The organism is Pseudomonas sp. ES3-33 (assembly GCF_000952175.1).
Classification (GTDB): Bacteria; Pseudomonadota; Gammaproteobacteria; order Pseudomonadales; family Pseudomonadaceae; genus Aquipseudomonas; species Aquipseudomonas gregormendelii.
The window spans coordinates 1-40,996 of sequence record NZ_JZRI01000053.1; the positions used below are offsets into that span (position 1 = coordinate 1).

Below are 40,996 nucleotides of genomic sequence, written 5' to 3' on the forward strand. Positions count from 1 at the left end.
AGATGTGTATAAGAGACAGATTTGCCAGGGGATGGTGGGCGCTCATGGCGGGCGGATCAGTGTCGCGGACGGGATAGAGGGCCTTGGCACCTGCATCACCCTGCATCTGCCACTGCAAGAACAGCCGGAAGTTGAAAGTGAAGCCTGATACCCTTTGGATCCCCCTATGCCGCGATCAGAATTCATGAGCCAGACCGCGACCATCCTGGTCATCGACGACGAACCACAGATCCGCAAATTCCTGCGCATCAGCCTGGTTTCCCAAGGTTATAAAGTGCTGGAAGCCGGAACCGGTACCGAGGGGCTGGCGCAGGCCGCGTTGAGCAAGCCTGACTTGCTGGTGCTCGACCTCGGCCTGCCGGACATGGACGGCCAGCAGGTGCTGCGCGAGTTTCGCGAGTGGTCGACGGTGCCGGTGCTGGTGCTGTCGGTGCGTGCCGGCGAGGGGCAGAAAGTCGAGGCGCTGGACGGCGGTGCGAATGATTACGTGACCAAGCCGTTCGGCATCCAGGAATTCCTGGCCAGGGTCCGCGCGCTGTTGCGCCAGGCTCCAGCTGGGGAATCGCAGCAGGCGGCACTGAGCTTTGGGCCTCTGACCGTTGACCTGGCCTACCGCCGGGTACTGCTCGACGGCGCCGAAGTCGCATTGACCCGCAAGGAGTACGCGGTGCTGGCACAACTGGCCCGGCATCCGGGGCGGGTGATTACCCAGCAGCAATTACTCAAGGATATCTGGGGGCCGACGCACACCGAGGACAGTCACTATTTGCGCATTGTGGTGGGGCATCTGCGCCAGAAGCTGGCCGATGACCCCACCCAGCCGCGGTTTATCGTGACTGAGGCGGGGGTGGGGTATCGGTTGTTGGGCGGGGACAACCAGTAATATGTGTGTTGAATGTTCCGGCCTCATCGCGGGCAAGCCCGGCTCCCACAGGTTATGAGTTGATTCACAATATTTGTGGACACCCTCGAACCTGTGGGAGCCGGGCTTGCCCGCGATGAGGCCCTTGAATCCTGCACAAGTCTAGGGACTGCGACCCTGCTCTTCCTCATACCGATCCAGGGTATCGCGCGCAATTTCCCGCCCCAGCGCGATCAATTCCGGCGCCTTGTAAAACTCGAAAAACCGGCACACCCGCTTCGGTACGTTGATCAGGATATCCGGCGGATACCCGGCAATCTTGTACTGCGCCAACGAAGTCTGCATCACCTCGAAACTCTGGTTGATCAAATCCAGCAGCGACGCCGGCCCGACGTTATCGATAATGAACGACCCGGTGGCGGACTTCGGCGCACCCCCGGCCTCCGGAGCGGCGGCCGGTTGCTGGGCTTCAGGCTCGGCGGATTCGATCCACGGATTGATACCCGCCCCTTGCGCCTTCAGTGCTTCTTTCTCCAGCGCCAGCAATTGCTCGGCCTGCGTGCGTCGGAACGGTAACTTCGACCCCAGCGAATTGATCAGGCTGTCGAAACGACTTTTGAACGCAGGCGGACGCGGGATCACCGGCAGCTGATAATGCCGCTGGTTGGTGGAGTTGAGATTGACCGCGATGATCAGGTCGCAATGGCTCGAGACCACCGGCACGATCGGCAGCGGGTTGAGTATCCCGCCGTCGACCAGCATGCGATTGCCTTGCATCACCGGGGTGAACAGGCTGGGGATCGCCGCCGAGGCGCGCATGGCCTGGTGCAGGCAACCTTCCTGGAACCAGATTTCCTGCTGGTTGGTCAGGTCGGTGGCCACCGCCGTGTAGGGAATCCGCAGTTCCTCGATGTTGATCTCGCCGACGATCTTGCGAATCTGCCCGAATACTTTTTCGCCGCGAATCGCCCCCAGGCGGAAACTCACGTCAACCAGACGCAAGACGTCGAGGTAGTCCAGGCTCTCGATCCAGTTGCGGTAATCCTCGAGTTTGCCGGCGGCATAGATCCCGCCGACCACCGCGCCCATGGAGCACCCGGCGATGCAGGCGATGTCGTAGCCTCGCCGTTCGATCTCCTCGATGACGCCGATATGGGCATAACCCCGGGCGCCACCTGATCCCAGTACCAGTGCGACACGCTTTTTCATGAATCGCCCTCGTCTGACAAGGTTCAACAATGCACCCAACGAGGGGCGCGCTTCAATCGCCAAGGTCGTTCAAGCAGGCGAAGACGTCGTTTTTTCGACACTCCATGGCGGCGCAAGGGTATCTTGCTCAGCGCGACAGTTTCAGCAAGGCGCTCAAGGCACTTTTCAACCGCCAGACCGTCTTACCTGCACGACCGTTTTCCTATTTTTTTGAGGTGTAAGTGATGAAAGCCTGGATCTGTGTACCCTTGATTGCCCTGGCACTGGCCGGCTGTGCCGGCAAGACCGCCTACCGCGACAGCTGCGGCAGCGGTATCGATGCGGCGTGGCATGAGCTGGACCTGGCCAAGGCGGAAGGGTTTGCCGGCACCGTCAGCTACTCCAAGGCGCTGTCGTTGCTGACCGGTGCGAAGACCCAGCAGCAGTTCGAGGCATTCGAAGGCTGCACCAAGAAAGCCGAAAAAGCGCGCTTCTACATTCGTGAGTCACGCGCCGGACGTTAAGGCATGATGCAAGGCTAACGCCCCATTGGAAAAAGGGAGCAAATGATGTCCGGGTTAGTTGATCGGTTAGTGGCTCATGTCATGGGCCTTGAAGTCGGATTGATGGCGAGTCAGGCGCGCCTGGAGGCGCGAACCGACCCTGAGGCCTTGCACGATCTGCGCACCACGGTCCGCCGTCTGCGCAGCCTGCTGCGGCCGTTGCGCGGCTTGCCCGGCGTCGCTCAGCTGGAAGCGGCGGCGTCGCGGGTCGGCGACCTGACTACACCGCTGCGCGATCGCGAAGTGTTGGCCGCCTACCTGCTCGAGCACGATCAACCGGACGCGGCGCATCGGCGCATGGCGCAAATGGCCGAGGCTTATCCTGCAGTCGCCGCCAGCACCGAGCTGGCGCAACTGCTGCAGATACTCGACGCGTTTCCCCGATTCTTGCGGGCGTCCCAGCGCCAGGGACTGCTCAAGGGCCTGCGCCCAAACATCGAAAAGCGCTTGGCGAAACAGTGGAAAAAGCTCGACACCGCCCTGCACGATCCTGCCCACGACCGCCATCGCCTGCGACTGCTGATCAAGCGCGTGCGTTATGGCATCGAGGCCTATCCCGAGCTGGACCGCTTGCCCAAGGCCGCCATGCCGCGCCTGAAAGCTGCGCAAGCGGCCCTGGGTGACTGGCACGATTGCTGGCAGTGGCTGGCGCGCGCCGAGCACGAGGCCGATCTGCAACCCTGCGTCAGCACCTGGCAAACCACCATGGCCAAGGCCGAAAGCCGCGCCGACCGGGTGCTGGACAAACTCAGTGCGGACTGCTTCAAGTCCTGACAACCGGGATCGCTACCGCAAGCTGCGATCTTTTGACTCGAGACCGCACCGCCCCCCGTAGGAGCTGCCGCAGGCTGCGATCTTTTGACGTTGATCTTTGGCGTCATCGCTGTCGCCCAAGATCAGATGTTCGCAGCCGGCGGGCGGCAGCTCCTACGGCATATGCGTGCGGCTCGGCCTATCTGTCGGTGAATTTGTCCGGAATAAGCCCTGTATCGCCTTCCTCGTCTGGTTAACATCCCTGCATCCCCATCTGCTCCGAGGTTTTCATGCGCTTCTCCGATCTGCTTGACGCTGTTCGCAGCCAACCGCTGGAACTGAGTATTCCAGCCGAATGGGCCCAGGGCCGGGCCAGTTTTGGTGGTCTGGTGGCCGCTTTGCAGTACGAAGCGATGCGTGCCCAGGTGCCGGCAGATCGTCCCGTACGCTCGCTGGCGATCACCTTTGTCGGGCCGGTCGAGCCGGATGTGCCGGTCAGTTTCGAAGTGGATGTGCTGCGTGAAGGTAAAGCCGTCAGCCAGGTGTTGGGCCGGGCGATGCAAAAAGGCCAGGTGGTGACCCTGGTGCAAGGCAGCTTCGGCGGATCGCGTCCGTCGGAGGTGGCGGTGAGCGCACAACCGGCGCCGGAAATGAAACATTGGGAAGAATGCCAGGAATTGCCCTATATCAAGGGCATCACGCCGGAATTCATGCGCCACCTGGCGATGCGCTGGAGCGTCGGCGGGCTGCCGTTCACCGGCAATACTTCGCGTCAAATGGGGGGATGGGTGCGCTTGCGCGGGGACGTCAAGGAAGAGCCGGTCACCGAGTCGCACATCCTGGCGCTGGTCGATGCCTGGCCTCCGGCGTTGTTACCGCATCTGAAAAAACCGGCCATGGGCAGCACGCTGACCTGGACCATCGAATTCGTGCAGCCGCTGCTGGAGGTGAGCACGCTGGACTGGTGCAAATACCTGGTTGAAATTGAATACGCGGCGGATGGCTACGGGCATGCGGCTGCCAAGCTGTGGAGCCAAGACGGTCAATTGATCGCCATGAGCCGCCAGACAGTGACCATTTTCGCCTGATCAATGCCGGCGGTGGCGCTCACGCCAGGCGCGCCACCAACCGCCGCTGAGAAGGAACCGCGGAAAGGTCACAAACTGCTCGACCAGCAGGCGCGACACGGCGTCCTTGCGACCGCTGAAGGGTTCGGAAGCCTGTTTTTCCAGGGTATGCCCATGGCGCTGCAAGCCCAGGGCGGCGAGCAGCCCGACGATGCCGATGGCAAAGTTGACGAAGCTCAAGCCGAACACGCCCGTCACGATCAGCAGGAACGCCAGGATAAACAGCGGTACCGCAAGCAAGTGCAACACCAGATTGGTCGGGTGCTGGTGATTGTTGGGGTACTCCCGCCATTGCCAGGCGGGAAGGTTGGGATGACGCTTGCCCATGATGCTGATCCTCGATCCGTGTTGAACACATGATTGAAGAATAGGCTTGGGACAGCGCAGCGGCGAATGGAGGTTGACTATCGGGGTGATAGCGCAAGGTTCAAGCTGTGTATTGATCAGGACAACGCCATCGTCGGAACGCCGCCCGGAGCAAGCCCGCTCCCACAGGTGTCCTGGTGATACAAATAGCGTCTGAACACGTGAAATCCCTGTGGGAGCGGGTTGGCTCCGGGCGGCGTTCAGGCGATCATGCCCTCAGAGTTTCAACTGCCCAATCGCCTTGCTCAATTCCCCCGCCAACGCCGCCAGCTCATTACTGGTCATCGCCGAACTCACCGTCTGCTGCACCGTGTTCTCCGTCACATCGCGAATGCTCACCACCGCCCGGTTCATCTCTTCGGCTACCTGGCTCTGCTGCTCTGCGGCCACCGCGATCTGCGTGTTGCTTTCGCGCATCTGTGCCACCGCACTGGTGATCTGCGCCAGCGCCGCGCCCGCTTCCTGCGCCTGCTGTACGCAGTCGTCGGCCTTGAACGAACTTTCCTGCATGAAATCCACCGCATCGCGGGTGCCCGCCTGCAGCGCCGAAACCATGCGGGTGATCTCGTCGGTGGAGGCCTGGACGCGCTTGGCCAGGTTGCGCACCTCGTCGGCGACGACCGCGAAACCCCGGCCCATCTCTCCGGCCCGGGCCGCTTCGATGGCCGCGTTCAGCGCCAGCAGGTTAGTCTGCTCGGCGATGCTGTGAATCACCCCGACCACGCTGTTGATTTTCTGGCTGTCTTCGGCCAGGCGCTGGATCATCTGGGCCGTTTGCTGCACACCCGACGATAGCCCGGCAATCGACAACTGCACGCGGCTGACCACTGCCTGCCCGCTGCCCGCCAGGGTGTCGGCGGTTTGCGACAGGTCGCGGGTCGCGCCGGCGTGCTGGGCGATGTGATAAACCGTCGCGGTCATCTGGTTGATCGCCGTGGCAGCCTGGTCGGTTTCACTTTGCTGGCCAAGCATGCCGTGGCGCACTTCGTCCATGCTCGAGGCCAGCCGCGCTGCACCGTCATCCAGCTGCCGCGCGGTGCTGGCCACGGTATTTACCACGCGTTGATAACCAGCCTGCATCGCGTTAAACGCATTGGCCATTTGCCCGACCTCGTCGGTGCAGGCCAGGGGCACGCGGGCTGACAGGTCGCCGGTTTTTTCCACGTGCAGCATCACGTCTTTCAACGTGTTGAGCTGGCTGAGCAGGAAGCGGATCAACAATTGCGATGCGCCGAGCATGGCCAGCATCAAGATAAACACCGCCACCGCGTAGTGGGCGAAGCGCTCGCCGAACACCTGGGTCAGGCTCGGGCCATGGGCGATGATCGCGACTTGCTGGCCATCCTGGCGACTGAAGACTTCAGCGCCCATCAACGGATTATCGCCGAACAGCGGCAGGGAATTGACCTCGACCCAGCCACGGGCGCCGGTCAGCGCCGGCACCGGTTGTCCGTCAATGATCGGCGCTTGCCCGTTGGAGAAGGCCAGCACGTTGTCGGCCTGCGGCAGCGGTTGCCCGTCCGGCCATGTTTTCAGGAGGCGCGCCTGGGCCTGCGCCGACGCCTGGGCAGCGTGACCGCGTGCCTGCTGTTCGAGTTGCACGGCGTACAACACCAGCAACAAGGTCGTGACGAAGGCAACGGCGTTGACCGCCCAGAATTTGTACTTCAACGAGATGTTGCTAAGCCAGGCACCCATGGAGGTCTTCTCTGATAGCGGAAACAATTATGGCAAGGTGCCATTATTGTGCCGGGATCGGGCGGTGGGGACTTGATGTGGATCAAGGTTCCCGGTCAGGCTGGACACAGCCATTGCCTGCGTAATGCGCTATCCTGCGCGCCTTCAAAATTCTCTCGCTACAGGATCGCGTCCCATGAAAGCTGCACTCGTCGAACTCATCAGCAAAATCAGCTCCGGGTGCATGAGCGCTGACGAAATCCTCAAGGTGGCGGACGAAGCGGCCCAGGCCTACGCCGACCCGCAGGCATTCCTGGCTGCGAATCCGGACATCAACTACGACGACACTTTCCCGATCCCGCTGGGCGAATGGGTGGTGGTCGGCAGCCTGCCGGAAACCGTGCTGTTCCAGGCCGATAACTACATGGACCTGTTCGCCCTGATCGTCGCCTCGTTCGGGCCGGGCGTGGACTTCAACATCAAGCCCAAACAACTGGCCAAGACCGAAGCCCTGACGGCGCTCAATCGCATCCAGGTGCAGATGGGCAGCATGAACAAGGAAAACGGCGGCTACACGCTGATGAACTTCAGCCAGTTGCTCGATGATGAACTGCAGGTGGTGCTGGTGTACGGCGACGACGTGCCGCGGGTGCTGGAATTGTGCGCCGAGGTCGGTATCGCCGCCGCTCCATCCCTGGAAGCCCTGAAAGTCGCCATCCACGTTTAATACAATAAAACGGAACCCTGGCATTGGCCGGCTATCCTAAGAGGGCAAACCACTCTTAGGGAGCGTCACCATGGGTTCCACGTTCAACGGCCTGATTGGCCTGATTATTCTTGCCCTGGACATCTGGGCCATCATCAACGTGCTGAAAAGTGGCGCATCCACCGGCATGAAGATCGTCTGGGTGCTGCTGATCCTGCTGTTGCCGGTCCTGGGCCTGATCATCTGGGCCATCGCCGGTCCGCGGGGTAATGTGCGGATCTGATCCAGTCGTCAAATCTTCATATCTCCCCTGTGGGAGCGAGCCTGCTCGCGATGGCAATCTGTCTGTCACATTGATGCAGGATGTGGAGACGCCATCGCGTGCAGGCTCGCTCCCACAGTGTTTTGCACATAGGCATAAATTACGAAGGTTCGACCTGTCATCTTCCGCGTCGTAGAATGCGCGCCTTTCCCGGGCAATCGAGCAAATCGATTGGCCATCATGGGCGGGTAACCGTCCGTTGCCACCGCATTCATCGGAGCACTTCCCATGAGCACCACCCCAACCAGCGAATACCTGGAAACCCTCTACGAAGGCTATGGCCAGCGTTTTCGCATGGAAAAACTGCTGCACGAAGTGCGCACCGAACACCAGCACCTGGTGATTTTTGAAAACCCGCGCATGGGCCGGGTCATGGCGCTGGACGGCGTGATCCAGACCACCGAAGCCGACGAATTCATCTACCACGAAATGCTCACCCACGTGCCGATCCTGGCACACGGCACTGCCAAGCGCGTGCTGATTATCGGCGGCGGCGACGGCGGCATGCTGCGTGAAGTGGCCAAGCACCGTGGCGTCGAGCACATCACCATGGTCGAGATCGACGGCACGGTGGTGGATATGTGCAAGGAATTCCTGCCGAACCACTCCAAAGGCGCATTCGACGATCCACGCCTGAACCTGGTGATTGATGACGGTATGCGTTTCGTCGCGACCACCACTGAAAAGTTCGACGTGATCATCTCCGACTCCACCGACCCGATCGGCCCGGGCGAAGTGCTGTTCTCGGAAAACTTCTACCAGGCTTGCCGTCGCTGCCTGAACGAAGGCGGCATCCTGGTGACGCAGAACGGCACGCCGTTCATGCAGATCGAAGAAGTCAAAACCACTGCCGGACGCCTGCGCAGCCTGTTCCCGGACTGGCATTTCTACCAGGCAGCCGTACCGACCTACATCGGCGGCTCTATGACCTTTGCCTGGGGCGCGACCGACACCCGCTATCGCAAACTGTCCCGTGAAATCCTGCAGCAGCGCTTTGCCGGCAGCGGCATCATCACCCGCTACTACAACCCGGAAATCCACATCGGCGCATTCGCCTTGCCGCAGTACGTATTGCAGGCCATCAACAAGCCAAGCAACGACTGAAGCCACACACATTGACTGTAGGAGCGAGCTCGCTCGCGATGGACGTCAACGATGACGCGGGCTGCCAGATTAAACGTGGCGCCTTCAAAGCCATCGCGAGCAAGCTCGCTCCTACCGTTTTTTTGTGTCAACCGGTGAATAATCTGGGGGAACGATCACCCAGTGCAAAAGTCCAGATAGATGTAAGCCCACTTGCGGGTTTTATCGAGGAGGCACTGATGCAAAAGTGGAAAATCACTTTCGTGGATGATCACGGTGAAACAGTCGACGAAATCTTCGAGTGCGAGGAGTGCCCGGACAACGAGCACGCCGCCAAGCTCATCAAGGCTCGTCTGCTTCCTGTCGCTGCAGAACTGGATCTGAATGATCTGGAAGGGCGAACCGCTGACGCGAGCGTCAAAAGTCTTAAATCTCAGAACAGCATACAAATCCTCGGCATCACTCCCGTCTGATACAACTCCTGTCACATTTAAACCAGGCCTTGGCAGCTGCTCGGTCAAAGGGCTACTCTGCAGAAGAGATCAGCGATTGGATCGCTAAGGTCTGGTCTTGTCAGCTACATGCTTGATTCCCATCGGTGACCTGGTTACCGGCTCGTCCTCACTATTCGGCTGGGGGCGTCGGGGAGCACGGAAAGTCTATCCATCGGATTCAGGAGGACGTTTCATGAGCACAGCCTATCAAGAAGACATCAGCAGCAGCGTGTTGCGCCGCATGAAAGAAGGCGGTTTCGATTTTTCAAAATTTCATCCCATCGAGTTCTACGCGATTTTCCCCGACGAGGAGCGGGCCCGCAGGGCAGCAGGTCATTACCGTGGTGAGTCCTTGAACGCGCAGATCAGTGTGCGCGACGACGGCGCATGGGCGCTGGAACTGAGCAAGGTCATGTACGCCACCTACGATGACATCGGCGATTTCGAACAGGGATTCGAGGCAGTGGTAGAGCCTCTGGGCGGCATCATCGAAGGATGGGGCGTGAAGCAGGAGGTACGAGGGCGACTCGCATAACATTATGAACAGCAACAACACCCAGCAACGGCTGACCTTAGGGTTGGCCGTTTTTCGTTTGTGGGGTATGAAAATCAAAAGCAGGATCAAAAGATCGTCCGATTGCGGCCCGAGCCTTCGGTAGCTCCTACATTGGAATGCGCCCTTCTGTAGGAGCTGCCGCAGGCTGCGATCTTTTGATCCTGCTTTTGATTCAAAAAGGCAAAAAAAAACCGCCCAAAACAGGCGGCTAAATGGGAAGTTCGATGAGCTTTTCAGCGAATAAGCCAATTATCCCCATCGCCAGGCGGGCAGTGAAATCAACTCTGACTATGCTGGTGATAGCGACAGCATTGCTTCGCAATGGAGCGGGGGCGATCAGGTTGGGGCATTTGCCGCACGCAATTGGTGCGGTGTTTTAACAGCTTTTATCCAACTGATTGATATCAAAGCGTTTATGCCGATGGCACGGGCCTTGCGATGCCTAGATGTCCGGGTGACAAGGAGTACGGCATGATCCGCACCTATTTTGATGAGATGTACGATGCCGGCGGCCAGGTCCGCCCGCATTACCGGGAATTTGCCCGTTGGCTGGCCGAGACGCCTGACGAATTGCTGGCCCAACGGCGCCGCGAGGCCGATCTGCTGTTTCATCGAGCCGGTATTACGTTCACGCTTTACGGCGACGAGCAGGGCACAGAGCGCCTGATCCCGTTCGACACCATCCCGCGCAGCATTCCCGCGAGCGAGTGGCGGGTGGTCGAGCGCGGTTGTATCCAGCGGGTCAAGGCGTTGAACATGTTCCTCGCCGACCTCTACCACGAGCAGCGCATCATCAAGGCCGGGATCATTCCGGCCGAGCAGGTGCTGGCCAACGAGCAGTACCAGTTGGCGATGCAAGGGCTCGACCTGCACCGGGATATTTACTCACACATCTCCGGTGTCGATCTGGTGCGCGACGGTGACGGCACCTACTACGTGCTCGAAGACAATCTGCGCACCCCCAGCGGCGTCAGCTACATGCTCGAAGACCGGAAGATGATGATGCGCCTGTTTCCCGAGTTGTTTTCGGCCCAGCGCATCGCCCCCATCGACCACTACCCGAACCTGTTGCTCGACACCCTGAAAAGCTCAAGTCCTATCGACAACCCCAGCGTGGTGGTGCTGACCCCGGGCCGCTTCAACAGCGCGTTTTTCGAACATGCGTTCCTGGCGCGGGAGATGGGCGTTGAACTGGTCGAGGGCGCGGACCTGTTCGTGCGTGACGACAAGGTCTTTATGCGCACGACTGACGGGCCGAAGGCGGTCGATGTGATCTATCGCCGACTTGACGACGCGTTCCTCGATCCGCTGGCGTTCAATCCAGACTCCATGCTCGGCGTGCCAGGGCTGCTGTCGTCCTACCGGTCGGGCAACGTGGTACTGGCGAATGCCATCGGCACCGGGGTGGCGGATGACAAATCGGTGTATCCGTTTGTCACCGACATGATCCGCTTTTACCTGGATGAAGAACCGATCCTGAAGAACGTTCCGACCTTCCAGTGTCGTAATCCTTCTGAACTTTCCCACGTGCTGGCCAATCTTCCAGACTTGGTGGTCAAGGAAACCCAGGGTTCGGGGGGCTACGGAATGCTGGTCGGGCCGGCCGCGACGGCGGCGGAAATCGAGTTATTCCGCGCGCGCATCAAGGCCAAGCCGCATGCCTATATCGCGCAGCCGACCCTGTCGCTGTCGACCTGTCCGACCTTCGTCGAAAACGGCATTGCGCCACGGCATATCGACCTGCGTCCGTTTGTATTGTCCGGCCGTGAAACCCGGGTGGTGCCCGGTGGCCTGACCCGTGTTGCGCTGCGCGAAGGTTCCCTGGTGGTGAATTCCTCCCAGGGCGGTGGAACCAAGGACACCTGGGTAGTCGAGGATTGAAGGAAGCTTGCCATGTTAAGTAGAACTGCCTCGGATCTGTATTGGATGTCGCGTTACCTGGAGCGGGCGGAAAACCTCGCACGGATGCTCGACATCAGTTATTCGCTGTCGCTGATGCCACAGGATGGCCGCGGCGACGGCTTGCACGAACTGGCCATGCCGCTGCTGATCACCGGCACCCTGGAGGATTATCTTGAGCGCCACGGCGAACTGCACGCCGAGCGACTGCTGCACTTCTTCGCCCTGGATGCGGCCAATCCGGCCAGTATCTACAGTTGTCTCGGTTCTGCACGGGCCAGTGCCCATGCCGTACGTGGGCGGATTACCGCCGACATGTGGGAAAACATCAATGCCACCTGGCTGGAAATTCGCGGTATCGCCGACCAGGGCTTGAGCCGCTATGGCATGAGCCGCTTCTGCGAATGGATCAAGGAACGTTCCCACCTGTTTCGCGGCGCGTCCTACGGCACCATCATGCGCAACGATGCGTTTCGTTTCATTCGCCTGGGCACTTTCATCGAGCGCGCCGACAACACCCTGCGCCTGCTCGATGCGCGCTACGAAATGGCCGGTGATCAGGCGGAAGCGGTCAGCGACGGCACCGCACATGCCTATTACCAGTGGAGTGCGCTATTGCGCGCGCTGTCTTCGTTCGAGGCTTACACCGAGATCTACCGCGACGCTCCCGGCGCCCGCCATGTTGCCGAATTGCTGCTGTTGCGCGCCGACGTGCCGCGTTCGCTGCGCGCCTGTACCGAAGAAATCGACCAGATTCTCGCCCAGCTTCCAGGCGCCAACGGCCGACCGGCCCAACGCCTAGCCGCAGAAATGGACGCGCGCCTGCGCTACACCGGCATCAACGAAATTCTCGACGAGGGCCTGCATGCCTGGCTGACCGAGTTCATCCCGCTGGTGCGCCAGCTGGGCAACGCCATTCACAGTTCCTACCTGGAGGCTGCATGAGACTTTCCATTAGCCACGAGACCACCTATCACTACGAAGATCAGGTGCGGGCGAGCATCCAGTACCTGCGACTGACACCCCACGACAGCGAGCGCCAGCATGTGCTCAGCTGGCAGCTCGACCTGCCGCGCCCGGTGCGCGCGCAGCTTGACCCGTTTGGCAATATCCTGCATGTGCTGACCATGGACGAACCGCACGAAGCCATCATCATCGGCGCCCGTGGCCAGGTCGACATCGACGAGCTGCGCGAAGCCGAGCATGAAAGCCAGTCGGCGCTGCCGTTCCTGCGGTTCACCCGCCTGACCGAACCGGATGAAGCCTTGCGCGCGTTCGCGGAGAAGCAATGCAAGAAGCGCCGCGATCGCACGGCACTGATCGACCTGATGCATGGCCTGAACTCGCACATGACCTACACCCCGGGCTCGACCGAGGTCGACACCAGCGCGGCCCAGTCCTTCGCCGGGCGCTCGGGGGTTTGCCAGGACCACACCCACGCCTTCCTGGCCTGCGCCCGCAGCCTGGGGATTCCGGCGCGTTACGTATCGGGTTATTTGTACAGCGAGAACAGCGAGCACCTGGCCAGCCACGCCTGGGCCGAAGCATGGCTGGATGACGCCTGGTACAGCTTCGACGTGACCAACGAACTGGCCCGGCCCGAGCGTCACCTGAAACTGGCCGTGGGCCTGGACTACCTGGACGCCTGCCCGGTTCGCGGCATGCGCCGCGGTGGCGGCTGTGAACAGATGCACGCAAAAGTGTTCGTCTCGCCGACGCCTTTGCCGGTTTTTTCGGTCCAGGAACAGTAACCCGGCAGACCGCATCGCGAGCAGGCTCGCTCCCACACTGTCCAGCGGTGAACCCCATCCAAAATTCACCGCAGAACCCTGTGGGAGCGAGCCTGCTCGCGATCAGGTCAGCCCAGGCACTACAAAACTAGGGCTGAACCTTGCGCCCAGCCATATGCTTCAAATACCCCACCAGCCTCTCCAGATCCTGATCCGGCACCACCTGCGCACTGAACCCGGGCATCTTCGCCTGCGGCCACTGCCGCAGGCTCTGCGGATCTCGAATGTAGCGCTTGAGGAAATCAGCGCCGAAGTACTCGGTGGGATTAAACGGAATGTTTAGATCCGGTCCGAACTGCGCATCCCCCGCGCCGTTCAACCGATGGCATGCCAGGCAATTCTTCTGGAACAGCGCAAATCCCAGGTTCACCGGATCGTCGGCCTTCAACGCCGGATCCGGCAGCAGGGCAGGGAAGCGCTGGGCCACCGGCGCCAGTTGCCTGATGCTCGCGACTTCGAACGGCCACTGCTCCGGGCTGATGTTGCCTGCCTGGGGATCGGTCCAGACCAGATAAAACGGCCCAGCGCTGTGCTTGCCCGCAGACAGGGCGGGCCATGGCCGGGCCGGATCCTCGATCGCCAGCCAGGCTCTGGCGCCCTGGGCATTGAGCAGGGGCGCGGCTGAGAGCTCTGCGGCAAATCCGTCCAGCGCCACTGCCTGCAGATGGTCGTCTGGCTTGATCCCGGTCAGCAACGCAGCGATGGGCACGGCACGGTAGGTCATCTCGCGTTTGTAAGACACATCGTTGCTGATGGTGATGGTCTGCACCTGCGGATGCTTGAGCAGCTCGGCGGTTTGCCAGGTGCGCGAGTTCTCGCCCAGCTGAAGATCCAGCTGTGCGGCAGAAAGGGGCGTACTGAGCAGCAAGGCCCCGAGCAGAGTGAGCGTTTTCAAATGATCGCCGTCCATGTCGTGGAGAGTGCCGCAAAGGTTGGCACACCCACGCCGGCCCGGGTAGCGGGCCAGTCACATTTCTACGGCGGCGATAACAAAAGGCGCTTAAATCAGCCGATGACCTTGGTCAGGTTCGGCAAAATCAACAACAGCGTGGTGGCGAAAAGAATGAGCCCGGCTTGACGTACTTTCGATTGTTTGAACATGGCTTGACCGCCTTTATTGTTATTTCCTGATGCCTGCCTGCATATCTCCATGACGGCAGAGCGTTGCACTTCCTGTCCGACGAGCGCCTCGGCAAAACCCGACGACAACTTCGTACATGATTACCTTAGGGCCCGCGTCACTCTTGGCTTAGATCCATTTCATATGGAGAGATATCTATAGGCTATGAAAATAGCATGAGGCCTATTGCCAGCTTCTTTGCCGCCCGTTTGCTAGACCTCTCGCCGACCTGAAACGGTTAACCCCGTAGCACGCTACCGTTCGTCTGAGCGTGTGCGTCAATGGTGCTGAGCGTTGTGGTCATTGAATCTGAGGGCGCAGGGCATAAGGTGAAGCTTCTAAAAGAACAAGAAATCGAGGACGTCATGACCCAAGCTTTGATTTTCGACGCGTTACGCACGCCCCGGGGCAAAGGCAAGGCCGATGGCGCCTTGCACAGCGTCAAGCCGATTAATCTGGTCGCCGGCCTGATGACCGCGCTGCAACGGCGCATGTCCCTGGACACCAGCCAGGTCGACGACGTGGTGCTGGGGTGCGTGACGCCCATCGGTGATCAAGGCTGCGATATCGCCAAGACGGCGGCGCTGGTGGCGGATTGGGATATCAGCGTGGCGGGCGTGCAGATCAACCGGTTCTGCGCCTCGGGACTCGAGGCGGTGAATCTCGGGGCGATGAAAGTGCGTTCCGGTTTTGAAGACCTGGTGGTGGTCGGCGGCGTCGAATCCATGTCCCGGGTGCCCATGGGCAGCGACGGCGGGGCGTGGGCCCTGGACCCGCAAACCAACCTGCATACCCATTTTACCCCGCAAGGTGTGGGCGCCGATCTGATTGCCACACTGGAAGGTTTCAGTCGTGAACAGATCGACGCCTACGCGCTGCACTCCCAGCAAAAGGCAGCGCGGGCTCGGGGCGATGGCTCGTTCAGTAAATCCCTGGTGCCGGTGCAAGATCAGAACGGCATCGTCCTGCTCGATCATGATGAATTCATTCGCGCCGATTCGACTCTCGAAGGGTTGGGCAAGCTCAAGCCGAGCTTCGAAATGATCGGCCAGTTGGGCTTCGACGCCACTGCACTGCGGGTCTACAGCCATGTGGAGCGCATCAACCACGTCCACACCCCCGGCAACAGCTCCGGCATCGTCGATGGTGCAGCGCTGATGCTGATTGGCTCAGAGGCCAAGGGCCGGGCGCTGGGCTTGCAACCTCGGGCGCGGATCGTTGCCGCGGCGGTGACCAGCACTGACCCGACCATCATGCTCACGGGGCCCGCCCCGGCCACGCGCAAGGCCCTGGCGAAGGCCGGTTTACGGGTCGAGGATATCGATCTGTTCGAGGTCAACGAGGCCTTCGCCTCGGTGGTGCTGAAGTTCATCAAAGACATGGCCATCGACCCGGACAAGGTCAACGTCAACGGCGGCTCCATCGCCATGGGGCACCCATTGGGCGCCACCGGCTGCGCAATCCTTGGCACCTTGCTCGACGAACTGGAAGCCCGCCAGTTGCGCTACGGCCTCGCGACCCTGTGTGTCGGCGGCGGCATGGGCATCGCCACGATCATCGAACGCTTCTGAGCCCCGACTTCAAGGAACATCGTCATGACCGAAGCCATCCGTTACGAAAAGGGCCAGGACCAGATCGTCGTCCTGACCATTGATATGCCGGGCCAGAGCGCCAACACCATGAACGCTGTGTACCGCGACGCCATGGCGGACTGCGTGAAGCGCCTGGTCGAAGAGAAAGCGTCGATAGCCGGCGTCATCATCACCTCGGCGAAAAAGACTTTCTTTGCCGGCGGCGACCTCAATGAACTGATCAAGGTCGGCAAGCCCGAGGCCAAAGCCTTCTACTGCATGGTATTGACCCTCAAGGCCCAGCTGCGCGCCCTGGAAACGCTCGGCAAACCCGTGGTCGCCGCGATCAATGGCGCAGCGCTCGGCGGCGGCTGGGAAATCTGCCTGGCGTGCCATCACCGCGTGGCGCTGGATCATTCCTCGGTGCAGCTTGGCCTGCCGGAGGTCACCCTGGGACTGCTGCCGGGCGGCGGCGGGGTCGTGCGCATGGTGCGCCTGCTGGGGATCGAGAAAGCCTTGCCGTATCTGCTGGAGGGCAAGAAGGTACGGCCTCAACAGGCCCTGCAGGCCGGTTTGATCGACGAGCTGGCGCAGGACCCGCAAGAGTTGCTGAGCAAGGCCCGGGCCTGGATCCTGGCCAATCCGGCCGCCGTGCAGCCATGGGATGTGAAGGGCTACCAGATACCCGGCGGCACGCCATCGCACCCCAAAGTCGCGCAGATGCTGGCGATCGCGCCATCGATCCTGCGCAGCAAAACCCAGGGCTGCATGCCCGCACCGGAAAAAATCCTCTGTGCGGCGGTGGAAGGGGCCCAGGTTGATTTCGACACAGCCCACCTGATCGAGACCCGCTATTTTACCGAGTTGACCACCGGCCAGGTGTCGAAAAACCTGATCGGCACCTTCTGGTTTCAGCTCAATGAAATCAACGCCGGCGGCTCCAGGCCCCAGGGGCATGCCCCGTTCACCACGCACAGGGTCGGCGTGCTGGGTGCCGGGATGATGGGCGCGGGCATTGCCTTCGTCAGCGCCTCGGCGGGTATCGAGGTAGTGCTCAAGGACATCAGCCTGGCCGCAGCAGAGAAGGGCAAGGCCCACTCGGCGACACTGCTGGATAAAAAAGTCGCTCGCGGGCAGCTGTCATCCGAGCAGCGCGAAGCAATTCTGGCGCGGATTCTACCGAGCGAAAATGATGCTGACCTGGCCGGCTGCGACCTGATCATTGAAGCTGTGTACGAGGATCGGGAGCTCAAAGCCAAAGTGTCCTCGGCCGCGCAGAAAGTCGTCGGTGCCCAGGCGGTGATTGCCTCCAACACGTCCACCTTGCCGATCAGCGGCCTCGCTACCGCCGTGCCCGACCAGACCCGGTTCATCGGCCTGCATTTTTTCAGCCCGGTGGAAAAGATGCCCCTGGTGGAGATCATCAGAGGCTCGCGCACCAGCGATGAAACCCTGGCCCGCGGTTTCGATTTTGTCCTGCAAATCAAGAAAATCCCGATCGTCGTCAACGACAGCCGTGGTTTCTTCACCTCGCGGGTGTTTGGCACCTTCACCAACGAAGGCATCGCCATGCTCGGCGAAGGGGTCAGCGCGGCGATGATCGAAACCGAGGCGCGCAAGGCGGGCATGCCGATTGGACCGCTGGCGATTTCCGACGAGGTTTCCCTGAGCCTCATGAGCCACATCCGCCAGCAAACCGCCAAGGACTTGCTGGCGGAGGGCAAACCGCTGATCGAGCATCCAGCCTTTGCGGTGATCGATCTGTTGCTCAACGAGTACAAGCGTCCTGGCAAGGCCGCAGGCGGCGGGTTCTATCAATACCCAAGTGGTGGCCAGAAGTACCTGTGGCCGGAACTGAAAACACGCTTCGAAACGGCCGACGGGCAGATCTCGCCCAAGGACGTGCGCGACCGCCTGCTGTTCGTGCAGGCCATCGAAACCGTGCGGTGCCTGGAGGAGGGCGTGCTGACTTCGACGGCGGATGCCAACATCGGCTCGATTTTCGGCATCGGCTTTGCGGCCTGGACCGGCGGCGCGTTGCAGTTCATCAACCAGTACGGCGTGCAAGACTTCGTCGCTCGCGCGCAGTACCTGGCCGAGCAATATGGCGAGCGATTCACGCCGCCGGCACTGCTGCTGGAAAAAGCGGCCCGGGGGGAGACGTTTTAGGGGACCGATGATGCCTGTGGGGCTTGCCTTGTCACGGTGTTTCGAGGCAGGCTCTGGGTGTGCATTATTCCCATCACGTGTCAGGTATTTTTTATGTCGTTACGCATCTGCATTCTGGAAACCGACATCCTGCGTCCGGAACTGGTCGATCAATATCAGGGTTACGGGCAGATGTTCCAGCGTCTGTTCACGCAGCAGCCAATTGCCGCCGAGTTCACGGTGTACAACGTGATGCAGGGCGAGTATCCCGACGATGAGCAGGTGTTCGATGCTTATCTGGTCACCGGTAGCAAGGCCGATTCCTTTGGCACCGACCCTTGGATAGAAACCCTCCGGGCTTATCTGCTCAAGCGCTACGAGCGCGGCGACAAGTTGCTCGGCGTGTGTTTCGGTCATCAGTTGCTGGCGCTGCTGCTGGGCGGCAAGAGCGAGCGCGCCTCTCAAGGATGGGGTGTCGGCACCCACAACTACAAGCTCGCGGCCAAGGCGCCGTGGATGAGCCCGGTCGTGGAAGAGCTGACGTTGCTGATCAGCCACCAGGACCAGGTCACCGCGCTACCGGAAAACGCCACAGTCATCGCCTCCAGCGATTTCTGCCCGTTTGCCGCGTATCACATCAACAATCAGGTGCTGTGCTTCCAGGGGCATCCAGAGTTCATCCACGACTACTCGCGAGCGCTGCTGGACATCCGCCAGCAGGCCCTGGGTGAGCAGATTTACCAGAAGGGCGTGGCCAGCCTGGACCATCAGCACCACGGCGCGACCGTGGCCGAATGGATGATGCGGTTCGTGGCGCACAAGCCAGAGCTCAAAGCGGTCTAGCCGAAAGCTCTGGGAGCAAGGCTTGTGAGCGCAAAACTGTGGGAGCAAGGCTTGCCCGCGATCGAGTGCGCAACGCTCGCCTTGCTCCTACAACCACCCCGATCTCTTGAAACTCGCCCATAAACTCACACAGCCCACCGCAATAAACCCCAGCACCGCAAAATATCCGTAGTGCCAGGTCAGCTCCGGCATGTTCTGGAAGTTCATCCCGTAGATCCCGGCCACCGCCGTCGGGAACGCCAGAATCGCCGCCCATGCCGCAAACTTGCGCTGCACCACGCTTTGGCGTGATGCCTCCAGCAACACCCCGACCTCGATCGTCTGGCTGGCAATATCGGCCAGGGTCGTGAGGTCTTCCATCTGCCGGGTGACGTGGATCTGCACGTCGCGAAAGTACGGCCGCATGTTTTTGTCGATGAAAGGAAAGCTGAGCCTCTGCAGCTCCTCGCCAATCTCCACCATGGGCGCTGCATAACGCCGAAGGCGCACGACATCGCGACGCAGGCCGTGGAGCTTCTGGATATCGCGTTCATTCAGCGCGCTGCACAACACATTGCGTTCCAGCTCATCGATCTCGGCGTGGATCGCTTCGCCCACCGGCTGGTAGTTTTCGATCACGAAGTCGAGGAGCGCATAGAGGACAAAATCTTCCCCGTGCTCCAGCAGCAGCGGACGTGCCTCACAACGTTGTCGGACGTAGGCGTAGGACGCCGAATGCCCATTTCGCGCAGTGATGATGTAGCCGTTGCCGGCGAAGATGTGGGTTTCAATGAACTCGAGTTTTCCGTGTTCATCGCGGATGGGCGAATAGGTGACGATAAACAGCGCGTCGCCGAAGGTCTCGAGCTTGGGCCGGCTGTGTTTCTCCAGGGCGTCTTCAATGGCCAGTTCGTGCAGGTTGAACTGGCGTTGCAGGTTGGCCAGTTCCTGGGCATCGGGCTCTTCCAGCCCGATCCAGACAAAGTGGTCAGGCTTGGCAGCCCAGGCAGCGCCCTCGTCGAGGGTGATGTTGGTAACTTTTTTCCCGGCGCTGTAAACCGCAGCCGCAACAACTCTACCCATGGTGTTGGTTCACTTCTGATTAGCAGGCAGTGTCCAGCTTAGCCCGTAGGAGCTGTCGAGTGAAACGAGGCTGCGATCTTCTTACACTGTCGCCTGTACGCTCGGCCATCCATGGCCAAGATCGACTAGCCCGCCAGAATCTGCCGATCCATCGAAGCAATGCACTCACGCATCTGCTCGCGACATTGCTCGATCAATGCCGGCATATCATCCAGGCTCAACCCGGCCGTAGGAATTGCCGGCAAAGAGCGGATCAGAATCTTCCCGCTATCCCAGCGATTAAGGCGCATGTGCTTCACATAAGTGCTGACGCACACCGGCACAATCGGCACCCCGGCAGCGATCGCCATCTGGAACGCACCTTTCTTGAACGGCAGCAGATCTTCACCCAGGTTACGCGTGCCTTCCGGAAACACCCAGATCGAAGTGTTCTCATTCTGCAGCGTATGAGTCGTCGTCAACATCGACTTGCGCGCCTTCTGCGCATTGCCCCGGTCGATCAGCACGTTACCGGCCAACCAGAACAACTGCCCGAACAGCGGTACCCACTTCAGGCTCTTCTTGCCGATGCACACGGTGCGGTACGGAACCACGTTGCCGAACACGAAAAGATCATAGTTGGACTGATGGTTGGCGATGATCACGCAGCTCGCAGGCTTGTCCATCAACGGGCCAACTTCGGCCTTTACCCGCAGGCGCAGGATACACATGGCCGGCCAGGCGTAGAGGCGGGCGCACAGGCGGCTGTTGTCCGGGTTGAAAGGTCGGCACAGGCCGAGAATCACGCCCAGCACACCGGCGAGAATAAAGTGCAATCCCATCAATAACATACGAAACGCGAACAGCATTTAGAGGCCCCACCGGGACAAAAGGTGGCGCAGTGTACGGATGTGCACTGTTTTCGGCAATTGTCGCTATAGAGTTCGGAGATAGGCGATGTTTAAGCACATGTTTCCGACTTGTGTGTCAGACGCGTCCTAGAGCTGTCGTAGGATTTCTCATCAGTCGGAATGCTTTTGCAGGAGCGAGCTTGCTCGCGAAGAACTCATGGACACCGCGTTTACCCAGGCTTCACGCGTGATCGTTGACGTTTTTCGCGAGCAAGCTCGCTCCTGCAATGAGCAGCATGACCGCACAAGGGTCGGGCTTCTCAGTGGCGCCAGTCCGCGCTTAGCCCATATGTTGCTGATCCAGGACGATGGCGTTGTCCAGCGTCTCCAGCAGCGCCTTGCGCACTTTCAGCTTGGTGTTCTTGTGCGCGGTCATGTTGATCTTCTTCAACTGCCGGGCAGCAGCCAGCGCAGCCCCTTGCAGTTCATCGGCAGACACCACGACGTCAAGGAAACCTGCGTCCACGGCACTTTGCGGATTGAACATCTCGCCATTGATCACGGAGCGGTGGAAGGCCGACTTGCGCAGGCGATCGCGCGCCAGCTCGATGCCGGCATGGTGCATGGTCATGCCGATCTGCACTTCGTTAAGGCCGATGCTGAAAGCCCCCTCGACCCCAATGCGGTAATCCACCGACAACAGCAGGAACGCACCCTTGGCCACCGCATGTCCGGTGCATGCAACGATCACCGGGAACGGGTGCGCCAACAGGCGGCGAGCCAGCGTCGAGCCAGCCGTGACCAGGGCTACGGCTTCCTTGGGACCGGACGTCATGACCTTCAGGTCATAACCCCCCGACAAAATCCCGGGCGTGCCGGTGATGATCACCACCGCGCGATCAGTCACCGCCTGATCCAGCGCAGCATTGAACGCGGCAATGACGTCCGGCGAGATCGCATTGACCTTGCCGTTGCTCAAGGTCAGTGTCGCGATACCGTCTTCGAGGTGGTAGGAGATCAACTCACTCATGACGCGGTTCCTTGTATGAAAGATGAGGCAGACGTTACCCACCACCGTAGGCCAGGTAAAGCGCCGTGACTGACTCGCCGGTCACCCCGTGTCGCCGCTCAGCGCCTGGCCAGCCACCGCCGCTGTGCCATCCCCTCTATATAGAAGGGGCGGCCAAGCCGGAGATTGGCAGGTTTGCCATGGCCTGCGCGTAGCCAGAACAACTAAATCGCTAACCGCATGAAAATTCTGAAAAAAATATTTGCCATCGGAAAAGCTTTCGACTACATTAGCGCGCCTCGACAGACAGAACATGTTTGAAGAGATACGGTGAAGTGTCCGAGTGGCTTAAGGAGCACGCCTGGAAAGTGTGTATACAAGAAATTGTATCGAGAGTTCGAATCTCTCCTTCACCGCCACATTAAGTAAACACAAACCCCTGATTTTCCTAGAGAAAGTCGGGGGTTTGTGGTTTTTGGTGTCTGAAAAAGACCGTATGGGAACGACATGGGAATGCGGCGGGCTCGAAGGCCTGTTTCGTATTCTTTAAATGTCATGACAAAAATTTTGCCTCCATAGATTTTTGTACATACAATAAAGCGATGCAAATATCCTTCGATCCCGCCAAGCGTGACAAAATCCTGTTCGAGCGGGGTGTTGATTTTGCCGACGCTGGTGCCGTTTTTGCCGGGCATCACTTCACAGGCAAAGACACACGACAGGAATACGGAGAGGTCCGCTTTATCACCGTGGGGCTGCTGATCGGTCGAATGGTTGTAATTGTCTGGACACCTCGCGGCGAGGCCCGCCGCATCATCTCTATGAGGAAAGCCAATGAACGCGAACAAGTGCAATACCGAAGCCGCCTGGGTTGACCCAGATGATGCACCTGAGCTCACAGACGCTTTCTTTAAGCGCGCTGGCGAGTTCAACGGCACGCGACTTGTCCGGCGCGGTAGACCCAAGGCGGACGTGGTGCGCGAGCGGATCACGATCCGACTGGAGCCAGACGTGTTGGCTCAATTCAAGGCATCTGGCCCAGGTTGGCAAACGCGGATGAATGCCGCCTTGGCCGACTGGCTCAAGACACATACACCAGGTGATTTGAAAGCATAGCCACCGACCGGAGTAGGTCGGCGGGAGTCTGGCGCCCGTAGAGGTCGGGGCAGCAGCGCGGGAACGGTGATGAGCCGTTACCCGCGTTTTTTATGGGCGTTGTTTGTGCTGCCCCTCTGGCCTGCTCCAGCGGGAGGACAGTGGAAAGGTGGGGATCTTAATTCGTGAAGTGTGCTGTTAACATCCAGCCCTGGCCACTCACCTCTCGAATGGAATCGATCCTCATGCCACTGCCTGACACCACCTACCCGAAAATCGCCAAGTCGGCCGCCACGCTGCTGATGTCGATCCTGCCATGCCTGGCTTTCGCGGTCACGCCAACAACTTTCCCGGACGCTGCAGCCAGCGACCCCGCCAAACTTGGCTGGATGGTCGGCTCGCCGCCGCCCCCAGAGCGCACCGTGCGGTTTGCCGATGGTAGTTATTTCCAGTTTCCGGCGATGCGCTGGAGTGTTTCCAACTTCCGGCAGCTGATGCCCACCGTCAACGTGTCCCGCGGGCTGGGTGCGCCTGTTGCGCTGGAGTCAGCTTTGCGCCAGGACATCGATGCGCTGAGTTTTACCCCGCTGGGTGCGCAGCAGTCGATGACCTGGGAGCAGTCGCTGGCGGCGACTTATACCGACGGGATTGTGGTGCTGCATCGCGGCAAGCTGGTCTATGAGCGTTATTTGGGTGTACTGAGCCCGCAAGGGCAGCACGCGGCGATGTCAGTGACCAAGTCGGTGGTGGGCACACTCGGTGCCACGTTGGTGGCTGAAGGGCAGATTGACGATAACAAGCGAGTGGTCGAGTACGTGCCTGAACTGGCGGGATCGGCGTTCGGCAATGCAACGGTGCGCCAGGTCCTGGATATGACCACCGGCCTCAAATTCAGCGAAGACTACGCCGACCCGAAGGCTGATGTCTGGGCCCATGGCCGGGCGGGGAGTCCGTTGCCTTTCGCCAAGGACTATACCGGGCCGCGCAGTTACTTCGAGTACCTGCAGACAGTGCAGCCCCAGGGTGAGCACGGTGCCGCGTTTGCCTACAAGACGGTGAACACCGATGTCCTGGGTTGGATTATCGCGCGTGCGACCGGTCGTAACGTGGCGCAGTTGCTGTCGGAGCGTATCTGGAGCCGCTTGGGAGCGGAGCAGGATGGGTATTTTACCGTTGATTCCATCGGCACGCCGTTCGCCGGTGGTGGGCTGAATACCGGGCTGCGTGATCTGGCGCGATTCGGTGAGATGTTGCGTAATGACGGCCGCTTCAATGGCCAGCAGATTGTGCCCAAGGCGGTGATCGACGACATCCGTCGCGGTGGCGATAAACAGGCGTTTGCCAAGGCCGGTTATGACTTGCTCAAGGGCTGGAGCTATCGCTCGATGTGGTGGGTGACGGACAAGGAGGGCGGGGCGTTCATGGCGCGCGGGGTGTATGGCCAGCGGATTTATGTCGATCCCAAAGCCGAGCTGGTGATCGTGCGGTATGCATCGCACCCGGTCGCAGCCAACGCCGCCAATGATCCGGTGACGCTGCCGGCCTTCGAGGCGCTGGCTCGGTATCTATCCCGCTAGAACCAGAGTCCATTCGTCGGGCGCGCTGTGATATGAATGACAAGTCCAGTCGTGACCGACTAGTCTCAAAATCCTTGGTGATCGATATGGTTCGGGCAAATAGGGCTTGCCGGTGTCGATCCCGCGTTTGAAGGGGCGAAGTGATGACTGAACCGTATATCGAAGACGACGGGTCCGAGTTTCCGATCAACAATTGCGTCCAGTGTGGCCATACCGAATACGTGGCCAGCTTTGGGGAGGACAAGCACCAGGTTGGCAAGATCAAATCGATGGTGAGCCAAGGACCCAAGGCGAAGTTCCTGCCCAGGGTAGCGGCCGCTTCCAGAAAGTAAGCAGCCATCTGACAACCCCGCTGAACAGCGGGGTTTTTTATGTGCGCCGAAACAATTTAACCAGGCGTGTTGATCTCAAATTCTTTCACAACTTTTTCACAAGGGTTTGCGTAGTCTCAGCTCATCCGTTAGAAAGCAAGTCCTGGCCCGTTTCCCCAGCGGGCTTTTTTTTGCCTGTCATAAAACCTTTTCCCATATCGCTGTCCAACCGTCGCTGTTTCCAGCAACGGAGGATTTGTGTGGACGTTTCCTCCGCAGGGGCATTCAATGCCCGGGTTTCGGTTTCTCCCTATTTTTTGAGGTTTTTGTCATGCGTTTAACACTGCCTGCTCTGGTTCTGGGACTTTTCGTTGCGCAAGGCGCGATGGCCGCTGGCGATGGCACGGCCGCGATCGGCGGCGGCCTGGGCGGCGCCTTGGGTAACGTGGTTGGCCAAAGCATGGGCGGCAGCACGGGCGCAGCAGTCGGCGCAGGCGTCGCGGGCGCAGCCGGCAGCGCTGTTGCGGCACGTAAAGGCAGCCGCACCAAGGCTGCGATCGGCGGTGGTGTTGGCGCTGCAGGTGGCTCGGTGATTGGTAACAGCCTGGGCGGCAAGACCGGTTCCACCATCGGCGCAGGCCTGGGCGGTGCATTGGGCGGTGGCGTCGGCAGCAACCTCGGCAAGGGTCACAAGCGTCACTGATCCTGGCGGAACGATACAAAAGCCGGGAGTGCGCTGAGCACTGTAGGAGCGAGCTCGCTCGCGAAAAACCAGAGGCCGCCGCGGAGTGTCTGGGGCCCCGCGTCATCGTTAACGACCATCGCGAGCAAGCTCGCTCCTACAAAAAGCGCCTTAACAGCAGAGCATCATGGCTAATTGCCGGGCTTTTGCGTTTATGAACGTTTCTGTCCGCAGAGGCTCAAAGCCATTACATCCCCAACGCATGCGAGGTGCACCATGACATCTAAATCCGAAAGCAAACCAGGCGACTGTCGTCGTCAAGGCTTGACGTTGTCTGCATTGGTATTGGGACTGATGGTCAGCCACGGCGCCGTGGCCGCTGGCGACGGCACCGCAGCAGTCGGCGGCGGCCTCGGTGGGGCACTCGGGAATGTCGTGGGTCAGCAAATGGGCGGCAGCACTGGCGCGGCCATCGGCGCAGGCGTCGGTGGGGCTGCGGGTAGCGCGGTAGGTGCGCCCAAGGGCAGCCGCACGGCAGCTGCGGTGGGGGGTGGTTTGGGTTCTGCGGGTGGTTCGGTGATTGGCAACAGCCTGGGCGGCTCGACCGGTTCGACCATTGGCGCAGGCCTGGGTGGCGCAGCCGGTGGCGCTGTCGGCAACAACCTGGGTACCGATGACGGTGGTTCGCATTCCAAGGGCAATCACAAGCACAAGAACAAAAACAAATATAAGAATAAGCATCGTTGATCCATCCCTGCACCCTGCGAGGTATGCTCCATGACGCCTGAAACAGAAGGCAAGGAAGAAAAAGGTCCGAGTGGACTGCCGTTTATCAACGATCCGGGAAATGAAGATCCGGGGTCGGTTATGGATGACGCGACAGTGCCGCTCAATGACTCCGATGACGCTGGCGATGTCGACTACGAAGACGAAGAGCTGGACGAAGACGAGCAATAAGCTGCCGACCGACTGTCTCTCTCATAGCACTGCCGTGCCGCCGAGGTCGTCGAACTGTCAGGGCCTGCCATTGCAGGCCCGTCGAGAGGTGGCCCATGAAACCTGTTCCCAAAGCATTCGACCCGGATGAAACGCCTGAGTATCCCCTGCCATCACCCACGGACTCCCTGAGTCGGGATCAACAGCCGCCTGACGAAGACACGGCCGTGGAGCAGTTGCCCGGGGATGATGTGAAGCGTGGGGATGTAGAGGCCGTTCCCGATGATCAGGACATGGCCGATAATGATGCATCGGATGAACCGAGCTGAAGTCGTCGTGGCTGTCGGATGCGCAAGTCTCTGGCCTGCCCCCTGTCAATATCCTGCTGAACCCTTTAATCCGTCGCAGAATCGGTGCTAACGTGCGGGTCCTCTTGTTGTTGAAAACGGATCAGACGCGATGAATGCACCGCTGAACGAATTCGGCCCGATCAAGGCTGTGATTTTCGATATGGACGGCTTGTTGCTGGACACCGAGGGCATCTACACCGAGGTCACGTCGATGATCGTCCAGCGCTATGGCCGGGTGTTCGACTGGAGCATCAAACAGAACATCATCGGGCGCGGCGCAAATGATCTGGCGCGCTACGTGGTCGAGGCCCTGGACCTGCCGATCTCCGCAGAAGAATTCCTGGTGATTCGCGAACCGCTGATGCGTGAGCGTTTTCCACACGCGCTGGCAATGCCCGGCGCACAGGAACTGGTGCGGCACTTGAAGGCGAACAATATCCCCATCGCGGTGGGCACCAGTTCTTCACGTCAGTCGTTCGGCCAGAAAACCACGCTGCACCGGGAGTGGTTCGATTTATTCGATTTCATCGTCACGGCTGATGATCCGGAAGTGGGCGAGGCCAAGCCGGCACCGGACATCTTTCTGACCGCCGCGCGGCGTCTGGGTGTCGATCCGGCCGACTGCCTGGTGTTCGAGGATTCGCCCTTCGGCGTCACAGCAGCGAAGGCGGCGGGCATGACCGCCATTGCCATCCCGGATGCGGCCATGGCGGATGAAAAGTACGCACATGCCGATGGCATCCTGCGCACGCTGAAGGCGTTCAAGCCCGCTGACTGCGGCTTGCCGGCGTTGGAATGGGCGTAAACCAGCAGGCATGAAAAAGCCGGCCACCTGATCAGGTGGCCGGCTTTTTCACGCAGGTGTCGCCATCAGGCGCCAAAGCCGCCGTCGATGGTCAGGCTGGCACCCGTGATGTAGCCCGCTTCAGGGCCCACCAGGTACGCCACGAAGCTGGCGATTTCATCGGCATGACCGTAGCGACCTACTGCCATCAGCGGGATCAGGCTGTCGGCAAAGTCACCCTGTGCAGGGTTCATGTCGGTGTCGACCGGGCCGGGTTGCACGTTGTTGATGGTGATCCCGCGCGGGCCGAGGTCGCGTGCCAGGCCTTTGGTCAGGCCGACCAGCGCCGACTTGCTCATGGCGTACGGACCGCCACCGGCGAAGGGCATGCGATCGGCATTGGTGCTGCCAATGTTGATGATGCGACCGCCTTCGGTCATATGCCTGGCAGCGGCCTGGGTAGCAATGAATACGCTGCGTACGTTGATGGCCAGGGTCTGGTCGAAGTCTTCGAGCTTGAAATCTTCCAGTGGCGCAACCGCCAGCACACCCGCGTTGTTCACCAGGATATCCAGCGCGCCGAAGGCTTCGACGGTGGCCGTGACCGCGTGACGGATGGCCTCGGCATCGGCGCTGTCGGCCTTGATGGCCAGGGCCTTGCCGCCATTGGCGGTGATGCTGTTCTGCAATTCTTCGGCTTTTGCCGTGGAGCTTACGTAAGTGAAGGCAACGGCTGCGCCTTCAGCGGCCAGGCGTTTGACGATGGCTGCGCCAATACCGCGGGACCCGCCTTGGATCAAAGCCACTTTACCGCTGAGGTTCTGAGTAGTCATGTCTGTCTCCAAAGTCGCCGGGGCGAGATGCCCCGGTTGATGGAGCCTAGTATCGGTTCGGAACTACCTGCTGGGTAGCCGGTCATCAAGATAGTCTGTGTAAACCATAAGTTTATAATGGCTGCTGTGGAAGCCATCAGCAGTATCGAATGCTGAGGGCTTCCCAGGGCTGAACAAAGGCTTTTGTCAAACGTCGGTCAAGCGATCCGCCTTCACCACAAGGCCAATGTGTAACTCAGGATCAGCCGTGTCTCATCCAGGTCATTGCTGAAGTTCGAGCGGACCGTCGCATTTCGAACCTTGACCCCAAGATTCTTCAGCGAACCGCTTTGCACCACGTAGCCGATATCAGTGTTGCGCTCCCATTCTTTCCCCGAATGACTGCCCGCTACCTGCACATTGTCGCCGTTGACGTAACGGGTCATGAAGGTGAGGCCGGGAATGCCCAGTGCGGCGAAGTTGTAGTCATAGCGCACCTGCCATGAGTGCTCATCGGTGTTGGCAAAGTCGTTGATCTGCACAAAGTTGACCAGGTAGGGGTCGCTATTGGCGATGTACGGGAACGGGTCGTCACCGCTCATTCGCTGATAGGCGCCGGTCAATACGCTGGAGCCAAGGGTGTAGGCCACTTGCCCGTTCGCTGCACGGTTGTCGAGTGGGCGGAAATTACCGTCGTCGGTACTTTTCGAATAACGCAGGTCGAACTTGAGCGACTGTTGCGCGGCGAGAGGGATTTCATAAACTACGCCGCCAAAGTACTGGCGATAGACATTTTCCAGGTTGCCGTAGAACAGGCTTGTACTCAGAGCTTTATTAAAACTGTAGGTGCCGCCGGCAAATCGGAAATCATCACTGACGCCGCCGATGCGGTTACCCGTGAAGTCCTGGTAGTTTGAAGAACTGTTAAACTTGATTTGCTTTAGTTTGCCGCCTTGCAGGGCCAATTGGTCGATATCTTTTGAGGTCAGCAGCGCTCCTTCGAAGGTCGAAGGCAACAGGCGCGTGTCATTACTCGACACTACTGGCGTACGGAAAGCCAGGGAGCCGACTTTGAGTTCCGTTGCAGAGACCTTCGCCTTGGCCGTCAGGCCCAGCTTGGAATACTCGCTTTGCGAACCGCGGCCGTTCTTCGAGCTGAGGTCAGCGGGCAACAGGCCGGTTCCACCGGACCCATCACCGCCGTCAAGCTTGATGCCGAGCATGCCGATGGCATCAAGGCCGACGCCAATAGTGCCTGCGGTATAACCCGACTCGATGCGCAGCATCGCGCCCTGCGCCCACTCCGCCGCAGCGTCACGCTCTGCCGTGGGCGGGCCGTTACGAAAGTCACGACTGAAGTAAAAGTTGCGCAGTTCCACACTCGCTTTGCTGTCGGCAATAAAGTCGGCAGAGGCGGTCACTGGAAAAACCAGCGCGCAGGTACCCGCAATGGCAAAAGCCTTGTTGATTGACATGCTCTTGATGCTCCAGATAAACGGCAGCTTTTAATGGTCAGGTTTTATTGTTTTTTTCATGAAAAGTTACAGCTGAACTTTTCTGCGGGCAGCACGCGGCAAACGGGTGGTTAACCCGTTGCGCGACTACCTGTAAAAGGAAAAGCTTTAAATCAAGCCAGGGTCTTGATGCGGCCAATCACCGAGCCGGCTTCAAAATAGTCTCCTGCCTGTTTGGCGATCTGCACCTGGCCTTCACAAGGTGCAAGGACCGAAGTTTCCATCTTCATGGCTTCTACAACGGCGATGACCTGCCCGGCACTCACCGACTCGCCGTCTTCGACCACCCAGGTATGCAGATTACCCGCCACGGGGGTCAGTACCGCCTGCGGGTCAATGACCTCGGATAGGGCCGCGCTTTCGCTGGTGGTACCCGCTGCATTCAGGCTGACGCCGCGCAGCAGCGCAGCCGGAAGGCCCAGTTCGTGGCGTTTGCCGTCGATCTCGACAAACGTACGCAGGATTTCCGGGTCGGCCGATACAGCAACTCGTGGGGCGAGCGTGATCTGCTCGGCGAAATCGGTCTCGATCCAGCGCGTGTGTACGGCGAATGTATCGGTACCGGTGAAGTCATGATGGTCCATGACGGCCCGGTGGAACGGCAGCACCGAGGCGATGCCCTCGATGTTGAACTCAGCCAGTGCGCGCCGGGCGCGGACGATAGCCTGTTCGCGAGTGGCGCCGGTGACGATCAGTTTGGCCATCATCGAATCGAAGGTGCTGGGCACTCGCGAGCCGCTTATAACGCCGCTGTCCAGGCGCACGCCCGGGCCAGACGGTGGCAGGAAATCGGTGATCTGACCGGGGGTGGGCAGGAAGCCTTTGCCCGGGTCTTCCGCGTTGATGCGAAACTCGAAGCTGTGGCCACGCGGGGTCGGCGTCTCGCTGAAGGACAGCGGCAAACCATCGGCGATCCGCAATTGCTCGATCACCAGGTCAACCCCGGTGGTCTCTTCAGTCACCGGGTGCTCGACCTGCAAGCGGGTATTGACCTCAAGGAACGACAGGGTGCCATCCTGGCTGAGCAGGAACTCCACCGTACCGGCACCGACGTAGCCCGCCTTGGCGCAGATATCCTGGGCAGACTGATGAATACGCTGGCGCTGTTGGTCGCTGATAAAGGGCGCAGGCGCTTCCTCCACCAGCTTCTGATTGCGCCGCTGCAAGGAGCAGTCACGCGTGCCAACGACGACGACCTTGCCGTGTTTGTCGGCGAGGATCTGCGCTTCGATGTGCCGGGGGCGGTCGAGGAACTGCTCGACGTAGCATTCGCCACGACCAAAGGCCGCTTCTGCTTCGCGCACGGCTGAGGCGAACAATTCAGCCACCTCATCCATACGCCAGGCGACTTTCATGCCGCGTCCGCCGCCGCCAAAGGCTGCCTTGATGGCAATTGGCAGGCCGTGCTGCTCGGCAAAGGCCAGTACTTCGGCGGCGCTTTCGACTGGGCCAGGCGTACCGGCCACCAGGGGGGCACCGACCAGGTGGGCAATTTTTCGCGCCTCGACCTTGTCGCCGAGCACGTCGATGGTCTCCGGGTTGGGACCGACCCAGATCAGCCCGGCCTCGATCACTGCCCGGGCGAAGTCGGCCCTCTCAGACAGGAAACCATAGCCGGGGTGCACGGCATCGGCGCCGCTGCGTTTGGCGATGGCGATCAGTTTGCCGATATCCAGGTAGGTCTCGGCCGGGCGCTGGCCATTGAGTGAATAGGCTTCGTTGGCTCGGCGCACGTGCAGGGCGTCGATGTCCGCATCGGCATACACCGCCACAGACTGCACGCCGTAGTCGCTGCAGGCGCGGGCGATGCGGACAGCAATTTCACCACGGTTGGCAATCAGTAATTTCTTCATGGGAGTTTGTTCACATCGGCAGTTGAAGAAGAGGCTTGCGTATCGGGTTGCATCTCTTTGAAGCCACCCAGAGGGTTGAAGCGAATCTGCGCATTGACCGGGATCTGGCCCGCCAGGTCCAGGTGGTAGCTGGCGACTGCGCCGATCACCGGGTAACCACCGGTCAACGGGTGATCGGCGAGAAACAGCACCGGTTGGCCGCTGGCCGGAACCTGGATGGCGCCCACGGAAGTGCCTTCGCTGGGCAACTCCTGGTGGTTGCTGCGTTCCAGCGGCGTTTCACCCGCCAGGCGAATACCAACCCGGTTGGACTGTGAGGTGACGCGCCAGAGCTGGCTGCCCAGACGCTGGATGGCGTCTTCGGTAAACCAGTCAGTGCGCGGCCCCATGACCACGTCGAGGGTCACGATGTTGGCCGCGGTGGGCAGGTCAAAGGCGGGAGATTCGTTCAACGAAACGCTGGTGCCTGTCGTCAGCGCGTTAAAGCCCAGTCGGTCACCGGCCGCGAGAGCAGGGGGGCCGACCTGGGCGAGCGTGTCGGTGGAAAGGCTGCCGAGCACCGCAGTGGCCTCAAAGCCGCCGCGAATCGCCAGGTAACTGCGCAACCCTGCCGAAGGTGAACCCAGGCTGACTTTGTCCCCGGGCTCCAGTTCGATGGGCTGGTAGTTGTCGGCAGACCATTGCAGGCCACTGGCGTTGGTGATGATGACCGGGGTCTGCGCGCCGGTGATTGCGATCACCGCATGGCCATGACAGATGAAGCTCAGGCCGCCGAGCACCGCTTCCACGCAGGCCATGTCCGAAGGGTTGCCGACCGCGCGGTTGGCTGCGCGCAGCGCGCCGAGGTCCAGCGCGCCGGAGCGGGATACGCCTTGGCCGGTCTGGCCGGGTCGGCCCATGTCCTGCAACACGCAGTGCAAGCCGGGCGTAATGATTTGCAGGTAGGCACCGCTGGGGGCGGCGGCGCTTGCCTGCGCAGTGGGGGCGGGCAGGCCACCTGCCGGAAGCGGGCCGGCATCGGTGAACCGCACTTTGTAGCCGGGGCGAAGCAGGGCCGATTCAGCACGGTTCAGGTCCCACATCTGCAACGGCGTGACGCCGATGATCTGCCACCCACCAGGGCTGGCTTGTGGATAAACACCGCTGAATTCCCCCGCCAGGGCAACCGCTCCTGCGGGTATGCGGGTGCGCGGCGTTTGTCGGCGAGGCACCTGGAAACCCGCACCGCCGGTCAGGTAGGCGAAGCCCGGAGCGAAGCCGCAAAAAGCCACGCTGTAGTCATGGGCGGTGTGGCGTTGAACCACCTCGGCGCGGCTGATCCCCAGCAGCGTTGCGACTTCGTCCAGGTCTTCACCGTTGTAATGAACGGGAATTTCCACCCGGCGATGCTCGATCGCGCGGCGCTGGCTCAGGTCCTGGCCGGCGATACGATTGACCAGCGCCTGCCGCGCAATGGCGCTGGGGCGGAACTGGATCAGCAGGGTACGTGCGGCAGGAATGATTTCTTCCACGCCCGCAATAGGCTCCGCCGTCAGGGCGTCGAACAATGCCAGGGTCTCATCCAGGTCGTTCAATTCGACGAGCAGGGCGTCCAGGTTTACCGGTAAGAAACGCACAGCAGACTCCTAGACGTGGTACGTGCTGTCGGGCACGTCGGTGATGAACATATGGCCGGGCGAATGGGTGATTGCGAAGGGTACGCCCGAGGCCATGACCGCGGCTTGAGGCGTTACGCCGCAAGCCCAGAACACCGGGACCTCGCCCGGCTCGATGCGCACGGCGTCACCGAAATCGGGCCGAGCCAGGTCGTCGATCCCCAGCAAGCCAGGCTCGCCGACGTGGACCGGGGCCCCATGCACCGAGGGGTAGCGCCCGGAGATACCGCAGGCCTCGGCCACGCGATCAGCTGGGATCGGCCGCATCGAAACCACCATCTCACCCTGCAGGCGCCCGGCCGGGCGGCAGGCACGGTTGGTCAGGTACATCGGCACGTTGCAGCCATCGGCGATATGCCGTACTTCAATGCCTGCCTCTTGCAGGGCTGTTTCAAAGGTAAAGCTGCAACCGATCAGGAAGGCCACCATGTCGTCGTGTTCGGCCCAGGCCTGGGTCGCGTCGCTGACTTCCTCCACCAGCTTGCCGTCACGCCAGATGCGGTACAGGGGCAGGTCGGTGCGCAGGTCAGCGCCCGCCGCCAGCCGTGTGTGTGGGCTGGCGGCGTCAGTGACGTCAAGCACCGGGCAAGCCTTGGGGTTGCGTTGGGCATAAAGCAGGAAGTCGTAGGCCCAGTCGCGGGGCAAGGCAATCAGGTTCGCCTGAGTCATGCCCGGGGCGATGCCGGCGGTGGGGGTGACCAGGCCGCCGCGGTAGGCCGAGCGAGCTTCACGGCCAGCGGCGATGGCCGCCTGACGAGCGCGTTCCAGGGCGTTCATGGACGACCTCCGGCAAACGGTTGCAGGGACATGTTGGCCTGTTCCAGCACGCGACGCAGTTCGCGGGCCATGTCCACCGCTGCCGGGCTATCGCCGTGGACGCAGATCGAGTCGGCCTGGATGCTGACCAGGCTGCCATCGATCGCTTCCAGGGTGCCGTGCTCCACGAGATGCAGCATGCGTTGGGCGACGAGCTTGGGATCGTGCAGCACGGCGCCGGGTTCGCGGCGAGAGACGAGGGTGCCTTGTGGCGTATAGGCACGGTCAGCGAAGGCTTCGGCGATACACTGCAAGCCCTCGTTACGGGCCAGTTCAATGAGGCTTGAGCCTGCCAATGCAACCAATACCAGGCTGGAGTCGATCGCGCGGATGGCCTCGATCACGGCCAACGCCTGACGACGATCGTGAGCAATGGTGTTGTACAGGGCGCCGTGGGGCTTCACATAGCGCACGCTGCTGCCAGCGGCCTTGGCCAGGCCCTGAAGCGCGCCGATCTGGTAGATCACGTCAGCCGTCAGTTCATCGCTGGACAGGTCCATGTTGCGGCGGCCAAAGCCGACTTTGTCCGGGTAAGCGACATGGGCACCAATGGTGACCCTTTTTGCCACTGCAGCTTTCAGCGTCTGCAGGATGCCGGCCGGGTCGCCGGCGTGAAAACCGCAGGCGACATTGGCGCTGGTCACGACGTCGAGCATCGCGGCATCGTCGCCCATGCGCCAGGCGCCAAAGCTTTCGCCCAGGTCGCTGTTGATGTCTATCGTTGGCATTAACTTGACTCCTTGTTCGTCATCGGGCTCACGCAATGTTGAGGAAGGCAAAGATCGGCCCGACGGATTTGATCGCCATGTACCAGGTCAGCAGGCAGGTCACGGCGCCCAGCAGCAACAACCAGCGTGGGTAATGGTAACCGTCCATGAGGTCGGACCGGCGCCAGCCGACGTAGATGAAGATGCTCAGGCCGATTGGCAGTATCAGGCCATTAAAGCCGCCCGCGAAGAGCAACAATGCCGCCGGAGCCGTGCCCATCAGGATAAAGATCAGCAGCGACAGGGCGATGAACACCATCGTGGCGCGGTTACGTCCCTTCTCGGTGATGCTCGGCATAAACACGGTGATGAAGGAAATGGACGTGTAAGCAGCGCCAATCACACTGGTGATACTGGCGGCCCAGAGGATGAGGCCGAAAACGCGCAGGCCGATTTGCCCAGCCGCTGCCTGGAAGGCTTGCGCGGCCGGATTGGCGCCCTGACCCGAGGTGTCGATGACGACGCCGCTGGCCACCACGCCAAGGATGGCGAGAAACAGGACGTAGCGCATCAGGCCGGTGACCAGGATGCCGCTCAGGGCGGCCCTGGTCACTACCTGGAGGTTTTCGACGCCGGTAGTACCGCGGTCCAGCAGTTTGTGAGCCCCGGCATAGGTGATGTAACCGCCGACCGTGCCTCCGACAATGGTGGTAATGGTGGCGAAGTTGATCTGGTCCGGAAGTACGGTCTGGTAGAGCGCTTCACCCAGTGGCGGGTTAGAGGCAAAGGCCACGAATAGGGTCAGGCCAATCATCACCAGGCCCAGCACGACGATCAGCCGGTCGACGGCCAATCCGGCGCGGTGGGAGAGGAAGATGCCGATGGCCAGCAGGGCGCTCAGGCTGCCGCCCCATTTTGCATCAAGCCCCATCAGCGCGTTCAGGCCCAGCCCGGCACCGGCGATGTTGCCGACGTTGAACACCAGGCCGCCGAAGATCACCAGCACCGCCAGCAGGTACCCACTGCCTGGAATCGCTTTGTTGGCCACGTCTGCGGCACGCATTCGGGTCAGGGTGACGATGCGCCAGACGTTCAGTTGCACCACGAAGTCGATAAGAATCGACGCCAGGATACCGAACGCAAATGCCGCACCCATCTTGGCCGTGAAGGTGGCGGTCTGGGTAATGAATCCAGGACCGATGGCAGAAGTCGCCATCATGAAAATGGCGGCGATCAGGGAGGACCGTCGCGCCTTGGCAAAATCCTGAGCGGTCTGTGTCCCGGCGGACGGTGTCACGGCTGTCTCTGTCACGGCATCATTCCTTCGGTAGGGGATGATTTGATTGAGCAACGAGCGTGCCAGGTTTCAATCATACGGCTGAAAGTGTTGATGCATGGCTATTTGATTGTTGAACAATCTATTGGTGGTGGTTCCACAATGCGCACCATTTTGTAACCATATCACTCCTGCGTGTTACTTATTGATGCACACGGCACCCTCGGTTCTTGCTATGCGCTGAGCTCTGATAGAACATCAAAATGACTCTCCCTGACTCTGGACCGCACATGAACGACGTTGCACATTCCCTTCCGCGCTCGCTGGGTGAGTCCATTACCCAGGAGGTCCGCAGGATGCTGGTCGAAGGCGAATTGGTACCGGGCCAACGGCTGTCCGAAGCGGCGCTGGCCGATAGCCTGCAGATCTCCCGCAACACGCTCAGAGAGGCGTTCAGGGTCCTGACCCGGGAGGGTTTGCTCAAGCATGAGCCTAATCGCGGGGTCACTGTGGCGGTGCCTGATATGGCGTCGATTATCGACATCTATCGTGTACGCCGCTTTATCGAATGCAAGGCCATTGCCCAGGGATACCCGCTGCACCCGGGAACATTGCATATGCGTCAGGCGGTGGAGGCGGGCATGCAAGCGCGCGAAGCCAAGGATTGGAAAGCAGTCGGCACCGCTAACATGATGTTCCACAAGGCTATCGTCGAGCTCGCCGACAGTCCGCGATTGGTGGTGTTCTATGGGCAGATATCGGCCGAGCTGCGCTTGGCGTTCGGCCTGCTGGATGACGCCGAGTTCCTGCATATGCCTTACGTCGACATGAACATTTCAGTTTTGCGTTGCATAGAAGAGGGGCGACCGGAGGAGGCGACCCGGATGCTCGAAGCCTATCTGGTGCAATCGGAGCGCACCGTTCTGGCAGCCTACGAACGCAGCATGAATCGATAGCCAGTCCCTCATGGAAACCTTCAGCAGTATCGAATGCTTTGTACGCAGTGCCGAAGTCGGCAGCTTTGCCGAAGCCGCGCGGCGCCTGAGCCTTACGCCGGCGGCGGTGGGCAAGAGCGTCGCCAAGCTGGAGGCGCGCCTGGGCGTGCGCTTGTTCCAGCGCAGTACGCGCAGCCTGAGGTTGACCGAAGCCGGCCAGCTGTTCCTCGGCGAAGTCAGCACCAGCCTGAACACCATCCAGAACGCCGTGGCCAACCTGGCCAGCGCGCAGGGGCTGCCGGCGGGAACGTTGAAGGTCAGCATGGGCACGATGTTCGGTCGGCTGTACGTGGTGCCCCTGCTAGGCGAGTTTTTGCGGCGATTCCCGGCGATCAACCCTGACTGGCATTTCGATAACCGCCAGGTCGATCTGATCGCCCAAGGGTTTGACGCGGCGATTGGCGGCGGGTTTGACCTGCCCCAGGGCGTGGTCGCTCGCAAGCTGACGCCGGCGCATCGGGTGCTGGTGGCTTCAGCCGAATACCTGTCGAGCCGGGCGCCGATCCTGGAGCCTGAAGATCTCGGGCATCACGACGGTATCCTGATTCGTTCACCGCAAACCGGCCGCGTGCGCTCGTGGCAGTTGACCAGTCGCACCCGGCAACACAGTCCCCTGGTGCTCAAGGCGCGGATGACCATGAGCGATTCCGAAGCAGCCTGTGCCACGGCGGCCCAAGGCTTGGGCGTGGCCTTGGTCAGCATGCCTTTTGCGCTGGGGTATCTGGAGGCGGGGACCTTGCAGCGGGTGTTGCCGGACTGGTGCGTCGACGATGGCAACATTTCCATCTACTACGCCGAACACAAGTTGCTGCCGGGCAAGACCCGGGCGTTTGTGGATTTTGTGATTGAGCAGTTTGCGCAGCAGGGGTTGGGGCAGCGGTTCAGTGCTATCTGAGCAAGGCTATAGACCGAGGTGCAGCCATCGCGGGCAAGCCCGCTCCCACAGGTTCGATGTTAGCTCCAAGTATGTGTACTGCCTGTGGGAGCAAGGCTGCTCCCACAGGCTCGATGTAGTCTCCAATTACAGGTGATACCAGTGGGAGCGGGCTTGCCCGCGATTGGGGCACCTCGGTCTACCGACCAAACCGCCCCGGCCAACCAATGATCTTCTTCGGCCGCGGCGTCGCATAGGTGCGCACCTTGGACGTCGACAAGCCCAGTCGCACCAGTGATTCGGCAATGGTGACCGCCGCTGTCACGCCATCCACGACCGGCACGCCGGTGCGCTGGCGGATCTGCTCGTCCAGCCCGGCCATCCCGCCGCAACCCAGGCAAATCACCTCAGCCTTGTCTTCGAGCACCGCCAATTCCGCCTGGCGGACGATGGCTTCCAGCGCACGCTGCGGATCCGATTCCAGCTCCAGCACCGCCAGGCCACTGGCCCGCACGGAGGCGCAGCGATCCCACAGGCCGGAGAGTTTTAACCGGTCCTCGATCAGGGGCACGGTGCGATCCAGGGTCGTGACCACCGAGTAGGCATGGCCGAGAAACATCGCGGTACTGGCGGCGGCATCGGTGATGTCCACCACCGGCACGTCCAGCAGCTCCTGCAGGCCTTCGCGGCCGTGCTCGCCGTAGCCGGCCTGGATCACCGCGTCGAAAGGCTGGTCGTAAGACATCACCCGGTCCATCACGGCAATCGCTGCCAGGTAACTTTCGAAGTTGCCCTCCACGGAGTCGGCGCCGAAGTAGGGCGTCAGGCCAATAATTTCGGTGCCCGGGGCAGCCACTGCCTGGGCCGAGCGGGCAATGGCCTGGGTGATGGACTCGGTGGTGTTGACGTTGACCACGAGAATTCGCATGGGAAGTCCTTATAGCAGGTGGTTCTGCAGCCCGACGTCGCCGGGCCGCCAAGGGTTAGTGACTGGCGTTGTCGACCGCGATGGATTCGCCGCTGACGTCAGCGTAATGAGGCTCGCGCCGGGCGATGATCAGGTAGAGCATTCCGGCAATCCCGGCGCCGATCAACCAGGAAAACGGGGACACGCTGTGAAAGCCCGGCACCAGTGCCAGGACGATGGCGATCAGCGCTGCAGGAATGAACGCTGCCACCGCGCGCAGGTTGACGCCGCGGCTGTAGTAATACGCGCCGTTGGGGTCTTCGCTGTACAGCTGCGGCACGTTGACCTGGCCTTTTCGCACCAGCCAGTAATCGACCATGATCACCCCGTACAGCGGCCCCAGCAGGGCGCCCAGGCCGGACAGGAAGTACACGATCACCAGCGGGCTGTTGTAGAGATTCCACGGCAGGATCAGCACCGCAAGGGTAGCGCTGATCAAGCCGGCGCGGCGGAAGGTCAGGTATTTCGGTGCCAGGTTACTCAGTACGAAAGCCGGTGCGACGAAGTTGGCCATGATGTTGACGGCCACGGTGACGATCAGGAACGCCAGGCAGCCCAGCACCAGGAAGAAGGTATTGGGGATAGAGGCAATGATCTCGGTGGGGCTTTCGATGATTCGGCCGTTGATCTGGAATTGCGCGCCGCACAGCAGGACTGTGATGGCGGCGAATACCAGGATGTTTACCGGCAGTCCCCAGAAATTGCCGACCTTGATGGTCTTGCGGCATGGCGAAGAGCGGGCAAAATCGCAGAAATTGAGGATCAGCGTGCCGTAGATGGCCAGCCACAAGGCGCCGCCAGCAAAGATGTTGCGCCACATCTCGGCGCCGCTCAGCGGTTCGCGGATCGACCAGGCGATCGTCGCATCGGCCTGGGTGTACATCCAGCCGGCGAGGGCGGCAACGGTCAGCAGGATCACCGGGCCGGCGAACGCTTCATAGCGCCGCACCATCTCCATGCCGTAGGCCAGGATGGCCAGTTGCACCAGCCAGATAGCGACGAAACACACCCAGCCCAGGCTTGACAGGCCGAGGATCGAGTTGTGGTCATAGTCGGCAAAACCAGGGTGTACTGCCGTCAGCAGCACCCGCAATACCACCGAGGCCAGGTACGTCTGGATGCCGAACCAGGCGATGGCGATAACGGCGCGGATCAATGCAGGAATCTGCGCGCCATGAATGCCGAAACTGATCCGGCTGATCACCGGAAACGGCACGCCGGTTTTCTGGCCCATGTAGCCGGACAGGTTCATGAAGAAGTAAACGAGAGCTGCGCCAATCCCCAGCGACAGCAGAATCTGCCACCCCCCGAGCCCCAGCGCATACAGGCCGATGGCGAAGGAGTAGTTGGCGATGTTGTGCACATCGTTGGTCCACAGGGCGAAAATACTGTAGCGGCCCCAGCGCCGCCCCTCGGCCTTGGTCGGTGCCAGGTCCTTGTTGTGCAGGCGCGGGCTGAGAACAACGGGGCCGTCGCAAGGTTGATCGAGGGATGAGGGAGGGAGGTGTAGATCCAGCGCAATATTGTTATTGGAGAGGCTAGTACGCATTCCGGCAGGCTCCTGAAGCTTGGCGCTGCGATGACTGTGCTTGAGCAAGGGCTCGACAAATCTTCGTCGCGAACGGCAAACATCATTGGTTTCGGGGCATCTGCAGCCTGTACGGGATAGGGCGCTTCAGGCTTGCGGATCTAAAGTGTGTGTATGTTTTGGATCGTGTTGTATACAAAACATGTATGCACTCAAGCGAGATCTGTGCCAGTGAGCGATCTATGAAAGTGGCTGTTAATTTCATTTTGTTATCAAATTTCGCTAACTCTTTGAT

General features: G+C 60.6%; 43 protein-coding genes, 1 tRNA gene and 1 pseudogene. 28 read left to right on the forward strand and 17 right to left on the reverse strand.

Annotation, left to right across the window (positions count from 1 at the left end; all coding sequences use genetic code 11):
• On the forward strand, positions 1-148 hold a 148-nt coding region (locus tag UB23_RS30695; protein ID WP_442963621.1), incomplete at its 5' end, for a hypothetical protein.
• A 36-nt stretch (positions 149-184) separates the two neighbouring features.
• Entirely contained in the window at positions 185-883 is a 699-nt protein-coding gene (locus UB23_RS08755; RefSeq protein WP_045058992.1) for a response regulator, read from the forward strand.
• 141 nt (positions 884-1,024) lie between these two features.
• On the opposite strand, the gene UB23_RS08760 is transcribed toward UB23_RS08755, so the two are convergent.
• Entirely contained in the window at positions 1,025-2,071 is a 1,047-nt protein-coding gene (locus UB23_RS08760; protein WP_045058955.1) for a patatin-like phospholipase family protein, read from the reverse strand.
• A 224-nt stretch (positions 2,072-2,295) separates the two neighbouring features.
• Between UB23_RS08760 and UB23_RS08770 the strand changes: the two genes are divergently transcribed.
• The 3 genes from UB23_RS08770 to UB23_RS08780 all read left to right on the forward strand — a co-directional run bounded on the left by UB23_RS08770 (position 2,296) and on the right by UB23_RS08780 (position 4,454).
• Positions 2,296-2,574, forward strand: a complete 279-nt coding sequence (locus UB23_RS08770) for a hypothetical protein (protein ID WP_045058957.1) — start codon at positions 2,296-2,298, stop codon at positions 2,572-2,574.
• Positions 2,575-2,619: 45 nt separating this feature from the next.
• Positions 2,620-3,387: a CHAD domain-containing protein gene (locus UB23_RS08775; RefSeq protein ID WP_045058958.1), complete on the forward strand. Its 768-nt coding sequence runs from the start codon at positions 2,620-2,622 to the stop codon at positions 3,385-3,387.
• A gap of 269 nt (positions 3,388-3,656) precedes the next feature.
• Positions 3,657-4,454: an acyl-CoA thioesterase gene (locus tag UB23_RS08780; RefSeq protein ID WP_045058959.1), complete on the forward strand. Its 798-nt coding sequence runs from the start codon at positions 3,657-3,659 to the stop codon at positions 4,452-4,454.
• Here UB23_RS08780 and UB23_RS08785 read toward each other — a convergent pair whose 3' ends face one another.
• The 3 genes and pseudogenes from UB23_RS08785 to UB23_RS30705 all read right to left on the reverse strand — a co-directional run.
• On the reverse strand, positions 4,455-4,820 hold the full coding sequence (locus UB23_RS08785; protein WP_045058960.1) for an Mpo1-like protein: 366 nt from the start codon (positions 4,818-4,820) through the stop codon (positions 4,455-4,457).
• A gap of 255 nt (positions 4,821-5,075) precedes the next feature.
• On the reverse strand, positions 5,076-5,624 hold the full coding sequence (locus UB23_RS30700; RefSeq protein WP_442963622.1) for a methyl-accepting chemotaxis protein: 549 nt from the start codon (positions 5,622-5,624) through the stop codon (positions 5,076-5,078).
• 369 nt (positions 5,625-5,993) lie between these two features.
• Positions 5,994-6,557: pseudogene (locus UB23_RS30705) on the reverse strand (methyl-accepting chemotaxis protein); the annotation flags it as partial.
• Positions 6,558-6,732: 175 nt separating this feature from the next.
• Between UB23_RS30705 and UB23_RS08795 the strand changes: the two are divergent.
• The 8 genes from UB23_RS08795 (at position 6,733) to UB23_RS08830 (ending at position 13,347) form a co-directional block, all read left to right on the forward strand.
• A complete protein-coding gene (locus tag UB23_RS08795; protein WP_045058962.1) occupies positions 6,733-7,263 on the forward strand; it encodes a hypothetical protein in 531 nt (176 codons plus the stop codon).
• 70 nt (positions 7,264-7,333) lie between these two features.
• Positions 7,334-7,525 (forward strand): PLDc N-terminal domain-containing protein, encoded by a 192-nt coding sequence (locus tag UB23_RS08800; RefSeq protein WP_028622263.1) that lies wholly within the window; start codon positions 7,334-7,336, stop codon positions 7,523-7,525.
• A gap of 267 nt (positions 7,526-7,792) precedes the next feature.
• The gene (gene speE, locus UB23_RS08805; protein ID WP_045058963.1) at positions 7,793-8,668 is read left to right on the forward strand and encodes a polyamine aminopropyltransferase; all 876 of its coding nucleotides are present in this window, start codon (positions 7,793-7,795) and stop codon (positions 8,666-8,668) included.
• A gap of 218 nt (positions 8,669-8,886) precedes the next feature.
• Positions 8,887-9,120 carry a hypothetical protein gene (locus tag UB23_RS08810; protein ID WP_045058993.1) on the forward strand — a complete coding sequence of 78 codons (234 nt, stop codon included), beginning with the start codon at positions 8,887-8,889 and terminating at the stop codon, positions 9,118-9,120.
• A gap of 214 nt (positions 9,121-9,334) precedes the next feature.
• Entirely contained in the window at positions 9,335-9,676 is a 342-nt protein-coding gene (locus UB23_RS08815) for a ribonuclease E inhibitor RraB (RefSeq protein WP_045058964.1), read from the forward strand.
• Positions 9,677-10,168: 492 nt separating this feature from the next.
• Complete coding sequence (locus tag UB23_RS08820) at positions 10,169-11,578, forward strand: circularly permuted type 2 ATP-grasp protein (protein ID WP_045058965.1); 1,410 nt, start codon at positions 10,169-10,171, stop codon at positions 11,576-11,578.
• 12 nt (positions 11,579-11,590) lie between these two features.
• Positions 11,591-12,541, forward strand: coding sequence for an alpha-E domain-containing protein (locus tag UB23_RS08825; protein ID WP_045058966.1), 951 nt, complete (start codon positions 11,591-11,593; stop codon positions 12,539-12,541).
• A complete protein-coding gene (locus UB23_RS08830) occupies positions 12,538-13,347 on the forward strand; it encodes a transglutaminase family protein (protein ID WP_045058967.1) in 810 nt (269 codons plus the stop codon). The genes UB23_RS08825 and UB23_RS08830 overlap by 4 nt, the downstream gene beginning before the upstream one ends.
• Positions 13,348-13,474: 127 nt before the next feature.
• On the opposite strand, the gene UB23_RS08835 is transcribed toward UB23_RS08830, so the two are convergent.
• Positions 13,475-14,296, reverse strand: a complete 822-nt coding sequence (locus tag UB23_RS08835) for a c-type cytochrome (protein WP_045058968.1) — start codon at positions 14,294-14,296, stop codon at positions 13,475-13,477.
• 575 nt (positions 14,297-14,871) lie between these two features.
• Here UB23_RS08835 and UB23_RS08840 point away from each other — a divergent pair.
• The 3 genes from UB23_RS08840 to UB23_RS08850 all read left to right on the forward strand — a co-directional run bounded on the left by UB23_RS08840 (position 14,872) and on the right by UB23_RS08850 (position 19,068).
• Entirely contained in the window at positions 14,872-16,077 is a 1,206-nt protein-coding gene (locus UB23_RS08840) for an acetyl-CoA C-acetyltransferase (protein WP_045058994.1), read from the forward strand.
• 24 nt (positions 16,078-16,101) lie between these two features.
• The gene (locus tag UB23_RS08845; RefSeq protein WP_045058969.1) at positions 16,102-18,246 is read left to right on the forward strand and encodes a 3-hydroxyacyl-CoA dehydrogenase NAD-binding domain-containing protein; all 2,145 of its coding nucleotides are present in this window, start codon (positions 16,102-16,104) and stop codon (positions 18,244-18,246) included.
• 93 nt (positions 18,247-18,339) lie between these two features.
• Complete coding sequence (locus tag UB23_RS08850; RefSeq protein WP_045058970.1) at positions 18,340-19,068, forward strand: amidotransferase; 729 nt, start codon at positions 18,340-18,342, stop codon at positions 19,066-19,068.
• Positions 19,069-19,155: 87 nt separating this feature from the next.
• On the opposite strand, the gene UB23_RS08855 is transcribed toward UB23_RS08850, so the two are convergent.
• From UB23_RS08855 to UB23_RS08865, 3 genes are all read right to left on the reverse strand, one after another.
• Positions 19,156-20,130 carry a magnesium and cobalt transport protein CorA gene (locus UB23_RS08855; RefSeq protein ID WP_045058971.1) on the reverse strand — a complete coding sequence of 325 codons (975 nt, stop codon included), beginning with the start codon at positions 20,128-20,130 and terminating at the stop codon, positions 19,156-19,158.
• Positions 20,131-20,255: 125 nt separating this feature from the next.
• On the reverse strand, positions 20,256-20,978 hold the full coding sequence (locus tag UB23_RS08860) for a 1-acylglycerol-3-phosphate O-acyltransferase (protein WP_045058972.1): 723 nt from the start codon (positions 20,976-20,978) through the stop codon (positions 20,256-20,258).
• 322 nt (positions 20,979-21,300) lie between these two features.
• Positions 21,301-21,990 (reverse strand): crotonase/enoyl-CoA hydratase family protein, encoded by a 690-nt coding sequence (locus tag UB23_RS08865; protein WP_045058973.1) that lies wholly within the window; start codon positions 21,988-21,990, stop codon positions 21,301-21,303.
• A 308-nt stretch (positions 21,991-22,298) separates the two neighbouring features.
• Here UB23_RS08865 and UB23_RS08870 point away from each other — a divergent pair.
• From UB23_RS08870 to UB23_RS08910, 10 genes are all read left to right on the forward strand, one after another.
• Positions 22,299-22,388 (forward strand) — tRNA-Ser (locus tag UB23_RS08870).
• A gap of 183 nt (positions 22,389-22,571) precedes the next feature.
• Positions 22,572-22,844 carry a BrnT family toxin gene (locus tag UB23_RS28400; RefSeq protein ID WP_082069156.1) on the forward strand — a complete coding sequence of 91 codons (273 nt, stop codon included), beginning with the start codon at positions 22,572-22,574 and terminating at the stop codon, positions 22,842-22,844.
• Positions 22,804-23,085, forward strand: a complete 282-nt coding sequence (locus UB23_RS08875; RefSeq protein ID WP_045058974.1) for a BrnA antitoxin family protein — start codon at positions 22,804-22,806, stop codon at positions 23,083-23,085. The genes UB23_RS28400 and UB23_RS08875 overlap by 41 nt, the downstream gene beginning before the upstream one ends.
• Positions 23,086-23,366: 281 nt before the next feature.
• Entirely contained in the window at positions 23,367-24,641 is a 1,275-nt protein-coding gene (locus UB23_RS08880) for a serine hydrolase domain-containing protein (RefSeq protein ID WP_152644259.1), read from the forward strand.
• Positions 24,642-24,784: 143 nt separating this feature from the next.
• Complete coding sequence (locus UB23_RS08885) at positions 24,785-24,973, forward strand: hypothetical protein (RefSeq protein ID WP_045058976.1); 189 nt, start codon at positions 24,785-24,787, stop codon at positions 24,971-24,973.
• A 310-nt stretch (positions 24,974-25,283) separates the two neighbouring features.
• Positions 25,284-25,655 carry a hypothetical protein gene (locus UB23_RS08890; RefSeq protein ID WP_045058977.1) on the forward strand — a complete coding sequence of 124 codons (372 nt, stop codon included), beginning with the start codon at positions 25,284-25,286 and terminating at the stop codon, positions 25,653-25,655.
• Between the two features lie 255 nt (positions 25,656-25,910).
• Complete coding sequence (locus tag UB23_RS08895; protein WP_045058978.1) at positions 25,911-26,381, forward strand: glycine zipper domain-containing protein; 471 nt, start codon at positions 25,911-25,913, stop codon at positions 26,379-26,381.
• A 30-nt stretch (positions 26,382-26,411) separates the two neighbouring features.
• Positions 26,412-26,591: a hypothetical protein gene (locus UB23_RS08900; protein ID WP_045058979.1), complete on the forward strand. Its 180-nt coding sequence runs from the start codon at positions 26,412-26,414 to the stop codon at positions 26,589-26,591.
• A 95-nt stretch (positions 26,592-26,686) separates the two neighbouring features.
• On the forward strand, positions 26,687-26,899 hold the full coding sequence (locus UB23_RS08905; protein WP_045058980.1) for a hypothetical protein: 213 nt from the start codon (positions 26,687-26,689) through the stop codon (positions 26,897-26,899).
• 130 nt (positions 26,900-27,029) lie between these two features.
• Positions 27,030-27,725 carry an HAD-IA family hydrolase gene (locus tag UB23_RS08910; RefSeq protein ID WP_045058981.1) on the forward strand — a complete coding sequence of 232 codons (696 nt, stop codon included), beginning with the start codon at positions 27,030-27,032 and terminating at the stop codon, positions 27,723-27,725.
• Positions 27,726-27,790: 65 nt separating this feature from the next.
• Here UB23_RS08910 and UB23_RS08915 read toward each other — a convergent pair whose 3' ends face one another.
• The 7 genes from UB23_RS08915 to UB23_RS08945 form a co-directional block, all read right to left on the reverse strand.
• Positions 27,791-28,537, reverse strand: coding sequence for a 3-oxoacyl-ACP reductase family protein (locus UB23_RS08915; RefSeq protein ID WP_045058982.1), 747 nt, complete (start codon positions 28,535-28,537; stop codon positions 27,791-27,793).
• 212 nt (positions 28,538-28,749) lie between these two features.
• Positions 28,750-29,991, reverse strand: a complete 1,242-nt coding sequence (locus tag UB23_RS08920; RefSeq protein WP_045058983.1) for an OprD family porin — start codon at positions 29,989-29,991, stop codon at positions 28,750-28,752.
• A 152-nt stretch (positions 29,992-30,143) separates the two neighbouring features.
• On the reverse strand, positions 30,144-31,883 hold the full coding sequence (locus tag UB23_RS08925; protein ID WP_045058984.1) for an acetyl/propionyl/methylcrotonyl-CoA carboxylase subunit alpha: 1,740 nt from the start codon (positions 31,881-31,883) through the stop codon (positions 30,144-30,146).
• Positions 31,880-33,499 carry a 5-oxoprolinase/urea amidolyase family protein gene (locus UB23_RS08930; RefSeq protein WP_045058985.1) on the reverse strand — a complete coding sequence of 540 codons (1,620 nt, stop codon included), beginning with the start codon at positions 33,497-33,499 and terminating at the stop codon, positions 31,880-31,882. Before UB23_RS08930 ends, UB23_RS08925 begins: the two co-directional genes overlap by 4 nt.
• 9 nt (positions 33,500-33,508) lie before the next feature.
• Positions 33,509-34,315, reverse strand: coding sequence for a putative hydro-lyase (locus UB23_RS08935; RefSeq protein WP_045058986.1), 807 nt, complete (start codon positions 34,313-34,315; stop codon positions 33,509-33,511).
• Complete coding sequence (locus tag UB23_RS08940) at positions 34,312-35,082, reverse strand: LamB/YcsF family protein (protein WP_045058987.1); 771 nt, start codon at positions 35,080-35,082, stop codon at positions 34,312-34,314. Before UB23_RS08940 ends, UB23_RS08935 begins: the two co-directional genes overlap by 4 nt.
• A 28-nt stretch (positions 35,083-35,110) precedes the next feature.
• Positions 35,111-36,373 (reverse strand): NRAMP family divalent metal transporter, encoded by a 1,263-nt coding sequence (locus UB23_RS08945; RefSeq protein WP_236695849.1) that lies wholly within the window; start codon positions 36,371-36,373, stop codon positions 35,111-35,113.
• Between the two features lie 254 nt (positions 36,374-36,627).
• Here UB23_RS08945 and UB23_RS08950 point away from each other — a divergent pair, with 254 nt between their 5' ends.
• Together UB23_RS08950 and UB23_RS08955 are read left to right on the forward strand one after the other, a co-directional pair.
• Positions 36,628-37,293, forward strand: coding sequence for a GntR family transcriptional regulator (locus UB23_RS08950; protein ID WP_082069157.1), 666 nt, complete (start codon positions 36,628-36,630; stop codon positions 37,291-37,293).
• A 10-nt stretch (positions 37,294-37,303) separates the two neighbouring features.
• Positions 37,304-38,227, forward strand: coding sequence for a LysR family transcriptional regulator (locus UB23_RS08955; protein WP_045058989.1), 924 nt, complete (start codon positions 37,304-37,306; stop codon positions 38,225-38,227).
• 178 nt (positions 38,228-38,405) lie between these two features.
• Here the strand turns inward: UB23_RS08955 and UB23_RS08960 are convergent, their stop codons facing one another.
• On the reverse strand, positions 38,406-39,134 hold the full coding sequence (locus UB23_RS08960) for an aspartate/glutamate racemase family protein (protein WP_045058990.1): 729 nt from the start codon (positions 39,132-39,134) through the stop codon (positions 38,406-38,408).
• A 55-nt stretch (positions 39,135-39,189) separates the two neighbouring features.
• Complete coding sequence (locus UB23_RS08965; protein ID WP_045058991.1) at positions 39,190-40,722, reverse strand: NCS1 family nucleobase:cation symporter-1; 1,533 nt, start codon at positions 40,720-40,722, stop codon at positions 39,190-39,192.
• Positions 40,723-40,996: the final 274 nt, after the last annotated feature.

What these genes read in the sequence shown, in the direction of transcription:
- UB23_RS08755 (WP_045058992.1), top strand. Translation starts at nt 185, where the DNA reads ATGAGCCAGACCGCGACCATCCTGGTCATCGACGACGAACCACAGATC.
- UB23_RS08760 (WP_045058955.1), bottom strand. Translation starts at nt 2,071, where the DNA reads ATGAAAAAGCGTGTCGCACTGGTACTGGGATCAGGTGGCGCCCGGGGT.
- UB23_RS08770 (WP_045058957.1), top strand. Translation starts at nt 2,296, where the DNA reads ATGAAAGCCTGGATCTGTGTACCCTTGATTGCCCTGGCACTGGCCGGC.
- UB23_RS08775 (WP_045058958.1), top strand. Translation starts at nt 2,620, where the DNA reads ATGTCCGGGTTAGTTGATCGGTTAGTGGCTCATGTCATGGGCCTTGAA.
- UB23_RS08780 (WP_045058959.1), top strand. Translation starts at nt 3,657, where the DNA reads ATGCGCTTCTCCGATCTGCTTGACGCTGTTCGCAGCCAACCGCTGGAA.
- UB23_RS08785 (WP_045058960.1), bottom strand. Translation starts at nt 4,820, where the DNA reads ATGGGCAAGCGTCATCCCAACCTTCCCGCCTGGCAATGGCGGGAGTAC.
- UB23_RS30700 (WP_442963622.1), bottom strand. Translation starts at nt 5,624, where the DNA reads ATGATCCAGCGCCTGGCCGAAGACAGCCAGAAAATCAACAGCGTGGTC.
- UB23_RS08795 (WP_045058962.1), top strand. Translation starts at nt 6,733, where the DNA reads ATGAAAGCTGCACTCGTCGAACTCATCAGCAAAATCAGCTCCGGGTGC.
- UB23_RS08800 (WP_028622263.1), top strand. Translation starts at nt 7,334, where the DNA reads ATGGGTTCCACGTTCAACGGCCTGATTGGCCTGATTATTCTTGCCCTG.
- speE (WP_045058963.1), top strand. Translation starts at nt 7,793, where the DNA reads ATGAGCACCACCCCAACCAGCGAATACCTGGAAACCCTCTACGAAGGC.
- UB23_RS08810 (WP_045058993.1), top strand. Translation starts at nt 8,887, where the DNA reads ATGCAAAAGTGGAAAATCACTTTCGTGGATGATCACGGTGAAACAGTC.
- UB23_RS08815 (WP_045058964.1), top strand. Translation starts at nt 9,335, where the DNA reads ATGAGCACAGCCTATCAAGAAGACATCAGCAGCAGCGTGTTGCGCCGC.
- UB23_RS08820 (WP_045058965.1), top strand. Translation starts at nt 10,169, where the DNA reads ATGATCCGCACCTATTTTGATGAGATGTACGATGCCGGCGGCCAGGTC.
- UB23_RS08825 (WP_045058966.1), top strand. Translation starts at nt 11,591, where the DNA reads ATGTTAAGTAGAACTGCCTCGGATCTGTATTGGATGTCGCGTTACCTG.
- UB23_RS08830 (WP_045058967.1), top strand. Translation starts at nt 12,538, where the DNA reads ATGAGACTTTCCATTAGCCACGAGACCACCTATCACTACGAAGATCAG.
- UB23_RS08835 (WP_045058968.1), bottom strand. Translation starts at nt 14,296, where the DNA reads ATGGACGGCGATCATTTGAAAACGCTCACTCTGCTCGGGGCCTTGCTG.
- UB23_RS08840 (WP_045058994.1), top strand. Translation starts at nt 14,872, where the DNA reads ATGACCCAAGCTTTGATTTTCGACGCGTTACGCACGCCCCGGGGCAAA.
- UB23_RS08845 (WP_045058969.1), top strand. Translation starts at nt 16,102, where the DNA reads ATGACCGAAGCCATCCGTTACGAAAAGGGCCAGGACCAGATCGTCGTC.
- UB23_RS08850 (WP_045058970.1), top strand. Translation starts at nt 18,340, where the DNA reads ATGTCGTTACGCATCTGCATTCTGGAAACCGACATCCTGCGTCCGGAA.
- UB23_RS08855 (WP_045058971.1), bottom strand. Translation starts at nt 20,130, where the DNA reads ATGGGTAGAGTTGTTGCGGCTGCGGTTTACAGCGCCGGGAAAAAAGTT.
- UB23_RS08860 (WP_045058972.1), bottom strand. Translation starts at nt 20,978, where the DNA reads ATGCTGTTCGCGTTTCGTATGTTATTGATGGGATTGCACTTTATTCTC.
- UB23_RS08865 (WP_045058973.1), bottom strand. Translation starts at nt 21,990, where the DNA reads ATGAGTGAGTTGATCTCCTACCACCTCGAAGACGGTATCGCGACACTG.
- UB23_RS28400 (WP_082069156.1), top strand. Translation starts at nt 22,572, where the DNA reads ATGCAAATATCCTTCGATCCCGCCAAGCGTGACAAAATCCTGTTCGAG.
- UB23_RS08875 (WP_045058974.1), top strand. Translation starts at nt 22,804, where the DNA reads ATGAACGCGAACAAGTGCAATACCGAAGCCGCCTGGGTTGACCCAGAT.
- UB23_RS08880 (WP_152644259.1), top strand. Translation starts at nt 23,367, where the DNA reads ATGTCGATCCTGCCATGCCTGGCTTTCGCGGTCACGCCAACAACTTTC.
- UB23_RS08885 (WP_045058976.1), top strand. Translation starts at nt 24,785, where the DNA reads ATGACTGAACCGTATATCGAAGACGACGGGTCCGAGTTTCCGATCAAC.
- UB23_RS08890 (WP_045058977.1), top strand. Translation starts at nt 25,284, where the DNA reads ATGCGTTTAACACTGCCTGCTCTGGTTCTGGGACTTTTCGTTGCGCAA.
- UB23_RS08895 (WP_045058978.1), top strand. Translation starts at nt 25,911, where the DNA reads ATGACATCTAAATCCGAAAGCAAACCAGGCGACTGTCGTCGTCAAGGC.
- UB23_RS08900 (WP_045058979.1), top strand. Translation starts at nt 26,412, where the DNA reads ATGACGCCTGAAACAGAAGGCAAGGAAGAAAAAGGTCCGAGTGGACTG.
- UB23_RS08905 (WP_045058980.1), top strand. Translation starts at nt 26,687, where the DNA reads ATGAAACCTGTTCCCAAAGCATTCGACCCGGATGAAACGCCTGAGTAT.
- UB23_RS08910 (WP_045058981.1), top strand. Translation starts at nt 27,030, where the DNA reads ATGAATGCACCGCTGAACGAATTCGGCCCGATCAAGGCTGTGATTTTC.
- UB23_RS08915 (WP_045058982.1), bottom strand. Translation starts at nt 28,537, where the DNA reads ATGACTACTCAGAACCTCAGCGGTAAAGTGGCTTTGATCCAAGGCGGG.
- UB23_RS08920 (WP_045058983.1), bottom strand. Translation starts at nt 29,991, where the DNA reads ATGTCAATCAACAAGGCTTTTGCCATTGCGGGTACCTGCGCGCTGGTT.
- UB23_RS08925 (WP_045058984.1), bottom strand. Translation starts at nt 31,883, where the DNA reads ATGAAGAAATTACTGATTGCCAACCGTGGTGAAATTGCTGTCCGCATC.
- UB23_RS08935 (WP_045058986.1), bottom strand. Translation starts at nt 34,315, where the DNA reads ATGAACGCCCTGGAACGCGCTCGTCAGGCGGCCATCGCCGCTGGCCGT.
- UB23_RS08940 (WP_045058987.1), bottom strand. Translation starts at nt 35,082, where the DNA reads ATGCCAACGATAGACATCAACAGCGACCTGGGCGAAAGCTTTGGCGCC.
- UB23_RS08950 (WP_082069157.1), top strand. Translation starts at nt 36,628, where the DNA reads ATGAACGACGTTGCACATTCCCTTCCGCGCTCGCTGGGTGAGTCCATT.
- UB23_RS08955 (WP_045058989.1), top strand. Translation starts at nt 37,304, where the DNA reads ATGGAAACCTTCAGCAGTATCGAATGCTTTGTACGCAGTGCCGAAGTC.
- UB23_RS08960 (WP_045058990.1), bottom strand. Translation starts at nt 39,134, where the DNA reads ATGCGAATTCTCGTGGTCAACGTCAACACCACCGAGTCCATCACCCAG.
- UB23_RS08965 (WP_045058991.1), bottom strand. Translation starts at nt 40,722, where the DNA reads ATGCGTACTAGCCTCTCCAATAACAATATTGCGCTGGATCTACACCTC.